Source organism: Actinomadura sp. BRA 177 (assembly GCF_013372625.1).
Lineage (GTDB): Bacteria > Actinomycetota > Actinomycetes > Streptosporangiales > Streptosporangiaceae > Spirillospora.
The window spans coordinates 1-41616 of the sequence record NZ_JABXFD010000370.1 but is presented as its reverse complement, the minus strand read 5'-3'; the positions used below and the strand labels follow the sequence as shown (position 1 = coordinate 41616).

The 41616-nt window shown below is 71.5% G+C and carries 36 protein-coding genes and 1 pseudogene; 16 read left to right on the top strand and 21 right to left on the bottom strand.

What is annotated here, in order from left to right; all coding sequences use genetic code 11:
• Positions 1-662, bottom strand: a 662-nt coding sequence (locus tag HUX53_RS21265; RefSeq protein WP_217919698.1) for an MFS transporter, incomplete at its 3' end; no start/stop codon positions are given.
• A 61-nt stretch (positions 663-723) separates the two neighbouring features.
• Here HUX53_RS21265 and HUX53_RS21260 point away from each other — a divergent pair.
• Positions 724-1881 (top strand): ROK family protein, encoded by a 1158-nt coding sequence (locus HUX53_RS21260; protein ID WP_176404973.1) that lies wholly within the window; start codon positions 724-726, stop codon positions 1879-1881.
• Here the strand turns inward: HUX53_RS21260 and HUX53_RS21255 are convergent.
• Genes HUX53_RS21255 through HUX53_RS21245 form a run of 3 tightly spaced genes read right to left on the bottom strand, consistent with a single transcriptional unit; the run spans position 1878 to position 4309 of the window.
• Positions 1878-2285, bottom strand: coding sequence for a cupin domain-containing protein (locus HUX53_RS21255; protein WP_176404972.1), 408 nt, complete (start codon positions 2283-2285; stop codon positions 1878-1880). The two genes, HUX53_RS21260 and HUX53_RS21255, sit on opposite strands and share 4 nt — an antisense overlap.
• Positions 2286-3113: a phosphoenolpyruvate hydrolase family protein gene (locus HUX53_RS21250; RefSeq protein WP_369009211.1), complete on the bottom strand. Its 828-nt coding sequence runs from the start codon at positions 3111-3113 to the stop codon at positions 2286-2288.
• The gene (locus HUX53_RS21245; RefSeq protein ID WP_176404970.1) at positions 3104-4309 is read right to left on the bottom strand and encodes a Tm-1-like ATP-binding domain-containing protein; all 1206 of its coding nucleotides are present in this window, start codon (positions 4307-4309) and stop codon (positions 3104-3106) included. The genes HUX53_RS21250 and HUX53_RS21245 overlap by 10 nt, the downstream gene beginning before the upstream one ends.
• A gap of 92 nt (positions 4310-4401) precedes the next feature.
• Here HUX53_RS21245 and HUX53_RS21240 point away from each other — a divergent pair, with 92 nt between their 5' ends.
• The gene (locus HUX53_RS21240) at positions 4402-5166 is read left to right on the top strand and encodes a hypothetical protein (protein ID WP_176404969.1); all 765 of its coding nucleotides are present in this window, start codon (positions 4402-4404) and stop codon (positions 5164-5166) included.
• Positions 5167-5450: 284 nt separating this feature from the next.
• Here the strand turns inward: HUX53_RS21240 and HUX53_RS21235 are convergent, their stop codons facing one another.
• Positions 5451-5804, bottom strand: a complete 354-nt coding sequence (locus tag HUX53_RS21235; RefSeq protein ID WP_176404968.1) for an ATP-binding protein — start codon at positions 5802-5804, stop codon at positions 5451-5453.
• Between the two features lie 108 nt (positions 5805-5912).
• On the opposite strand from HUX53_RS21235, the gene HUX53_RS21230 reads away from it, so the two are divergent.
• Entirely contained in the window at positions 5913-6722 is an 810-nt protein-coding gene (locus HUX53_RS21230) for a GntR family transcriptional regulator (RefSeq protein ID WP_217919697.1), read from the top strand.
• A gap of 64 nt (positions 6723-6786) precedes the next feature.
• On the opposite strand, the gene HUX53_RS21225 is transcribed toward HUX53_RS21230, so the two are convergent.
• The 7 genes from HUX53_RS21225 to HUX53_RS21195 all read right to left on the bottom strand — a co-directional run bounded on the left by HUX53_RS21225 (position 6787) and on the right by HUX53_RS21195 (position 16530).
• A complete protein-coding gene (locus tag HUX53_RS21225; protein WP_176404967.1) occupies positions 6787-7476 on the bottom strand; it encodes a hypothetical protein in 690 nt (229 codons plus the stop codon).
• A 683-nt stretch (positions 7477-8159) separates the two neighbouring features.
• A complete protein-coding gene (locus tag HUX53_RS21220) occupies positions 8160-8744 on the bottom strand; it encodes a serine/threonine-protein kinase (RefSeq protein ID WP_309237349.1) in 585 nt (194 codons plus the stop codon).
• 323 nt (positions 8745-9067) lie between these two features.
• Entirely contained in the window at positions 9068-9769 is a 702-nt protein-coding gene (locus HUX53_RS21215) for an ABC transporter ATP-binding protein (RefSeq protein WP_176404965.1), read from the bottom strand.
• On the bottom strand, positions 9766-10680 hold the full coding sequence (locus HUX53_RS21210) for an ABC transporter ATP-binding protein (protein WP_176404964.1): 915 nt from the start codon (positions 10678-10680) through the stop codon (positions 9766-9768). Before HUX53_RS21210 ends, HUX53_RS21215 begins: the two co-directional genes overlap by 4 nt.
• Positions 10680-13244 carry an FtsX-like permease family protein gene (locus tag HUX53_RS21205; RefSeq protein ID WP_176404963.1) on the bottom strand — a complete coding sequence of 855 codons (2565 nt, stop codon included), beginning with the start codon at positions 13242-13244 and terminating at the stop codon, positions 10680-10682. The genes HUX53_RS21210 and HUX53_RS21205 overlap by 1 nt, the downstream gene beginning before the upstream one ends.
• Positions 13241-15439: an FtsX-like permease family protein gene (locus tag HUX53_RS42600; RefSeq protein WP_176404962.1), complete on the bottom strand. Its 2199-nt coding sequence runs from the start codon at positions 15437-15439 to the stop codon at positions 13241-13243. The genes HUX53_RS21205 and HUX53_RS42600 overlap by 4 nt, the downstream gene beginning before the upstream one ends.
• Positions 15373-16530 (bottom strand): ABC transporter permease, encoded by a 1158-nt coding sequence (locus HUX53_RS21195; RefSeq protein WP_176404961.1) that lies wholly within the window; start codon positions 16528-16530, stop codon positions 15373-15375. The genes HUX53_RS42600 and HUX53_RS21195 overlap by 67 nt, the downstream gene beginning before the upstream one ends.
• 283 nt (positions 16531-16813) lie before the next feature.
• On the opposite strand from HUX53_RS21195, the gene HUX53_RS21190 reads away from it, so the two are divergent.
• The gene (locus tag HUX53_RS21190; protein WP_176404960.1) at positions 16814-17386 is read left to right on the top strand and encodes a dihydrofolate reductase family protein; all 573 of its coding nucleotides are present in this window, start codon (positions 16814-16816) and stop codon (positions 17384-17386) included.
• Here the strand turns inward: HUX53_RS21190 and HUX53_RS21185 are convergent.
• Both HUX53_RS21185 and HUX53_RS21180 read right to left on the bottom strand, forming a co-directional pair.
• Positions 17376-18275 carry a helix-turn-helix transcriptional regulator gene (locus HUX53_RS21185; RefSeq protein ID WP_176404959.1) on the bottom strand — a complete coding sequence of 300 codons (900 nt, stop codon included), beginning with the start codon at positions 18273-18275 and terminating at the stop codon, positions 17376-17378. The genes HUX53_RS21190 and HUX53_RS21185 overlap by 11 nt on opposite strands.
• Positions 18272-19093, bottom strand: a complete 822-nt coding sequence (locus HUX53_RS21180) for an SAM-dependent methyltransferase (RefSeq protein ID WP_176404958.1) — start codon at positions 19091-19093, stop codon at positions 18272-18274. The genes HUX53_RS21185 and HUX53_RS21180 overlap by 4 nt, the downstream gene beginning before the upstream one ends.
• 270 nt (positions 19094-19363) lie before the next feature.
• Here HUX53_RS21180 and HUX53_RS21175 point away from each other — a divergent pair, with 270 nt between their 5' ends.
• From HUX53_RS21175 to HUX53_RS21165, 3 genes are all read left to right on the top strand, one after another.
• Positions 19364-19717, top strand: coding sequence for a YciI family protein (locus tag HUX53_RS21175; RefSeq protein ID WP_176404957.1), 354 nt, complete (start codon positions 19364-19366; stop codon positions 19715-19717).
• Between the two features lie 50 nt (positions 19718-19767).
• On the top strand, positions 19768-21048 hold the full coding sequence (locus HUX53_RS21170) for an RNA polymerase sigma factor (RefSeq protein ID WP_369009210.1): 1281 nt from the start codon (positions 19768-19770) through the stop codon (positions 21046-21048).
• A 147-nt stretch (positions 21049-21195) separates the two neighbouring features.
• Positions 21196-22128: a threonine/serine dehydratase gene (locus HUX53_RS21165; protein WP_176404956.1), complete on the top strand. Its 933-nt coding sequence runs from the start codon at positions 21196-21198 to the stop codon at positions 22126-22128.
• An 816-nt stretch (positions 22129-22944) separates the two neighbouring features.
• Here HUX53_RS21165 and HUX53_RS21160 read toward each other — a convergent pair.
• The 3 genes and pseudogenes from HUX53_RS21160 to HUX53_RS21150 all read right to left on the bottom strand — a co-directional run.
• Positions 22945-24720 carry a DUF6493 family protein gene (locus HUX53_RS21160; protein ID WP_176404955.1) on the bottom strand — a complete coding sequence of 592 codons (1776 nt, stop codon included), beginning with the start codon at positions 24718-24720 and terminating at the stop codon, positions 22945-22947.
• 30 nt (positions 24721-24750) lie between these two features.
• Positions 24751-26034, bottom strand: coding sequence for a serine hydrolase domain-containing protein (locus HUX53_RS21155; RefSeq protein ID WP_309237348.1), 1284 nt, complete (start codon positions 26032-26034; stop codon positions 24751-24753).
• A gap of 154 nt (positions 26035-26188) precedes the next feature.
• Positions 26189-27091: pseudogene (locus HUX53_RS21150) on the bottom strand (RNA polymerase sigma factor); the annotation flags it as partial.
• Positions 27092-27284: 193 nt separating this feature from the next.
• On the opposite strand from HUX53_RS21150, the gene HUX53_RS21145 reads away from it, so the two are divergent.
• The gene (locus tag HUX53_RS21145) at positions 27285-27932 is read left to right on the top strand and encodes a TetR/AcrR family transcriptional regulator (protein WP_176404954.1); all 648 of its coding nucleotides are present in this window, start codon (positions 27285-27287) and stop codon (positions 27930-27932) included.
• A gap of 195 nt (positions 27933-28127) precedes the next feature.
• Here HUX53_RS21145 and HUX53_RS21140 read toward each other — a convergent pair whose 3' ends face one another.
• Positions 28128-31505, bottom strand: a complete 3378-nt coding sequence (locus HUX53_RS21140; protein ID WP_176404953.1) for a pyruvate carboxylase — start codon at positions 31503-31505, stop codon at positions 28128-28130.
• Between the two features lie 382 nt (positions 31506-31887).
• On the opposite strand from HUX53_RS21140, the gene HUX53_RS21135 reads away from it, so the two are divergent.
• Positions 31888-32070 carry a hypothetical protein gene (locus tag HUX53_RS21135; RefSeq protein WP_176404952.1) on the top strand — a complete coding sequence of 61 codons (183 nt, stop codon included), beginning with the start codon at positions 31888-31890 and terminating at the stop codon, positions 32068-32070.
• Between the two features lie 58 nt (positions 32071-32128).
• Here HUX53_RS21135 and HUX53_RS21130 read toward each other — a convergent pair whose 3' ends face one another.
• Complete coding sequence (locus HUX53_RS21130; RefSeq protein WP_176404951.1) at positions 32129-32764, bottom strand: TetR/AcrR family transcriptional regulator; 636 nt, start codon at positions 32762-32764, stop codon at positions 32129-32131.
• Positions 32765-32934: 170 nt separating this feature from the next.
• Between HUX53_RS21130 and HUX53_RS21125 the strand changes: the two genes are divergently transcribed.
• A complete protein-coding gene (locus tag HUX53_RS21125) occupies positions 32935-34725 on the top strand; it encodes a serine/threonine-protein kinase (RefSeq protein WP_176404950.1) in 1791 nt (596 codons plus the stop codon).
• A gap of 161 nt (positions 34726-34886) precedes the next feature.
• Here the strand turns inward: HUX53_RS21125 and HUX53_RS21120 are convergent, their stop codons facing one another.
• Positions 34887-35138 carry a DUF397 domain-containing protein gene (locus tag HUX53_RS21120; RefSeq protein WP_217919696.1) on the bottom strand — a complete coding sequence of 84 codons (252 nt, stop codon included), beginning with the start codon at positions 35136-35138 and terminating at the stop codon, positions 34887-34889.
• Positions 35138-36004: a helix-turn-helix transcriptional regulator gene (locus tag HUX53_RS21115; RefSeq protein WP_176404948.1), complete on the bottom strand. Its 867-nt coding sequence runs from the start codon at positions 36002-36004 to the stop codon at positions 35138-35140. The genes HUX53_RS21120 and HUX53_RS21115 overlap by 1 nt, the downstream gene beginning before the upstream one ends.
• 225 nt (positions 36005-36229) lie before the next feature.
• On the opposite strand from HUX53_RS21115, the gene HUX53_RS21110 reads away from it, so the two are divergent.
• The 6 genes from HUX53_RS21110 to HUX53_RS21090 all read left to right on the top strand — a co-directional run bounded on the left by HUX53_RS21110 (position 36230) and on the right by HUX53_RS21090 (position 41177).
• Entirely contained in the window at positions 36230-36850 is a 621-nt protein-coding gene (locus HUX53_RS21110) for an ATP-binding protein (protein WP_255205471.1), read from the top strand.
• Positions 36851-36925: 75 nt separating this feature from the next.
• A complete protein-coding gene (locus HUX53_RS21105; RefSeq protein WP_176404947.1) occupies positions 36926-37279 on the top strand; it encodes an STAS domain-containing protein in 354 nt (117 codons plus the stop codon).
• 194 nt (positions 37280-37473) lie between these two features.
• Positions 37474-38556, top strand: a complete 1083-nt coding sequence (locus tag HUX53_RS21100; RefSeq protein WP_309237347.1) for a pitrilysin family protein — start codon at positions 37474-37476, stop codon at positions 38554-38556.
• Positions 38553-38729, top strand: a complete 177-nt coding sequence (locus HUX53_RS41370; protein ID WP_255205470.1) for a hypothetical protein — start codon at positions 38553-38555, stop codon at positions 38727-38729. Before HUX53_RS21100 ends, HUX53_RS41370 begins: the two co-directional genes overlap by 4 nt.
• Entirely contained in the window at positions 38726-40090 is a 1365-nt protein-coding gene (locus tag HUX53_RS21095; RefSeq protein WP_176404946.1) for a pitrilysin family protein, read from the top strand. Before HUX53_RS41370 ends, HUX53_RS21095 begins: the two co-directional genes overlap by 4 nt.
• 322 nt (positions 40091-40412) lie before the next feature.
• Complete coding sequence (locus tag HUX53_RS21090; RefSeq protein ID WP_176404945.1) at positions 40413-41177, top strand: sporulation protein; 765 nt, start codon at positions 40413-40415, stop codon at positions 41175-41177.
• Positions 41178-41616: the final 439 nt, after the last annotated feature.

Genomic DNA, 41616 nt, shown 5'->3' with positions numbered 1-41616 from the left:
GACGCGAAGGCAGACGGCTGGGCGGGCTGGGCGGTGGCGGGCCGTCCCGCCGCGGTGGTGCGGGCGGTGAGGATGAGGACGGTGGCCACGCTCAGGGGCGGGATGGCGAAGGCCGCGCGCCAGCCGAGGCCGTGGGCCAGCGTGACGCCGATGAGGATCGGGGACAGCACGGACGCCGAACTGGAGACCGCGTTCGCCACCCCGATCTGGACCGTTCCATCCCCCGGTGACGCGGCAGCCCGCAGCGCCGCCGGGACCAGTTGCACGAGGCCGGCGCCGCCGAGCCCGAGGATGAGCGCGCCGAGACCCGCGCCGAGCCGTCCGCCGCCGGTGGCCATGACGCAGGCGCCGCCCACCAGCGCGGCGAGGGCGACGGGAAGGGCGAGGCGGCCGAGCCGTCCCGCCGCCCAGTGCCCGACGAACCCGACGACCACGAGGCCGAGCGCGAAGGCCGACGGGTAGAGCGCGACCTCGCTGCGCGGGAGTCCCCGCTCCTCGCGCAGCTCGGGCAGGATCGCGCCGAGCGCGGTCAGCAGGTAGCCGAGGCACCCGAACGCCGCATAGAGCGCGAACCTCCCCGCACCGCGTCCGGCGATCGCGGTGAAAGGCCGTGCTCGTTCCATGTCCGCGGCCGGGCTCGGGCCAGTGTCGGCAGGATCCATCGCACGCCTCCCGGATTATGCTCGCACAACGAGGATAATCCGCGAAGGCCAGGATGTCACCATGCAGTCGAAGACCGCGCACTCCGCTCGGGCGCTGCGCAGCCAGGGCGCGCTGGCCGTGCTCCGGTACGTCCACGCGCACCCGTCCGCGACGCGCGCGGACACCTCCCGCGCGCTGGGGTTGAGCAGCGGGTCCGCCACGGAGATCACGAGCCGCCTCAAGGCGTCCCGGCTCATCGACGAGGACATACCGCCCCGTACCGGTGGCCGCGGCCGTCCGTCCCCCTCGATCACGGCGCACCCGGACGGCCCGCTGGTGTGCGTGGTCGACATCAGCCACGAGGCATGGCGGGTGGCGGCCGTCGAGCTGGGCGGCGGCGTCCTGACCGGGTCCGACGGCCGCCACACCGGCTCGCCCGAGATCATCGGACTGCTGGCCGAGCAGGTCGCGGCGCTCCACGTCCGCTACGGGCGGCGGCTGCGCGCGGTGTCCGCCTGCGTCGCGGGGACGGTCAGCGGGACGACGGTCGTCCAGGCGTCCGGCATGGGCTGGCGCGACGTCCCCCTGGAGCCGCTCAAACCCGCCGAAATCCCCCTGCTGGTCGGCAACGACGCCTCGCTCGCCGGCCTGGCCGAGGCGCGGCGCGGCGCCGGGGCGGGGTCGCGCGTCGTCCTGCACCTGACCGTGGAGGTCGGCGTCGGCGGCATCCTCGTGGTGGACGGACGGCCGGTGGACGGCGCGAGGGGCGCGGGCGGCGAGTTCGGCCACATGCCGTTCGGCGACCCCGCGCGTGAATGCCCGTGCGGCGCCCGCGGCTGCTGGGACCTGGAGGTCGACGGCCGCGCCATGTCCCGCGCCCTGCACCGCCCGCCGCCCCGCGACCCGCGCACGGCGGCCGAGGAGATCCTCGCGTCGTCCCAACCCGAGGCCCGGGAGGCCGTCGCGGGGGCGGCCCGCGCCCTCGGCCGGGGCATGGGCGCCCTGGTCAACGCCCTGGACCCGGACGTCGTCACGCTCTCGGGCCTGGCCACCGACCTGGCCGCGTCGGACGCCCTGTCCGACGGCTACACGGCGGGCCTGATGCGCTACCGCCGCGCCGACCCGCCGCCCGTCCGGCTCTCGACGCTCGGCCCGCGCGGCCCGCTGATGGGCGCCGCCGACGCCGCCTTCGACGTCCTCCTCACCGAGGAGGGCCTGGCCGCCTGGTCAGGCAGTTAGGCCTGACGCCATTCCGGGACGGCTCCCGCTTCGTGCAGGCAGAGATCGGGGGCGCCTTCCAGTGCCTTTTCCTCACCGCCCGGCGTGTACGTCACGATGAGCCGGAGCGGGCGCCACGTCGTGTTGTACGTGGAATGCCAGACGCCCTTCGGGATGTGGACGGCGTCGCCCTCCCCGATCGGGAACGGCTCCCCGTCGTCCACCATTTGCGTCGCCTCACCGGAGATCACGTAGATGATCTCCTCCGCGTTCGGGTGGTTGTGCCGCGCGTGCCCCTTCCCCGGATTGACGATCACCTCGCCCAGCGTGCTGCTCGCGCCCTCGACGCTCGACGGGGTGACGAACCATTTGATGGACCCCCAGTCGAAGGCCATCGTCGTCACGTCACCGGGATTGACCAGCATTCAGATCTCCAGATTCTTGAAGGCCGCCACCTGCTGCGTAATGGCCCGCTCGGTCGGCAGCCGCTCGACCGATGACGCACCGAAGAAACCGACGACACCTTCCGTCCGCGACAGCACGTAAGCGGCGTCATCCGGCTCGGCAATGGGACCGCCGTGACACAGGACGAGGACGTCCGACCGCACAGCGAACGCCGCGTCCCGCATGGCCTGGACCCGCTCGACCGCCTCGTCCAGCGTCAACGCCGTGCCCGCGCCGATGCTGCCCTTCGTCGTCAGCCCGACATGCGGGACGAGAACGTCGGCACCGGCCTCCGCCATCGCCCGCGCCTGATCCTCGTCGAACACATAAGGCGCGGTGACGAGACCGCGCTGATGAGCGAGCCGCACCATCTCGACTTCCAACTCATAGCCCATGCCGGTCTCTTCGATGTTCTCCCGGAAAACCCCATCATAAAGCCCGACGGTCGGGAAGTTCTGTACCCCCGCGAACCCCATGGCCTTCAACTGATCCAGGAACACGGGCATCACCCGGAACGGATCGGTACCGCACACTCCCGCAAGCACCGGCGTCTCCTTGACGACCGGCAGCACCTCGGACGCCATTTCCACCACGATCTGATTGGCGTCCCCATAAGGCAGCAGCCCGGCCAGCGACCCCCGCCCCGCCATCCGGTACCGGCCGGAGTTGTAGATGATGATCAGATCCACACCACCGGCCTCGGCGCACTTGGCGGACAGTCCCGTCCCCGCCCCCGCGCCGATGATCGGCTTGCCTTCCGCAACCGCGTTCCGCAGCCGGAACAGCACCGTGTCACGGTTCACTGCGATCCCCCCGAGATCATCTGGTGCAGCCGGTCGGCCATCGCGCGGCCGAACGCCGGATCGTTGATGTTCATGTCGAGTCGCTCCGTTTCCACGGCACCCGCCATGGCCGCGAAGCACGCCTCGTCCGCCTCCGGATCATGGAAGGGCATCCCCGGCGCGTCCAACGCCGACACTCCCCCGAGCGGCAGGAACAGCACGGTCGCCCCAGTCGCCGCCCGCAACTTCTCCGCGACCCGCAGCCCCAACTCGGCCATCTCTTCCCGAGTGGTCCGCATCAGCGTCACGGTCGGGTTGTGGACGTAGAGGTTCCGCCCCTCGAACCGCTCGGGAACCGTCTCCAGCGGCCCGAAGTTGACCATGTCCAAGGCCCCGGGCGCCACGACCTGCGGAATCCCGAACCGCCCCGCCGCCGTAAGCCGCTCAGGCCCGGCCGAAAGGACACCGCCCACCAGATCGTCCGCCAGCTCCGTCGTCGTCAGATCGAGCACCCCCGCAAGCAGCCCGCTCTCCACAAGCCCCTCAAGCGCCCGCCCACCGGCCCCGGTCGCGTGAAAGACGAGCACTTCGTAACCCAGCTCGTCCAGCCGTTCCCGCGCCGCCTCCACCGCCGGCGTCGTGACCCCGAACATGGACGCCCCGACCAGCGGCCGCTCGTCCACCACGGCCGCGGCCCGAGTCTCCTCATAAGCCTTGGCCATCCCAACAACGGCACCCGCCGCATTACCAAGAATGAGCCGCGACACACGATTAATGCCCGCAATATCAACGACGCTGTACATCAGCGTCACGTCCTTAGCGCCCACATAAGGCGACACGTCCCCGGACGCCATAGTGGACACAATAATCTTGGGCACCCCAATAGGCAGATCCCGAACGGCCCGAGCCGCAATCGAAGACCCACCACTTCCGCCGACCGCAAGCACGGCATCGACCCGCTCCAACCCGGCGAGCACAACCGCAGCCCCTTCACCCATCACAGTGACGGCGGCGCCCCGATCCCCCGCGTCCCACAACGCACTCAGCGAAGCGCCCCCGGCCCGCGCGACGTCCTCAGCGGAAACGTCCGCCTCCACCTCAGCCGCCCCAACGCCCGCGTCCACCAACACCACATCGCACCCGAGCTCCCGCACCCGCTCCCGAAGCCACACGTACTCCGGCCCCTTGGTATCGAGCGTCCCCACCAGAACCACAGTCGCCATGCACGACCACTTCTCACCCCACCCACCCCCCAACCGACCAAACCCTGCCGGCACCATCACGAGCAAGATCGATCAAATGGGACAATCGAGGCATGGCCAACGCCTCCCTCGCCGGACTGCTGCGCAGCACCATCGCGACCGTCCTCACGCTGCTGGTCGGTGCGGGACTGGTGGCGCTCATGGTCGGCCTCGTAGCGACCGAGGTCCCGGACGGCAACCGAGACCTGGACGCCTACAAGGCCGCGCCGCGCTGCCCGTCCGCGCCCGCCGAGCCCGCCGAATGCCGCTGGACGCAGGAGTTCACGGTGTCCGACATCCGACTGACGTACAAGCGGGGCAAACTGGACCGCGCCACCTTGACGGACGCGAACGGCGCCAAATGGGAGACGGCCTACACCACCACCGGCCCCGTCCTGGACGACATGGACAAAGGCGACCGGCTCACGGGCACCATCTGGCGCGGCCGGGTGACCGAGGTCGCCATGAACGGCGACTCCCAGGACACGGAGGCCGCCCCGGACGACCTGCGAGCACGCATCCTCATCGGCGCCCTGATCGTGATCCCTCCCGGCCTCCTCATCATGGCCGTGTGCGTCTGGCGCCTGGGCGACAAGTGGACCCACCGCCGCGTCCCCCACGACCCGACCCACGGCATGACCGCCACCCTCGGCCTGGCCATGACCATCTTCTTCGGCGGCCTCGTCTGCCCGCTCCTGGTGAGTTCCGCCGGCGAGAACCTCTGGCCGGTAGCAGCCGTCTGGCTCCCAATGACCGCCATCATGACCATCGCCACCCGCATCTACGTAGTCATAAAGCGAGCCCGCTCCACAACCCCCAAGCAACCCGCATTCCAGTAAGCCGGAGTGGCGCGGTCGGGAATGGGGGGCATCTCAACCGACCGCACCACTCCGGCTCTACGGAGACCCGGACGCGCCTTGCCTTCTGACCGACGCGATGGCCCGGCCTAGCCGCTCAGGGCACCGCGCCCCGACAAGCACACGACCGTCCACCAGCGCCCACCACTCGCGCGTGTGATGCCCGAACCACACCAGGACGCCGTACTTCCGCGCGAGCACCTGAGTCATGTCGTTCTGGATCGGCCGCACGTCGCTCACAGCCGCGGCCTCCAACGGCCCCAGGCTCATGACTCCACGTCCCAGGTGAACTCGGCCCACATGGTCTGGCCGGACTCGGTGATGTCATGCCCGATCTTGTCGGCGGTCTGCTCGACGATGAACAGTCCCCGTCCGTACTCGGAAACCGCGTCCAGGACCGCGTCCGGTGGCTTCCACACTCCTGCGCCGGCGTCCGTCACAGCGATGCGTGCCCATCCAGGCCGCAAGGCCACGGCGACCGACACTTCTCCGCCGGGGGCTCCGCTGATGGTGTGCCGAAGAGAGTTCGCCGCAAGTTCGGAAACGACCAGTTCGGCGTCGGACGTCCGCGGGGAGCCGTCGAGGAGCCCGCGCACGTATGCGCGGATCGCAGGAACCATGGATGGGAGACCTGGGTAGGTCTGGGACCATTCCATGACAGGAGGCACCCCCAAAGTGATCACGTAATGACGGTAAGTGACAGTCAAGCTGAGTACTCAGCTTGAGAGTTGAGTACGCAGCTTGTCAAGCTTGCGTCGAGAAAACGCACCCACTTCGCCACCGGAGTCACAGTGACCCAGCCCGCATATCTACGCATCGCCGACAATCTGCGCCAACAGATCGTCGACGGCCGCCTGGCACCGAGCGACCGGGTTCCCTCCCGTCACCAACTCGCGCGGGAGCACGGCGTCTCCGATCGTGTGGCCGTCGAGGCCGTCAGGCTTCTGGTGTCCGAGGGCTACGTGGAGTCTCGTTCCGGCAGCGGCACATATGTGCGTCAGCGCCCGCAGGTGAAGCGCCTTACCAGGAGCTGGTACCGCGAGGCGCGCGGGCGGGGAAGCTCTCCGTTCCGGGCGGATATGGAGGCGCAGGGACGGGCAGGGGCGTGGCGTTCCACCTCGGAGACGAGCCCGGCGTCGCCGGCCGTGGCCGGGCGGCTTGGCATTGCGGAGGGCGACCCTGTGCTGGCGACGCGGTACACCTTTCTCGCGGACGAGCAGCCCGTCATGCTCTCGACCTCCTGGGAGCCGCTGGACATCACGCGTGGGACGCCAGCGATGCTGCCCGAAGAGGGGCCGTACGCGGGTGCCGGCGTGATCGCGCGGATGCGGGCCATCGGGCAAGAGGTCACGCTGGCCACCGAGGTCGTGACGGCGCGGGCCATTCTCGCGGACGAGGCCGAGCAACTGGGTGAGCCGGTGGGATCCATCGTGATGGTGATCCAGCGCACCTACACCGGGGACCGTCCGGTCGAGACCGCCGACATCGTGGTGCCCGTCGACCGCTACGAGTTGGCCTACACCATCCCCGTCGATTAACGGCGGCTGAGGTAGTTGGTCACGCGGTCTTGGGTGCGATCTCCGGCCGTTCGGGGCTGCGCCGCTACCGATCAGGCTGCGACTGATGCAATGCGCGGGCTTTCCGACGACGGGCTTCGCGCCGCATAATGTGTCCGACCGATAGACCCAAAAAGATCAGCAGTCCAAGTCCCAGCCAGGACAGGAAGGCTACCGGCACCGCTCTTGCCCAGCCAAGCCAGGCCACTGCTACCAAGGGATATACCAGCGAGATCGACAGAGTCGCGACGCAACCACAGCCGACGGGTATCTGCTCAGTCCACGCCCAGGAACCGTACGCATCCCGGGCGATGCTCCTGAACAACGCCTTCCCAGGGTAGAGAAAGTCGGCGAGTTCGGCCGTGCGTTCGATTTTGGCGGCGCGTTCAAGAGAAAAGCGAACGGCACTGTTCTCGTGTATCACTGCCCGGAGCCCTTCGATCAACGTTTGACGCAGGTGGGCCCGGGCTTCGATAGGAAGACTGGAGTTCGTCTTGGCAAGCACCACCAACGCATCGTTGACGCGGTCGAGATCGAGATCGACATGCCGGAATAGTCTCAGGCCGAACGGTGGCTTTAGTTCCCTGGTGAGGGCAATGATTTCGGCAAGCGCATCCGGGGGGACGTCCGGCGACCCGGCAGTACTCTGAGCGAGGCTGCGGTAGCGGGACACGATGTGCGGATCTTCGGGTAACAGCGTCAAAGCCTCGAGCACGCCCGGCCGGTTCATCTGCAAGCATGCGTGCATATCGGCGGCGAACCTCCAAATCGTCCGGAGCGATCTCGAATGCTCGCTCCGCTTGCCCGCGACGTGCCAGAGAGCGAGCGTAGGCGAGCGAAACCAACGGGTCTCCGGGCTCAAGACTGTGGGCCTTGTTCACGTCCCGGTCGCTGCCGCGCGCCACGAGTTCCCGGGCAAAGGCACGGCGGACTTCCCTGTCGTCCGGATCTACTTCATACGCGAGTTGGAGATCCTGGAGGCCGTGACCGCCTTCGGCGAGGTTTGCCTGAGCACGCCGGAAAAGGCAACGTGGGTGCAGTGGTTCTAAAGCCAATCCACGCTGTGCCTGGTAAAGGGCAAGCTGAGTCTTACCTGCGGCAAGGCTCTGCCCCGCCCTTTCCGCCCAACCCTCCGCATCGTCGGCGCTCATTTGCCGTCCCGTGCCGAGGGAAGCGTTGCGCAGGACGGTGCCTGACAGGTTGCGCAGGCCGTCCACTATCTCGGCGGCGGACGGGCGTGCGGCCGGCTCCTTGGCGAAGGAGCGCCTCACTAGGTCGAGCAAGGGCCCATGCAATCCTTCCAGGACTGGTTCGCCGTGCAAGATCCGGGTGTGGACGGTGCGGCGGTCGTCGCCGAACGGCGGCGCACCGGACGCCGCGTAGGCAACGGTGCCCGCCCATGCGAACAGGTCAGCGGCATTAGTGACCCGCTCCCCGAGGAGTTGTTCCGGCGCCATGTACGGCGGGGGTACCCCAGAGTTGTCCGGTGGCGGTGATCCTGGTGTCACGTCCGGCGAGAACGGCAATGCCGAAGTCGATGACGCGCGGACCATGCGGTCCAAGGAGGACGTTGGCGGGTTTCAGGTCGCGGTGCGCGATGCCCTGCCCGTGGATGTGCTCCAGCGCGGCGGCGACGCCGACCGCAACCTCCTCTAGCGCCGCGCCGCGCAGCGGGCCATCGCGCCGGACGGCCTGGCTTAGGGCAAGCCCATCGATGTACTCCACGACCAGGTACGGCGGGTCACCGTCCGGATCGGCGTCGAGGAGCGCGGCCGTGCAGCGGCGACCGAGCCGGCGGAGGGCGGCAATCTCGCGCCGAAATCGAGCGGAGATGGCGCCGTCCTCGTGGCGCACCAACTCCGGCTTGATCATCTTTACCGCGACGTACGTGCCCGTGACATCGTCGGCAAGGTAGACCGTGCCCATTCCGCCAGAGCCAAGTCTCGCCAAGATGCGGTAACCGCCGATCGAGTCGGGATCGCCAGCCTGGAGGGGAGTCCCCACTCGGTCTCCTCGGATCCGAAATCCTGAAAGGGCCGTCTGTACAGACGCGTGGGTCGAGTGCCAGGTTCACCCTACAGAAAGGACTTGCCTCTGTGATGACGCCATCTTCTAGGAAGGACTCCCTCGCCCTCGTAGAAGAGTTCGTCGTGAGTGGCCACCAGAACCTACACGTCCAAGCCAGGTGTTCATGGTCCATGTTGCGGAAGCGTCAGGGGACGCGCGCGGCTCGTCGGCACGAGGGACCGCGTGGCTCGGTTGGCTGTCGATCACTATGAAGGCGCCGTCGCGCAGATTCGCACACCTGGCCGCATTACAAGATCGGTTCAGTCGGCCATCTGAGTTGCGGAGGACTCGGTGATTACGCCGTCTTCTAGGTTTAGGACTCGGTCGGCTTCTGAGAGGAGGGTTTGGTCGTGGGTGGCTACCAGGACCGTTACGCCTTCGCTGGCTACTACTGCGCGTAGCAGGGGCATTATTGCGGCGGCTGTTTCGGAGTCGAGTTGGCCGGTGGGTTCGTCGGCTAGGAGCAACCTGGGGCGGTTTGCTAGGGCTCTGGCTATCGCCACGCGTTGGCGTTGGCCGCCGGAGAGTTCGTACGGGCGTTGGGCGGCGTGGTCTGCCAGGCCTACCAGGGAGAGTAGGACGCGTACTCGTTCGTCGCGTTCGGCAGGGTTCTTGCGGATCAGGCGTAGGGGGACTTCTACGTTTTCGGCGGCGGAGAGGACCGGGATCAGGCCGTGGGATTGGAAGACGTAGCCGATGTGGTCGCGGCGTAGGGCCAGGAGGTCGTCCTCTGGGAGTTCGCCCACCTCGCGGCCGGCGACGTGGACGGTGCCGCCGTCGGGGACGTCCAGGCCGCCGATCAGGTTGAGGAGCGTCGTCTTGCCGGAGCCTGAGCGGCCCTTGATGGCGACCAGTTCGCCTGGGGCGATGGTGAAGGACGCGCCGCGCAGGGCCGGGACCTCGATCTTGCCCGTGCGGTAGGTGCGCGTCAGGTCGTGGACGGCCACCATCGGGTCGGTCATGAGGTCTCCTCCCGGTCGGGCCAGACGCCGACGTGGTCGCTTTCCAGGGCGAGGCGGACGCGGTCGCGCAGGTCGAGGGCCTCGGTGAACGCGGCGGGGAGCTGGACGCGGCCGGTGCGGTCGAGGAGGGCGTACTCCTCGGCGGTGCCGCCGCCGCGGCGGACCTCGACGCTGGTGCGGCCGTCGCGGATGCCGACGGTGCGGTCGACGCGTTCGGACACCTGCGCGTCGTGGGTGACGACGACGGTGGTGGTGCCGAGTTCCTCGTTGACGCGGCGGAGCGCGGCGAAGACGCCGGCGGCGGTCGTGGTGTCGAGTTCGCCGGTGGGTTCGTCGGCCAGGATGACGTGGGGTTCGTTCGCGACGGCCACGGCGATCGCGATGCGCTGCTGCTGGCCGCCGGACAGTTCGGCGGGACGCCGGTTCGCGCAGTCGCCGACGTCCAGCATGCCGAGCAGTTCGGCGGCGCGGGTCGCGCGCTCGCGGCGGGAGCGGCCCGCGAACTTCATGGGCAGCTCGACGTTCTGCGCGGCGGTCAGGTACGGGAGGAGGTTGCGGGACGTCTGCTGCCAGACGAACCCGACCTGTTCGCGGCGGAAGCGGAGCCGTTCCTTGGACATCATGGTGAGCAGGTCCGAGCCGGCGACGCGGGCGACGCCGGCGGTCGGGACGTCCAGGCCGGACAGGATGTTGAGGAGGGTCGACTTGCCGGAGCCGGACGCGCCCACGATGGCGACGAGTTCCCCGGGGTCGACGAGCAGGTCGAGGCCCTGGAGGGCGACGACCTCGACGCCGTCCGTCTTGTAGATGCGGACGAGGTTGTCGCAGACGATGTGGGCGCCCTCGCCGTAGACGGGGCCGCGTTCGGCGGCGCGCCGCTCCAGTTCGGCGAGGTCGGGTGCGTTGGTCATCAGTCCCCCGTTCTCAGGGCGGTGCCGGGGCGGGTGTCGAAGAGGCGGTCGACGGCGATGGCCGCGGCGGCCGCCAGCAGGAGCGCGCCGATGAGGCCGAGGAGCGCGGCGAGGCCGGGGGTGTGCGCGGTGACGGCGAAGCCGCCGGTGTAGGGGCGCAGGTCGACGACCGGGCCGGTGATCTCGGGCAGGAGCAGGCCGAGCACCCAGCCGGCACCGACGGCGCAGAGGAGGACGGGTGCGATCTCGACTAGGGCGAGGCCGCGGCTCTGCCGCCGGCTGAGCCCGAGGGCGCGCAGGTGGGCGACGGTGCGGCCGCGGGCGCGGGCGCCGACGACCAGGACGAGCAGGACCGCGAGCAGCCCGAACACGCCGCCGATGAGCGCCCCGTTCCGGAACGTCTCGTGGACGACGGTCACCATGGGGTCGCGCGTCATGTCCCGCAGGACGTCCCGCCGCAGCTGGACGTCGCGTCCGGGGGCGGCGGCGCGCAGAGCCTCGGCGTCCACGTCACCGGTGACGAAGACCTGCGAGGGGAAGCCCGTCTCACCGGCGACCATCGTGTACGGGACGACGGCGAACGCCGTGCCCAGGCCCTGTCCGGGGAAGTGCTCGATCTGCCCGGAGGGCTTGACCTGGATCGGGGTCATCCCGGGCCGGCTCAGGGTCAGGGGACCCGTGCCCCTTGTGCGGGCGGTGAGCGGTGACAGGAGGACGCCCCGCCCGGACGGGATGCCCGGCACGTCGGGCGCCAGCTTCCGGTAGGCGTCCAGGTCCACGCCGACCACGGTCAGCGGCGCCTGGTCCGTGGCGGTCGACACCGTGGAGATGACCCGGACCCGGAGGGCGCCGGTCACTCCGGGCAGCGACCGGATGCGGGCGAGCGTCGCGTCGTCCACCGGCCCGGCCTCGATGCGCGCGTCCGCCCCGGTCTCCCACCAGGACGCGCGCACCTGGCCGTCCCGCAACCCGGTGTCCACGGTGGCGGTGAAGCCGGCGACGGTCGCGGCCAGCAGCAGGACGGCGAGCGGCAGCGCCCCGACGAGGTTCTGCCGGGACGCGCGCGCGAGGCCGAGGAACGCGACCGCGCCGCTGCGCCGCCGCAGCACTGGCCCGGTCGCGCGGAGCAGGTAGGGGTAGGCGCGCAGGACCAGGGCGCCGAGCGCCGCGCCGAGCAGCACGGGAACGGCGGCGACCAGCGGGTCGGTCCCGGCGGACGCGCCGCGCTCGCGCAGCAGCACGACGCCGAGCACCGCGAGCGCGACCAGCAGGCCGTCCAGCACGAGCCGGCGCGGTGAGGGCCGGGCGGCGGCGAGGTCGTCGCGCCGATCGGTGGCCGAGCCGAGTCCGCCGCCGCGCTCCCGCCCCACCATGACGGCGGGGACGCCGAGCACGGCGACCACGAGCGCGGCGATCACGTAGCCGGACGTCAGCTGCGGCGGGCCGACGTCCAGCAGCCGGCCGGCCGCGTATCCGAGCACGGCGGACGGGACGACGGCGAGCGCGGTGAGCCCGCAGGCGGGGGCGGCGAGCTGCCGCAGCGAGGCGCCGCGCGCCCGCATCGTGCCGAGGATCGGGCGGAGCCGCTCGGCGAGCAGCCCGGCGGCGAGCAGCAGCACCCCGGCGGCGACGGCGGCGAGCCCGCCGAAGGCCAGCCCGAGCACGGAGCGCGCCGTGTGCAGCCGTCCGGCGAACCCGGTCAGCCGGTCGTCGAGCGCGGAGACGACATCGCACGGGAAGAGTCCGGAGCGTCCCCGCACGGCGGAGCGGAACGCGCCGAGGTCGCCGGCCAGGGCACCGGCGTCCCCGGCGTCGATGTCCGCGGCGCGGATCGGGAAGCGCCAGCTGAAGGTGAACTGCGTGTCGCTCTCGCGGACGACCCGCGAGTATCCGCTGACGCCCAGCAGCGCGGTGCCCGCGTCGGCCTGCCCCCCGTCGCCGCCGAGCGACACCTTCACCGGGTGCAGCAGGCTGGGGCGGGGCGCCCAGAACGGGTCGGCGGCGTTCACCGGCTCGTACAGTCCGGAGATCTCGACCGAGAGGTCCCCGAGGTCCATCCGGTCGCCGACCTTGTAGCCGAGCTGCCGGGCGTACTTCGCGGAGACCATGACGCGGATGTCGCCGCTCGTCTCCGACGGCGGGTTGACCGCCGGGTCGCCCGCGACGACCCGGATGCGGCTCCACGCGCCGAGATCCCAGCCCAGGTACAGCAGCCGGGGCGCGGAGAACCGCCCGGGGACGCGCAGCCGCGCGCTCATCGCGGACGCCTCCGGTTCGCCGGCGACCTTCGCCAGCGAGCGCGGCAGCATCTGCTGCCAGGTGACGCTGTTGGCCTCCATCGCGGCCTGGCTCGGGACGGCCGACCACGCGGTGCTCCCCGCCGCCTTGCCCTCGACCGTGAGGTCGGCGGACGAGCCGATGGCGGCGGCAGCGGCGCGGTCGTAGCCGGCGGCCGTGCGGGACGGGACGGCGACCGCGAGCAGCGCCGACAGCAGCGACAGCACGGCCAGCGCGACGAGCGGCGCCCACTGCGCCCGGACCAGCCGCATGGCGGAGCCTCTCATCGGTCCTCCCCCACGCGCAGGCCGGCGCCGAGGTTACGGCGCCGCAGCACCCGCATCACCGGCGGCAGGACGAGGCCGAGCACCGCTGCGACACCGGCGAGCATGGCCAGCACCACCGGCCACTGGACGACGAGTTCGGCGGGCGGGTACGGCTGCGCGGCCTGGACGCTGAGCACGACGTGCGGGACGACGAGCCGCGCGACGACGAGGCCGAGGACCGTCCCGCCGAGCAGGCCGAGCGCGACCAGGTACGCCTGCTCGATCGCGAGCATCCCGGCGACCTGCCTCGGATGGACGCCGAGGGCGCGCAGCACCGCGAACTCGCGGGTCCGCTCGCCCGCCGTGACCGCCGCGTTCACGACGAACGCGATGACGGCGAACGCGAGTGCGGCGCCGAAGCCGAGCACGAGCGCGCCCTGGAGCGCCGCGCCGAGCGGGGCGTCCCGCAGTTCGGCGCGGACCTTGACGCGGTCGGCGGCGACCTCGCCCCAGGCCGGGTGCTCGCCGAGCGCCCGGACGGCCGCAGCGGTGTGGCCGCCGCGCACCGCCGCCCACCATTCGCCGGGCTCGATGCTGTCGGTGGTGGCGCCGCCGGCGGCGAGGCGACTCTGGGTGAGCGTCGGCAGGTCGACGAGGACGCCGGGTTCGCCGGGCGGCACGGTCGGCAGCGCGGGCGCGATCCCCAGGACCTTGACCGGCTGGTCGCCGTCCACGGTGCTGATGGTGACGGTGCCGCCGACGCCGACCTTGGCGCGCCCGGCCATCTCATCGGTGATCACGCCGGGCACGGTCGGCCGGAGGTCGGTGTTCTGCAGCCCGTGCTTCGGCGGCGTGGCCGTGGCGAGGATCGCGTGGACGGTGGCGCCGGTCGCGCTGCTGTAGATGCCGCGGCTCGGGTCCGGGTCGGCGGTCGCGGGCAGCGAGATCTCCGCGAGGCCCTCCTCCGCGTCCTTGAGGCGTGGTTTGAGGAGCTTCCTCGGGTCTGGCGAGTAGGCGAACACGTCCCAGCGTAGGTCTGCGGGCGGCTTGGCGTCCCCGGTGCCGTCGCCGTGCACGCCCATGACCCGCAGGTCGAGCGGCCCGGTGTAGGCGTTGTTGTCGTAGGCGTAGTGGACGCCCCTGACCGACAGCGGGTAGGACGGCACGCCGCCCGGCCCCGCGAGGTCGGCGGCGTCCAGCGCGACCGTGTGCTCGTCGCCGTCGGCGGGGAAGCCGGGCAGCTCCACCTGCCGGGCCAGCCCGTGCGCGTCCACGACGGTCACCGCGACCTCGTACTCCGTGCCGGACGACGGCTCGTCGCCTCCGGGCGTCGGGCCGGTGCGGGTGAGGCTCAGGTCGAACAGCAGCCGCTTCGGCTTGCCGGGGACGGTCAGCGCGGGGGCTTCGGGACGGGCCGCCGCCAGCTCGTCCAGCCGCAGGTCGTTCCGCAGATCGGGCTGGACGCGCAGCACCTGCCCGAGGGTCGAGGTGTCGGCGGCGAGCAGCGTCGCGGGCTCGTTGCCGAGGTCGCCGTCCGCGCGCAGCACCGCCGTCGCCGCCGTGACGCCGGGCAGCGCCGCGAAGCGTCCGCCCTGCCCGAGCGTCGCCGGGCCGCCGCCGCTGGTGGCTGCGGTGAGCCGCAGGTCGGCGCCGCTCTGGAAGTCGGCCTGGTCGGTCTGCGACCGCTGCCAGGTCGCCATCGTCGTCACCGACAGCACCCCGACTGCCATCGCCATGACCAGCAGCAGGACCGGTCCCGCGTAGCGGAGCTGGCGCCGTCCGACCTGCCGGGTGCCGAGGACGGACACGAGCCCGCGCCCGCGCGTCGCGACCCGCTCGGCGATGCGCGACACCCCGGGCACGACCCGGAGCAGCAGCACCCCGCCGGCGAGCAGCGCGAGCGCCGGGCCGGACACGATTAACGGGTCGATGCCGGACGTTCCGCCCCCGGTGCCGCCCGCGCCGTCCGCCCCGTACCGGGTGAGCTGCCAAATCGCGAGCCCGGCGATGAGCAGCAGCGCGAGGTCGACGCCGGATCCGCGCAGGCCACCGCGCCCCTGCCGGCCGATCCCGGCCTGCGCCTCGACGAACGTGCGGTTGGCGCCGCGCAGCGTCGGGATCGTCAATGCGATCGCGCAGGCCAGCGCCGTCAGCACCGACACGATCCACAGCGGGGCGACGGGCCCGGCGTCCAGCCGCAGCCCGGACGCGCGCACCGCCGGGGCGTGCCCGGCGAGCCGCAGCAGCGGGCGGGCGAGCAGCGGCCGAGCACCGCGGCGGGCAGCACGATCAGCAGCCCCTCGGCGAGGCCGAGCCGCGCGAGCTGCCGCATCCCCATGCCGCGGGTGCGCAGCAGCGCGACCTCGCCGCGCCGGTGGTCGGCGAGCAGCCGTGCGACGAGCAGCCACGCGCACCCGGCCAGCAGGACGAGCTGGATCACCGGGATCAGCATCGTGGAACGTGCCACGAGCACGGCGCCGTTCAGCTGCCCGGTCAGTTCGGGGAGCTTCGTCACGACGGTGAACTGCGCGCCGTCGCCGATGTCCTTGAAGGTGTCGTCCGCGTGCGTGACACGGTCGCCGAGCGGGCCGAGGTCGCCGGACTCGACGCCGCGCAGGTCGGGCATGACGGTGAAGCGGGCGTCGGACCCGGTGCCGGTGAACTTGCCGGCGAACACCTCGGGACGCACCACGAACGGCCCGTACGTCGTGTAGTCGAGCTTTTCGACACCGGTCGTGATGAGCCGGTCGTCCTGCCAGAAGTAGTGCTCCGGGTCGGGGACGTCGAACAGCCCGACGACCCGCACCTTCACGACCGACTTCTTGTCGACGCGGCCGTGCAGCGTGAGGACGTCGTCCACGTCGGCTTTGATGGCCTTGGCGGCAGCGGCGGGAAGCACCGCCTCCACTTCGTTCGCGGACGCGGCGGGCCAGCGTCCCTCGGTGAGGCGCGCGTGCTTCTCGATGCCGGTGTAGGTCTCGAACGCGGTCAGCTCGGGGTGGTCGCTCTTCTCCTGCCCGGGGAGGGTGTAGGAGTCGCTGCGCACGCTCATCGAGATCGCCAGCGGGACGTCCCGGTAGATCTGCTTGAGCGACTGATCGACCTCGCCCTGCACCTCGGTGAGGCCGTTCGCGGGGACGTGCGTGCCGATCGTCGTCCCGACCGAGGCGAACGTCGCGTCCGCCAGCGTCCGGCGCAGCCCCTCGCGGGTCACCGACCCGGTGTAGCCGACCAGGGCCGCGAGGACGGTCGTGGCGAACAGCGCGGTCGCGCAGGCGGCCAGCACCAGCGTCCGATCGCCGGCCATCCGCCTGAGTACAAGCCCCCGTCGCCCCACGAAGGCTCATGATCATCCATGCCCGGCCGGGCCTACAAGGCGTCGTGACGATTCTTTGACCTTTCGCAACCTTCTCGAAATACGAACAAATCGCCATCAACTTCCCACCCTGCGGAGGGTGCGCCCGGCAGGCGTGTGCGGGCGGATCGGAGAAGGTCGTGCGCAAGGGAGCGTAAGGATGTCGTAAACGGGGTGGCGCGCGGTGGTGGCCCGGGGCGAGAAGAGCAGGAGGAGCCGAGCCGCGGAGGGCAGCATGCGCAAGATCGTCAACTCGACGTACGTGTCGCTGGACGGCGTCATCGAGAAGCCGCAGAACTGGACGTCGCCGTTCTTCCAGCAGGAGGCCGCCGACTACGCGCGGGACCTGCTGTTCTCGTGCGGGGCGCTGCTGATGGGGCGCCGGACGTTCGACGGGTTCTCGCAGGCGTGGCCGGCGATGGCGGAGGCGGCCGGCGACTTCGGCGTGCGGATGAACACGCTGCCGCACTACGTCGTGTCCGACTCGCTGCGGAAGCCCGGCTGGGGCGACACCACGGTGATCCGGCGGGCCGGCGCCGCCGCCGAGATCACCGCGCTGAAGGAGCGGGACGGGCAGGACATCCTGCAGTACGGGTTCGGGCCGGTGTCGCGGACGCTGGTGCGGCACCGGCTGCTGGACGAGGTGCGGCTGTGGATCCACCCGGTGATCGTCGGCTCCGCCGACCCGGGCGAGCTGCTCGCCCGGGCGGGCTTCGCGGCGTCCTTCGAGCTGGCCGGCACGGAGGTCTTCAAGACCGGCGTGATCATCGCGACCTACGTCCCGGCCGCCGCGCCGGTCAGCGGGTGAGGGCGGCGCGGAGGATCTCCCCGGTGCGGGACGGCGGTTCGGCCTGGACGCCGAGGCGGTTGAGGACGTCCCGGTAGCGGGCGATGTCGGCCGTCCGGTCCGGGTAGAGGGCGCCGGTGAGCTGCTCCAGGTAGACGACGTCGGGCAGCTCGCGCTCGGCGAACCGCAGCAGCGTCACCGGGCCGCTCTCGGCCGCGTGGCCGCCGGAAGTGAACGGCAGGACCTGCACGGTGACGTTCGGCCGCTCCGCCGTCTCGATCAGGTGCTCGATCTGCGCGCGCATCGTCGCGGGGCCGCCGACGGTGCGGCGCAGTACCGCCTCGTCCAGGACGGCCCACAGCTTCAGCGGCTCGGGGCGGTCGAACACGCGGCGGCGCGCCATGCGCAGCTCGACCCGCCGCTCGATCTCCTCCTTGGACGCATCCGGGTGGCGGACGGTGAGGAGGGCGCGGGCGTACTCCGGGGTCTGCAGCAGCTCCGGGACGTCCTGGACCTCGTAGACGCGGACGACCCCGGCGCCCTGCTCCAGCCCGAGATAGGGCTCGAACCAGCCGGGCACCACGTCGCCGTACGCCTGCCACCAGCCGGGCGTGTTGGCGTGCTCGGCCAGGTCCAGCAGGGTTTCGCGGACGCCGCCGTCGGTCACGCCGTAGAAGGTGAGGAGGTCGGCGATGTCACGTTCCTTGAAGCCGACGCGGCCCAGCTCCATCCGGCTGATCTTGGAGTGCGAGCCGCGGATCTCGTAGCCGGCGGCCTCGGTGGAGATCCCGGCGGCCTCGCGGAACCGGCGCAGCTGCGCGCCGACCACCATGCGCAGCACGGTCGGCCCGGCGTCCCGGAGGTCGGGCGCGACGCGGGCCGGCTCGTCCGGACGGGGACGGCGGCTCATGACTTCACCCCCACGGCGCAGAACTCGTCCACGTCGTCCGGCTCCCCGAACGGGCCCGGCTCGGCGCGCCACCGCGACACCGGCACGACGCCCGGCTCCAGGACCTCCAGGCCCGCGAAGTAGCCGCCGATCAGCTCGGGGGTCCGCAGGTGGTACGGAGTGTCGCTGGCCTGGTTCCACAGGCCGATGGCGGTGCGGAACGCCTCGCCGGTGACGACGTCGGTGCCGTCCGCGACCGCGAGGTGGCTGCCGGGCGGCAGCGCGTCCACCAGGTGCCGGACGATCGAGCGCGCCTCGTCGTAGTCGGCGATGTGCCCGAGGATGTTCAGCAGCATCAGCCCGACGGGGCGGCCGAGGTCGAGCGTCCGGCCGGCCTCGGCGAGGATGCGGTCCGGGTCGCGCAGGTCGGCGTCCACGTAGCTGGTGGTGCCCTCCGGCCTGCTGGTCAGCAGGGCGCGGGCGTGCGAGAGGACGAGCGGGTCGTTGTCGACGTACACGATGCGGGCGTCCGGCGCGGCGCGCTGCGCGACCTCGTGCGTGTTGTCGACGGTGGGCAGGCCGGTGCCGATGTCGAGGAACTGCCGGATGCCCGCGGTGCCCGCCATGTACCGGACGGCCCGCGAGAGGAAGGCCCGCGAGTGCCGGGCGACGTCCACGATCTGCGGGTAGACGGAGACGAACTGGTCGCCCGCGGCGCGGTCGACCGGGTAGTTGTCCTTGCCGCCCAGCCAGTAGTTCCAGATGCGCGCGGACTGCGGCACGGTGTCGTCGATGCCGGGTTCGGGCCGGGCACCGTCGTCCGGTGCTGACTCTCCCACGGAACTCCTCCTCGGCGCGCAAGAAAACTACCTACGGGGAGAAGTTACTCGACCCCGGGCCGCTTGCCCACCTGTCCCGATCCTCCCGGTTTGTGGTGATCTGGACGAACAGCACGCGGCATTTCCAGCCTGCCGGGCGCTGACCTGGCAGGATCCCGACTCGAAGAAAAATCTGAAAAAGATCGGGGCGGGATGTCGATCCGGTCTCCCCTTCTTCGACGCGTCAGCAAAGGCCGGGGATGACCCGGACACACGACAGAGGAGGCACCCATGCGGTTCCTGTTGATGACCACGGACGCCGGCCCGGACGACGCCCAGCCGGACGAGCGGCTCCAGCGGGAGATGGGCAGGTTCATCGAGGAGACGGCCAAGGCGGGGGTGCTCCTCGCGACCGGCGGGCTGGAGCCGTACGGCACCCGCATCACCTCGTCCGGCGGCAAGGTCACCGTGACCGACGGCCCGTTCACCGAGGCCAAGGAGGGCGTGGTCGGCTTCGCGCTCGTCGAGGTGCGCACCCGCGAGGAGGCGATCGAGCTGTCCAAGCGGTTCTACTCGATCGTCGGGGACGGCGCGGGCGTCATCAAGCAGGTGTTCGGCCCGGACGACCCGTTCCCCGGGCAGTGAGCGCCCGCTGAGCTTGCGCGGCGGCCGGTGCGGGTGCTCTCATCGGCAGCGTGACGGCTTCGAACGCGCCCGGCGTGCACGCGAGCATCGACGCGGTGTGGCGGCTGGAGGCCGCGCGCATCATCGCCGGGCTCGCCCGCATGGTGCACGACATCGGGCTCGCCGAGGAACTCGCGCAGGACGCGCTGGTCGCCGCGCTCGAACAGTGGCCGGAGTCGGGCGTCCCGGACAACCCGGGCGCCTGGCTCATGGCCGTCGGCAAGCGCCGCGCCATCGACCGCATCCGCCGGCAGCAGCGCCTCGAGCACAAGCTGGAGGAGATCGGCCGCGACCTGGAGAGCCAGGCGCCGCCGGAGCTCGACGTCCCGGACGACGAGCAGATCGAGGACGACGTCCTGCGGCTGATCTTCACCGCCTGCCATCCGGTGCTGTCCGTGCAGGCGCGGGTCGCGCTGACGCTGCGGATGCTCGGCGGCCTCACCACCGACGAGATCGCGCACGCGTTCCTCGTCTCCGAGCCGACGGTGGCGCAGCGGATCGTCCGGGCGAAACGCACTCTCTCGGACGCCGGCGTACCGTTCGAGGTCCCCACCGGACCGGACCGTGCCGCTCGGCTGTCGTCCGTCCTGGAGGTCGTCTACCTGATCTTCAACGAGGGGTACGCGGCCACGGCCGGCGACGACTGGGTGCGGACGGACCTGTGCCAGGAGGCGCTCCGCCTCGGCCGCGTCCTCGCCGAACTCGCCCCCGGCGAACCCGAGGTCCACGGGCTCGCCGCCCTGATGGAGATCCAGGCGTCCCGCACACGCGTGCGCACCGGCCCGTCCGGCGAACCCATCCCCATCCTGGAACAGGACCGCGCCCGCTGGGACCGCCTCCTCATCCACCGCGGCTTCACCGCCCTACTCCGCGCCAAGGACATCGGCGAACCCCCCGGCCCCTACGTCCTGCAAGCCGCGATCGCCGCGACCCACGCCCAGGCCCTCGCCCCCGAGGAGACCGACTGGGCGCAGATCTCCTCCCTCTACGAGATCCTCGCGACCATCGCCCCGTCCCCGGTCGTGGAACTGAACCGCGCGGTGGCGGTCGGCATGGCACACGGCCCAGAGAAGGGCCTGCAAATCGTCGACCCCCTGATGGACGAGCCGACCCTGCGCGACTACCACCTGCTGCCAAGCGTCCGAGGCGACCTCCTGGAACGCCTGGGCCGCCCCGACGAGGCCCGCACAGAATTCGAGCGCGCCGCGGCCCTCACCCGCAACGCCCCCGAACGCACCACCCTCCTGTCCCGAGCCGCCGCCCTCGCTTCTCCTCCCCCCGCAACGAGTTGAGGCTCTCCCGAAGGCCGCCCGTCCCCCTCTGCTCGTCAGCAGTGTGTCGCCGAGCGTGAGCGTGGTCAGCGGGTGGTCGATGGCGGCTCGGGACGGTCATGCGCCAAGGTGTGTTTTGCTACTTAAAGGAGCTCGGGAGGGAGTGGCGTGATCGATCATTCGGACGTTGAGGTGGCGGCGCGGCGGGTGGCGGGGCATGTTCGGCGCACGCCGGTGATGGAGGTTGAGCCGGGGTCGGCGGGGCGGATGTGGCTGAAGCTTGAGCTGACCCAGCACACGGGGTCGTTCAAGGCGCGGGGCGCGTTCAACCACATCCTGGCGGCGCGGGACGAGGGGCGGCTGCCGGGCGTCGGTGTCGTGGCGGCCTCCGGCGGGAACGCGGGGCTCGCGTTCGCGTACGCGGCGGCGGAGGTGGGCGTGCCCGCGGAGGTGTTCGTTCCGGAGACGGCGCCGGCGGTGAAGGTCGCGCGGCTGCGCGCGCTCGGCGCCACGGTCGTCCAGGTCGGGACGCGGTACGCCGAGGCGCAGGACGCCGCCACCAAGCGCGCCGCCGACACCGGGGCTCTGCTCTGCCACGCCTACGACCTGCCCGAGGTCTGCGCCGGTCAGGGCACGCTGGGCCTGGAGATCCTGGAGCAGACGGGCGGCGAGGTCGACACCGTCCTGATCGCGGTCGGCGGTGGCGGGCTGATGGCGGGCGTCGCCGCCGCGCTTGAAGGCACCGCGCGGGTCGTGGGCGTGGAGCCCGAGACCATCCCGACCATGGAGCGCGCCCTCCACTCCGGACGTCCCGTCAACGTGGACGTCTCCGGGATCGCCGCCGACTCGCTGGGGGCGACCCGGCTCGGCGAGATCGCGTTCTCGGTCGCGTCCCGCACCGGCGTCCGGCCCGTCCTGGTCTCCGACGAGGCGATCATCGAGGCCCGCCGGTACCTGTGGGCCGAATACCGCCTGGTCGTCGAGCACGGCACCGCCGCCGCACTCGCCGCCCTCCGCACCGGCGCCTACCGCCCGTCCCCGGGCGAACGCGTGGTGGTCGTCCTCTGCGGCGCCAACACCGACCCGTCAGATCTCACCTGACCGCCACCAGGCCAGAGTCGCGGCGACATATGGGGCTTGGTCATGGCGCGGCGGCGAGGTGGGTGGACAAGGCGCGGGCCTCGCGGACGACGTTGGACGAGCCCTTGCGTCCGGCGAGTTGCTCGATCCCGGGGATGGCGCCATGGGCATCCGACCAGCGTGCGGTCTTGAGGCCGAGGGCGATCAGGCGGTCGAGGGAGTTCACCGGCCGCTCCCCCGGCTCGGGGCACAGGACGGGCAGGGCGGCGGCGATCGTGTCCCACACCTGGCGGTAGGCGCCCGCGTCCGCCGCGCGTTCGAGCGCCTCGATGATCCGCACCGGGCGGATCTCGCCGTCCCGTACGAGTTGCCCGATGTGGCGGCCGAGTGCGGCGGCGGGCAGGTCACCCCGGGCGGCCATGGTGAGCAGCGTCTCGTCGGCGCCGTCCACGCGCCGATCGGCGAGCTGACGAGCCAGGAAGTGCGCGACGGCCTCGGCGAACGGCCCGTCCCCCGGGGTGAGCCTGATGAGTTCGCCCACGGGCGCCCCGAGCCCGAAATAGCGGTTCTTGGGGCGCAGATGAGGCAGGAAGTGCGCGGCGACGACCTCGGGATGGGACGGCAGCTGCAGCGGCCAGCTGTTCCGGCCCGCCTCATGACGCCAGTCGGCGTACTTCGGCGGTCCCTCGAACACCGCGTCGACCAGCGGCAGTCCCGTCCGCGGGGCCGCTATCACGGGCTCGGGCAGGCCGTCCGCCAGCGGCCGCATCGACACCTCGGGGACGGGCAGCCCGCCCTCGGCCAGCCAGCGCGCGGCGACGCGCCCGGCGGGCGAGGTCAGTTCGGACGCGCGCCGGACGGCGTCCGCGTCGATCTCGCGGGGCAGCCGCAGCAGGGCCTGCTGGAGGTCGGCGGACCCGGGCGCGATGCCCGTGGCCTGCAGTGTCTCCAGCCGGGCCACGAACGTGCCCGGGTCGATATGGCCGGTCGGCTCGGTGGGGTGGCGAGCAGCATCGGCGGCAGCGTCCCATCGGCGACGGCGACGGCGATCTCCGCGCACCGGTGCAGTTCGAGCGCATACGGGTTGGCCAGGCTGTGGAGCGCCGACAGCCGGTCGCGCCAGTCGGGGGGCACCGGCGCCGAGCCGGTCAGCAGCCGCACTGCCACCTGGAGCCATTCCCGCGGCGAGAGCCAGCCTCCCTCGGCCAGCCTCGGGTAGTAGAGGTCCACCTCATGGTTGGGCCGGAGAGCGGCGCGCAGGTCGTCTGCGTCCCGGCGGGCGAGCCGGAGGAACGCGTCAAGGACCCGTTCGAGCACCGGCCAGTCCAGGTGGTAGGCGGTGAGCGCCTCGGCCAGTTCCACCGGCCGGGTGATCGGCGGCGGTAGCGGCGGAAGCGGGTCCGGGGGCGCGACGGCGAGGGCGGGCGGCAGGTCGTCGTCCGGTTCGGCGACGTCGCCGCCGAAGCGGGCGGCGGCTTTCGCGCTGAGGTCGGGGGCGAGCAGCGGGACGGCGTCGACGAGCACGGTCGTGTCGGCGCTCTCGGGGAGCTTGAGCGCGATCCGGACCGCGCGCTCCTGCACCGTGTACGACTCGTGCGCGAACGCCTGCGCGAGGGCGGCGGCGCAGTCGCCGGCCAGTTCCGGCCTGCCCCTGATCGTCTTCTCCAGACACGACAGCCCCGACTTCACCAGCCCGGACTCGGCGCGGAACAGCACCCCGTCCAGTGCCTCCGCCACGTGCTGCGAGGGCAGTTCCGCGGGCTCCATCAGGAGGCCGAGCGCGACGTCGGCGACGGGGCCGGGCGCGGCGGGCGGCAGCCGCACGTAGTCGCGGGCGTATTCGAGGATCTCGCGTTCCCGTACGGCCGGGTCCGCAGGGATGAGCAGGCCGTGCAGGCGGACGAAGAACCGCAGGTCGAGGGTCGTCCCGCCGCGCAGGAACCGGCGGACGCAGCCGTCCAGCAGCATCCGGCGGTCGATCACGCCCCGCTCGGCGAGTGTCGGCAGCGTCCGCGGCCAGGACGGATTGTCGCGCAGTTCCCGGCCGACGCCCTCCGCCTCGAAGATGCGCGGCAGCAGGACGGGCAGCAGCGGGTCCTTCGGGCGGGGCGGCCCGGACGACACCCAGCCGACCACGAGGGCGTCGTGTTCGGGCGGTTCGATCCCGGTCTCGGCCAGCAGCGCCAGGACGAGGTCGAGCCCGAGGTGCCGGGGACCGCGCAGCCGGAGCGTCAGCCGCCGCGCGAGGTCGGCCAGCCAGGCGTCGTCGCGATCGACCCACAGCTCCAGGAGCAGGTCGGTGTCGTCGTGGCCGCCCGACCAGCGCGAGTTGAACTCGCGCCGGGTCAGCCAGGCCGCGACGGCGGAGGATCCGCCCAGCGCGACGGCGCCCGCCGCGCGGAAGGTGGGCGCGAAGTCGTCGATGTCCTCCCACGGTTCGCGCCGCGCCCGGACCGCCTTGACGTGGCCCGGCAGCGCCCTGGCGACCGCGCGCCGCCCGGCGTCGTCCAGGTCGCGGACGGCGTCCGCGACCACTTCGGGGTCTCGCTCCTCGATGAGGGCCGCGATCTTCTCCCAGGCGGCGGTGTCATGCGTCTCGGTCGCGCTCGGCATGCCCGGGACACTAGGCGGCCCCTCCGACAATCAGCGGACGGTGCGCGCGAACTGCAGCGGCAGCAGCCGGACGAGCTCGTCCGGACCGGCCGTCCGCACCCCGGGCTGCGTGCCGCAGAGGGCCTCGACCACGTGCGCGCCGAGCGCGCTGTCGATCGGGTGCGGGACGAGCGTGCCGTTGGCGTTGAGCTGCTGGTACTTCATCAGATTGAGGGCGACCGAGACCTGACGCGCGCCGCCGGCGGACGTCAGCGACTGGGTGCCGGCCCCGAAGACGGCGCCGTCGTGGCCCCAGAACGTCCCGCATGGCAGGTCGAGCGAGTAGAGGCCTAGACCGTAGTTCATGAGGACGTTGCCGTCCGCGTCCTTCACCGGGACGGTGCGCTTCATCTGCGCCAAGGCGTCCATACCGATGATGCGGCCGGTGAGGAGCTTGCGGTAGAAGCGGTTGAGGTCGTCCATGGTGGAGACCAGCGCGCCCGCCGTCCAAGCCCAGCTCATGTTGAAGACGCTGTAGTCGCGCGGTGGTTTCACGTGCTGGTACAGCGATTCGTACATCCGCGAGTGGGGCCCGACCACCCACGGTGAGTCCGGGAAGTAGGTGTGCCTGAGCCCGGCCTTCTCGATGACGTTCCGCGTGATGTACTGCTCCGCCTTGGTTCCGGTCACCTTTTCCAGGAGCCGCCCGGCGATGATGTAGTTGGTATTGGAGTACGACCAGCGCTCGCCGGGCATCCCGGTGCGGGGTGCGCTCAACCCCCACTGAATGAGCTGTTCCGGCGGGACGTTGCGGAACCGGAACTCGTCCAGGCTTTGCGGCGACAGTTCCTTCAGCGAAGGGAACGCCGTGACGACGTAGTCACCGATCCCACTGGTGTGGTTGAGCAGCATGCGGACGGTGATCTGCTGCCCCAGCCGCCCCGGGATGAGGCCGGGTAGGTACTGGGCGACCGATGCGTCGAGGCTGATGTGCCCCTGCTCGACCTGCTGAAGGATCGCGGTAGCGACGAACGACTTGGTGATGCTGCCGACGCGCTGCCGCATGCCGGGCGTGACCGGGCGTCCCGTCCGCACGTCGGCGACACCGGACGCGCCGTCCCATGCCGTCCGGCCGTCGCGGGCCTCGGAGAACAGCCCGTACATGCCGGCGTCGCGGGTGGCGTCCAGGGTCGCGCGCAGCTTGGCCGGATCGAACGGCATGGTGGGCGGCCGCTGCGTGGCGACCGCGACGGGAGGGGCACCGGGCCCCGCGGCCTGCGCCGGGACCTGCGCGGACGCGATCGTGAGCGCCGCCGCGACACCCGCGGCCGCCACGAACCGTCCTAACCGCCTCGCCATCATCCCCAACTCTCCACGCACGGAACGTCCAGAGAAAGTGTCCTCGGCGATCAGCCGCTCTGTCATCCCAATACGTGAGAATTCAACGGTCCGGTTCATCACAGAACCGGACCGCGCGTTCCAAGTGACGTCAGCTGAGCATGTCGGCGAGGGTCTCGCGGCGGGACGGGTGGCGCAGCTTGTGCATGCCCTTGGACTCGATCTGCCGGATGCGCTCGCGCGTCACCCCGTAGACCTTGCCGACCTCTTCGAGGGTCTTGGGTTCGCCGCCGGCCAGCCCGAACCGCATCGAGATGACGCCCGCCTCGCGTTCGGTGAGCGTCTCCAGGACGGCGTCGAGCTTGCCGCGCAGCATCGTGGACGCGACGACGTCGGCGGGGTCGCCGCCGTCCGGGTCCTCGATGACGTCGCCCAGCTCGCCGTCGCCGTCCTCGCCCAGCGGGGTGTGCAGGGACAGCGGCTCGCGGGCCTGCCGCCGCAGCCACTCCACCTTCTCGGCGGTGACGTCCAGTTCGGCGGCCAGTTCCTTCGAGGTGGGCTCGCGGCCGAGGTCCTGCATCATCCGGCGCCGGACGCGCGTCATCCGGTTGAGCACCTCGACGACGTGCACGGGGATGCGGATGGTGCGGCTCTGGTCGGCGAGGGCGCGGCTGATCGCCTGCTTGATCCACCAGACGGCGTAGGTGGAGAACTTCAGGCCCCGGCGGTACTCGAACTTCTCCACGGCGCGGATCAGCCCGAGGTTGCCCTCCTGGACGAGGTCGTTCAGCTGCAGGCCGTGGCCCATGTAGCGCTTGGCGAGCGACACGACGAGGCGCAGGTTGGCCTCGACCATGTGCGCTTTCGCGCGCGCGCCGTCGACGGCGATCCACTCCAGGTCCTGCTTGTCCTGGAGGCTGAGGTCGTCGCCGATGGTCTCAAGGCGTTCGCGGGCGAACAGGCCGGCCTCGATGCGCTTGGCCAGGTCGACCTCCTGCTCGGCGGTGAGCAGCGCGGTGCGCCCGATGCGGGACAGGTAGTCCTTCATCGGGTCGACGAGGTTCACGGTGGCGCGGGGGGACGCGCTCGGCGCGTGGCTGGCGTTCAGGGCGGTGTCCTTTGCTCGTCCGGCCGGGAGGGAACGGGTCACGCGATCTCGGTACCCGCCCGCCTTGCGACATAAACTTAGACTCGACCAATAGCTAGGTCAAGTACAAATTTAGGTCGAAGTATGAGAAGCTGCCGGCATGGGACTGCGGGAGATGAAGAAGCAGCAGACGAGGCGGAGCATCTCGGACCAGGCGACGCGCCTCTTCCTGCGGCACGGCTTCGACCGGGTGACGATCGCCGACGTCGCGGCGGCGGCACAGGTCGCGAAGATGACCGTGACCAACTACTTCCCGCGCAAGGAGGACCTCGCACTCGACCTGCACGAGGAGTTCACCGGCCTGCTGGCCCGCACGGTCGCCGCCCGCGCGCCCGGCGAGTCGGCGCTCGCCGCCCTCCGCCGCGCCTTCCTGGACGCCGCCGCCCGGCACGACCCGGTGATCGGCTTCGCCGGCCCGGACTTCGCCCGCATGGTCACCGAGAGCCCCGCCCTGGTCTCCCGCCTCCGTGAGTTCCACGAGGAGCGCGAGGACGCCCTGGCCGCCGTCCTGGCCAGGGAGACCGCCGCCGCCCCGGACGACCCGCTCCCCCGCCTGGTGGCCGCCCAGTTGGGCGCCCTGCACCGCGTCCTCTTCCAGGAGACCCTGCGCCGCACCCTCAACAAAGAACCCAACGACCAAATAGCCGCCGCCCTGACCAAGACCGGCCGCACAGCCTTCACCCTCCTCGAACCCGCCCTTGGCACCTACGCGGTGTTGTCTGCTCCGCCCTCGGCGGTCGGGCGCTAGAACGCCCTCCCTTCAACGGGCGCAGCGGCGATCGCTGCATCGCTCCGACTCGCCTGGCGGCTCGCTGCGCGATCAGTTTCTCGCGAGCTCGAAACTGCCTTCGGACGCGATCGCGGCGCCCGATGTGGTCGCGTGGCCGAGCTGATGGCCGAGGCAGGCGCGACGGGCTGAGACCGCCGCACCTGCCGCTGGTCGTCAGTCGGGCTGGATTACCAGGAGTAGGTCACCTGCCTGGACCGGGGTGGCCTCGGGGACGGCCAGGCGGGCGACCGTGCCGGCCACCGGGGCCGTGATGGCGGCCTCCATCTTCATCGCCTCGATCGTGGCCACCACGTCGCCGGCGGCGACCTCGTCGCCCTTGGCGGCGCGGAGGGTGACCGAGCCGTCGAAGGGGGCGGCGACGTGGCCGGGTTCGGACGGGTCGGCGCGCTCGACCGGCGGCGCGTCCGACGCGACGGACTTGTCGCGGACGGACAGTGTCCGGAGCTGGCCGTTCACCGTGCAGATGACCTGCCGGACGCCCGCCTCGTCGACGGCGCCGACCGCCTCCAGCCCGGCGAGCACGCGGACGCCGGGTTCGAGGTCGAACGCGACCTCGTGCCCGGTGCGCAGCCCGTAGAGGAACGGGCCCGTGGGCAGGACGGAGATGTCGCCGTAGGCGGCGCGGGTTTCGCGGTAGTCCTTCGCGGGCCCGGGGAAGAGGAGGCGGTCGAGGGTGTCGCGGACCTCCGGCCCGGCCAGGGCCTTCTCTTCGGCGCCGTCCAGTTCTGCCCGGGTGGGCGTGTACTGGCGTCCTGCGAGCGCCTTGGTGCGGAAGGGCTCCGGCCAGCCGCCGGGCGGGTCGCCCAGTTCGCCGTTGAGGAAGCCGATGACGCTGTCGGGGATGTCGTAGCGGTCCGGGTTCTCGGCGAAGTCGTCCGGGTCGGCGCCGGCGGCGACGAGGTGCAGGGCCAGGTCGCCGACGACCTTGCTGGACGGGGTGACCTTCACGAGCCTGCCGAGGATCGCGTCGGCCGCCGCGTAGCAGCGCTCGATCTCCTCGAAGCGGTCGCCGAGTCCGAGCGCGACGGCCTGCTGCCGCAGGTTGGACAGCTGCCCGCCCGGGATCTCGTGCTGGTAGACGCGCCCGGTCGGCGACGGCAGCCCCATCTCGAACGGCGCGTACAGCTTGCGGACGGCCTCCCAGTACGGCTCCATGACGGTGAGCGCGTCGAGGTCGATTCCGGTCGCGTGGTCGGTGAAGTCGGTCGCGGCCACGATCGCCTGGAGGGGCGGCTGGCTCGTGGTGCCCGAGAGCGGTGCGGCGGCTCCGTCGACGGCGTCGACACCAGCTTCGATGGCGGCGATGTAGGTGCCGATCTGCCCGCCGGCCGTGTCATGGGTGTGGAGGTGGACGGGCAGGTCGAACCGCTCGCGCAGGGCCTTGACGAGTGTGCGCGCGGCGGGGGCGCGGAGCAGACCGGCCATGTCCTTGATGCACAGGATGTGGACGCCCGCCTCGACCAGTTCCTCTGCGAGCCGCAGGTAGTAGTCGAGCGTGTAGAGGTTCTCGTCCGGGGACGAGAGGTCGCCCGTGTAGCAGAGGGTCCCTTCGACCAGCGCGTGGGTCTGGAGGACGGCGTCGATGGCCGGACGCATGCGTTCCACATCGTTCAGGGCGTCGAACACACGGAAGATGTCGACGCCCGTACTGGCGGCCTCCTTCACGAAGGCGCGCGCGACCGAATCGGGGTACGGGGTGTAGCCGACCGTGTTGCGCCCACGCAGCAGCATCTGGATGCACAGGTTCGGGGCGGCCTCACGGATCGCGGCAAGCCTGTCCCAGGGCGACTCGCCCAGGAAGCGCAGCGCGACGTCGTACGTTGCCCCGCCCCAAGCCTCGACGGAGAGAAGCTGCGGCGTCATACGCGCCAGGTAAGGCGCCGCGGACAGCAGGTCGTACGTGCGTACTCGTGTCGCGAGGAGCGACTGGTGCGCGTCCCGGAACGTCGTGTCGGTGACGGCTAGAGCGTTCTGGTTCCGGAGCTGCTCGGCGAACGCGCGGGGGCCGAGAGCCAGGAGCCGGTCACGTGAGCCTTCGAGGAAGGGGCCGTCCAGGTTGAGCGGCGGCAGCTTCGTCGCCGGGTCCAGATCGGTCGGCGCGTCACCGTGCGGCTTGTTGACCGTCACGTCCGCCAGGTACCGGACGAGCCGCGTCGCGCGGTCGCCGCTCGACCGGGCCGTCAGCAGCTCGGGATGGTCGGCGATGTAGGACGTCGTGACGCCGCCCGCGCGGAAGTCCTGCTCGTCCAGCAGCGCCTGCAGGAACGGGATGTTCGACGCGACCCCGCGGATGCGGAACTCGGCGACGGCCCGGCGCGCCCGCCGCACCGCGTCCTCGAACGTCCGGCCCCGGCAGGTCAGCTTGACCAGCAGCGAGTCGAAGTGCGGGGACACGATCGCGCCGCCGTACGCGGTGCCGGTGTCGAGCCGCACCCCGGCGCCGCCCGGCGACCGGTACGCGGAGATCTTCCCGGTGTCGGGACGGAACCCGTTCGCCGGGTCCTCGGTCGTGATGCGGCACTGCACGGCGAAGCCGCTGACGGTCACGTTCTCCTGCGCGATGCCGAGGCCGGCGAGCGTTTCGCCGCCCGCGATGCGCAACTGGCTCTGCACCAGGTCGACCCCTGTGACCTCTTCGGTCACGGTGTGCTCGACCTGGATGCGCGGGTTCATCTCGATGAACACGTGCTCGCCGCGCTCGTCCACGAGGAACTCCACGGTGCCCGCGTTCTCGTAGCCGATCTCGCGGGCGAACTTCACGGCGTCCTCGCAGAGCCGCGCCGCGACCTCCGGGGCCAGCCGGGGCGCGGGCGCGATCTCGACGACCTTCTGGTGGCGGCGCTGCACCGAGCAGTCGCGTTCGCGCAGGTGGACGATGGTTCCGGCGCCGTCCGCGAGGATCTGCACCTCGATGTGGCGGGGCCGGTCGACCGCCTGCTCCAGGAAGACGGTCGGGTCGCCGAACGCGCTCTGCGCCTCGCGGCGCGCCGTGTCGACGGCGGCCTCCAGGTCCTCGCGGTGGTCGACGCGGCGCAGCCCGCGCCCGCCGCCGCCGGCCGCGGCCTTCACGAACAGCGGGAAGCCGACCTCGTCGGCCGCCGCGAGCTCCTCCCCGGCGGCCGGGGTCTCCGAGCGCAGCACGGGCAGGCCCGCGCGCCGCGCCGCCGCGACCGCCTCGATCTTGTTGCCGGCCAGGCTGAGCACGCGGGACGGCGGGCCGACGAACTTGATCCCGTTGCGCTCGCACGCCTCCGCCAGCTCGGGGCTCTCCGACAGGAACCCGTAGCCGGGGTAGACGGCGTCGGCGCCGACGCGCAGCGCGGTCTCCACGATGCCGTCCACGTCGAGGTAGGCGCGGACGGGATGGCCGTGCTCGCCGATCTCGTACGCCTCGTCCGCCTTCTGCCGGTGCAGGGACAGCCGGTCCTCGTGCGCGTAGACGGCGACGCTGGCGATGCCGAGTTCGTAGGCCGCGCGGAAGGCGCGCACGGCGATCTCGCCCCGGTTGGCGACGAGCAGCTTTCTGATCAACGTATCTCTCCCAGGAGACGGCTCGGGCGCGTCCGCCCGCGTCCGAGGCCTCCTGGGCTCCACGCTGAGCCGCTCAGGGCGGGACCAACCCGGCGGGCGAACCGAATCTTGCGATACCTACCCAGTTGAGCGGCCGGCGCAGCCCCGCAGCGTGGCCGAGATGTGTGAACAAAGTGATAGATGACGCTTAGAGGGAAAAACGCACGATTGTTCCCATCGCGGGGCGTTACCTCGCGCGGGGCGGGACGGGGCGGCGCGGCCGGAACCGGACGTGAATAAAAGCGCCGATCACTCGGAATAGCGAGAAGGATCTTGCGGTTGCAACTACCGTGCGAACACCGGCGATCCGGGTAGCACCTGTCCACGACCATGGAGGTGAACCGTGCCGAGCAGCATCCCCCGCACCCGTTCCAACCGCGAACGCAAACCTGTGAAGACGACGTCGCTGCGCGCCCTCGCGGTGGCGGCCCAGCTGGAACGCAACCACGCCCTGGAGGGTCCACCGGGCGAGGTCGACGGCCGGGAGGAGTCCCACCCCGAGCGGCGGACGCCCGACCCGGCCTGACAACAGTTCGGCCAAGCCCCCGTGCACCGCGCACGGGGGTTTCGCCGTTTCTGAGGGTCTAGCCGTCGGCCACCTGGAAGACCGTGTGGACGGCGGCGCGCGCGCGTTCCCGTCCCACGCCCTCGACCATCGCGGTGAGGTGCTCGGCTCCGAGGACGGCCAGAAGGGCGTGCGCCGTGGCCTCGCCGTCCGGGACGGTCTCGCCCATCTGGTCGAGAAGGATCGTCAGGTGCCGATGCCAGAACCCGTAGGCCCCGATGCGGTACCGCGCTCCCGGCGAGGCGGTCTCCGCCATGCGTACTAGGGAGAGATGGTCCAGGACGTAATCGAGGTAGGCGTCGGCGAAGGCGTGCATACGGTCGGACGGCGAGACCGCCGCGTCTCCTTGCCCCGGCCCAAGCGGGGGCGATCCAGACAGGATTTCGTTCTGCAGATCACGTTCGCGCCTGTTCAGGAGGGCCGCGGCCAGGCCCGCCTTGTCGCCGAACCGGCGGAAGAGCGTTCCCTTGCCCACGCCCGCCGCGGCGGCGACGGCGTCCATCGAGACCGACTCGACCCCGTGCCGGGCGAAGAGCTCTGCGGCCGCGTCCAGCACCTTCACGCGGTTGCGCGCGGCGTCGGCGCGCTCCTTCGGCTGCGGCGTCCGCATCAGTTCCAGGTCGACACGCCGCCCGCCTGCGGCTCCGCGGTCCATGAGCCCCTCCTCGGGTCAACCGGACTCTAGTCCTGTTCGAGGCCGCCCCCGGCGGGCGCGGCGCCCGCCGGGTCCGAGATCAACTAATCTGCGGAGCACCTACCATTCTGTGCCCGTAGTCTTGCCGAACGGTCTTACGGACGGGCCGGACGCGACGGGGAGCGAGTGGTGTGACGGACAGGACGATGCCGGACGCCCTTCCACTGCGGTCGGGGGACCCGACTGAGCTGGGCGGATACGAGATCCTGGGCCGCCTCGGGGAGGGCGGGCAGGGCGCGGTCTTCCTGGGCCGGCGGGCCGGCGAGACGGGAACGGTCCCCGCCGCCGACCACGTCGCGATCAAGCTGCTGCACGGCGGGCTCGCCGGTGACGAGTCCACCCGCGCGCGCTTCGTCCGCGAACTGGAGGTCGCCAAGCGCGTGGCCCGGTTCTGTACCGCGCAGGTGCTCGACGCCGACGTCGCGGGCGATCAGCCCTACATCGTCAGTGAGTACGTGCCGGGCCTGTCCCTGCACCATGTGGTGCGGACGGAGGGTCCGCGTACGGGCGGCGCACTGGAACGGCTCGCCATCAGCACGCTGACCGCGCTGACCGCGATCCACCAGGCCGGGATCGTCCACCGTGACTTCAAGCCGCACAACGTGATGCTCGGCCCGGACGGCCCCCGCGTCATCGACTTCGGCGTGGCGCGCGCGCTGGGCGCGGCGGGCGAGACGCAGAACGTCGGCACGCCCGCCTACATGTCGCCCGAGCACTTCACCGGCGGCGAGGTCGGCCCCGCGTCCGACATGTTCGCCTGGGGCACGACGATGGCGTTCGCAGCGACGGGACGTCCCGCGTTCGGCAACGACGAGATGGCCACGGTCATGCACCGGATCCTGACCGGTGAGCCCAACCTCGGCGACCTGCCCGACCCGATGCGCGGACTGGTCCTGGCGTGCCTGGCCAAGGAGCCGGCGCAGCGCCCGACCGCGCGCGAGGCCCAGGAACGCCTGGTCGGCGCGGCCAGCGGCACGTCGATGGCCGGGTCGCCCGTCCCGCCGCTGCCCGCCTTCCCCGGGCTCCCGGCCGACGCGCACGTGCCGCGCAACTCGACGGACCCGCACGCCTCGCCGTCCGCGATGGCGGGCGCCGTGCTGCCGCCCGACCACGTCACCGACCCGTCCGGCGCCAGGGGCTGGACGGCTCCGCAGCCGCCGCCCTTCGACGGCACGGCCCCGCCGCCTCCTGGCCCGCCGCAGGCCGGACCGCAGGGCCAGGGGCCGGACGGCAGGAAGCGCGGACGCCTCATCGTGCCCATCGCGGCGGCGGCAGCGGTCGCGGTCGTCATCGCGGGCGGCGCGGCCTGGGCCGCGACAAGGGGCGGCGACGGGAAGGGCAAGGACCAGCAGGTCGCGGCCGCCGACCAGAACCGGGGCGCGCAGGGCGACACCGGGACGGCGAACGGTGCGGGCAGCGCCGGGGAGAACTCTGCCAAGAAGAACCCGGGGCAGGCGCAGAGCAACAAGAGCGGAGAGCCCACGTCCCCTACCGCGTCCAAGAAGCCCGGGTCACCGCAGCAGCCGGGCGAGTCGAAACCGACGAAGAGGGCAGGGGGCGGCGGTGGAGGCGGAGGCACCACTCCCGTCCAGGAGCCGGCCAACAAGTACACGCCGCAGCAGGTGTGCAACAGCGGCGGCCATGGGAGCGGCTACTACGTGCAGCGGTCGCTGAGCGTCTCCGGCGGCGTGGCCTACCTGCTCTACAACAGCTCCACCTACAACTGCGCGGTCACCATCAAGACGAAGAACGTCGGCAAGACGTCACCCGTCTCGGTGTGGATCCAGAAGAAGGGCGGAAGCTCCATCGCCGACAGCGGATCGTTCGACTGGTACGCGGGGCCGGTGTACGTGAAGGCCCCCGGGACGTGCGTCCGGTTCGGCGGCAACGACCGCAGCTCGCCGTTCGGCAACTGCGGCTGACCTGGCCTGGACTGACCTGGCCGAGACTGACCTGGCCGGGAAGTACGAAAGGCCACCCTCGCGCCGGGGTGGCCTCTGCTCTCGTGTGCGGCCGGGTCGACGTTCGGTTCTCCAAAGCCGACCCGCCGCTGTTCGACTGTTGGCGGTTTTCCTGGCTGACTTCAGTTACGGGAGGCGATCAGATGGTCGAAGTCGCCGTCCTTGGCTCCAAGGATCAGCGCCTCGATCTCCGGGCGGGTGTAGATGAGAGCCGGCCCGTCGGGATGACGGGAGTTGCGCATCGCCACCCGCCCACCGGGCAGTTCGGCGATTTCCACACAGTTCCCCTGGGAGTTGCTTCGCCGGGACTTCAGCCACCGCGCTCCGGAGAGGTCGGCGGCCGGCATCCCGTTGTCGTAATCGGATTGGAGCATCATGTCTCTCTGAGAAGATCACCGAGAAGCTCGACGGTGCGTTCCGGGGTCGCACTGTCGACGCAGAGGCGTTCCATCGCCTGCAGATAGGTGTCGACGTCGTCGCGCTTGTCCAGGTACATCGCGCCGGTGAGGTTCTCGACGTAAACCACGTCCGGCAGGTCCTGCTCGGGAAAGCGCAGGATCGTGAAGGCCCCTCCCTCGGCGGCGTGGCCGCCGAACCGGAACGGCATGATCTGGATGGTGACGTTGGGCAGCTTGGACATCTCGATGAGATGCTCGAACTGGCCCCGCATCACCTCCGGACCGCCGATGGGGCGCTTGAGCGCCCCCTCGTCCACCACGGCCCACAGCCGCGGCGCGTCCGGGCCGGTCAGGCGTTCCTGACGCTGCATGCGCAGTTCCACGCGCTGGTCGATCTCGTGTTCGGCGGCACCGGCGTTGCCCAGGCGGATCACCGCTCGCGCATACCCCTCCGACTGCAGCAGTCCCGGGACGAACTGCAGTTCATATGTGCGGATCAACGCCGCCGACTCCTCCAGGCCCACATAGGTCTGGAACCAGCCGGGCAGCACGTCGTTGTACCGGTGCCACCAACCGGGGGTGTTGGCCTCCCGCGCAAGCTGTAGCAGCGCCTCGCGCTCGGTCTTGTCGCTGACGCCGTACAACGTGAGCAGGTCGTCCACGTCGCGTTCTTTGAAGCTGACCCGGCCGAGCTCCAGACGGCTGATCTTCGACTCCGACGCACGGATGACGTAGCCGGCGTCCTGACGGGTCACGCCCTTCTGCTCGCGCAGACGGCGCAGCTGGGACCCGAGCAGGATCCGACGGACCGTCGACCCGCTTCCCGGCGTCTCTGGAGTCACGCCCAACCTCCGGCTATTCGGCGGACAGCGAACCTAGTGTGCCACTGGCATGAGTGTCCTGCGGTTACCTCCGTTCACTCGCGCGCGGCCCGCGTCGCCCCACACCCTCACAACGCGGATGCACGTGCATTGGGCCTTGCATTCGCACGCTACGATGCGCAGGATAACGCACGAGACTTCCAAGCCACGGCTGCACAACGAGATCACTCTGCGGGGTCCGGTGGAATGACGTCACGCCACGCGCACGACGACACGCGGTGGGAGCTCGGCCCTGTCGCGGGGCCGGCAGACCCACGGGACCACGCTGGGCGTTCGACGCCCGTCCCGGAGTCGGCCGACCTGCCGCCACGCCTGGACACGGCCGTCACGGCGCTGACCGAGCTGCGCGGGTCCACGGTGTCGTTCACCGTCGAGCCCGATCCGGAATCGGTCACCGCGGCCCGGCACTTCGCCGTCTCCCGGCTCGCCGAATGGAGTCTCGCCGAGCTCGCCGACGACGTCGGACTCGTCGTCTCCGAACTCGTCACGAACGCGCTGCGGCACAGCGGAGGGGTGAACTCCGGCGGGCGGCCGGGCGTCGACGTGCACCGCGAGGGCGTGTACGGCGACCCGGCCGACCCGCTGGGCTCCGCGCCGTCCGCGATCAGGCTGCGGCTCGGGCACGAGGCCCCGTGGCTGCTCTGCGGGATCATCGACGCCAGCCGGACCGCGCCGCGCCGCAAGGAGCCCGACTACATCGCCGAGACGGGACGCGGGCTCCACCTCGTCGAGTCGTTCAGCGTCCGGTGGGGGTGGCGGGCGCTGCACCACGGCAAGGTGGTGTGGGCGCTGTTCCGTTCTCCCTGAACGGGGTACCTATTCATTTCCCCCGGCGGGCACCCGGCAAGGGCCCGGCGAGACGAGCGGACGAGAGGAGCACCGGTGGACTTCGCCGTCGAGCACCGCGTCGAGAAGGGCCTCACGGTCGTCAAGATCAGCGGTGAGATCGACGTCTTCACCAACCCCCGGCTGCGCGAGGCGCTGCTCGACATCATCGACAACGGCGGCACGCACCTCGTCATCGACCTCGGTGAGGTGACGTTCCTCGACTCCACGGGCCTCGGCGTGCTGGTCGGCATCTACCACCGGCTCCGCGCGCGCGACGGCTCGATGTCGTTCATGGGCGTGAACGACCGGGTGCGCCGGGTGTTCCACGTCACCCAGCTCACGAAGATCTTCGTCCTGCACCGGTCACTGGCGGACGCGATCGCGGCGCACGAGTCCCCCGCGTCCTGACCCACCCCCCGTTTCCGCTCCCCTTCGTCCGCGCTCGCGCCGGTTTGTCCGGCGGGTTATCCACAGGTTGGCGCAGCGGCGCCCCGGGCCGGACGTACCCGGTACGGTGAGACCGAGATCAAGCCCGCCGCCCGGGCACGTCCCGTTCGACGCGCGCGGTGCTGTCCGCAACTCCGAACGGACGGGAGCGCTCCGTGGCAGAACAGCCGCTGCATGAGCACACGCTCGGCAATGGCCTGCGCGTGGTGGTCTGCGAGGACCACGTCGTACCACTGGCCGCCGTGAACATCTGGTACGGGGTGGGCTCGCGGCACGAGCGGTCCGGCCGGACCGGCCTCGCCCACCTCTTCGAGCACCTGATGTTCCAGGGCTCGGAGAACGTCGCCGAAGGCGAGCACGCGGCGCTGCTGGAGAGCGCGGGCGCCGCGTTCAACGCCAGCACGTCCTTTGAGCGCACGAACTACTACGAGACGGTGCCGGTCAGCCACCTGGAGCTCGCGCTCTGGCTGGAGGCCGACCGGATGGGCACGCTGCCCGCCGCGCTCACCCAGGCCAACCTCGACAACCAGCGCGACGTCGTGAAGAACGAGCGCCGGCAGCGCTACGACAACCAGCCCTACGGGACGGCGTTCGAGCGGCTGTGCGCGCTGACGTTCCCCGAGGGCCACCCCTACGCGCACACGCCGATCGGCTCCATGGAAGACCTGGACGCCACCACCCTCGAAGACTGCGCCGACTTCTTCGCCACCTGGTACGCGCCGGGCAACGCCGTCCTGTCCGTCGTCGGCGACGTCGACCCGGCGGCCACCATCGAAGCGGTCGAACGCTACTTCGGCGGCCTCCCCACCGGGCCGGAGAAGCCAGCGGCACGTCCCGGCGAGCTGGGGCCGCTGACCGGTGTCCACGAGGAGACACTGAACGAGGACGTCCCGTCCCCCGCCTACTTCGCGATGTTCGCGCTGCCGACCGACGGCGGCGACGACGTCGAGGCCGCCGAGCTGGCCGTCGAGATCCTCGGCGGCGGCTCCGGCTCCCGCCTCTACGACCGGATGGTGCGGCGCGACCAGATCGCCACCGAAGTGTGGGCGGGCGTGACGCGGCTCGCGTCCGGGCCGTCCCTCGCCATCGTCGACGCCATCGGGCCGGAACCGGACAAGATCGCCGCCGTCCTCGACGAGGAGCTCGAACGCTTCGCCGCGCACGGGCCGACGCCGACGAGACCGCCCGCGCCACCGCGCAGGCCGAGCGCGGCTTCCTGGAGCAGACCGAGACGGTGACCGGCCTGGCCAACGCGCTGTCGCAGAACGCCACCCAGTTCGGCGACCCGGCCCGCGTCTTCACCGCCCCCGGGCGCGCCGCCGCCGTCACCGGGGACGCGATCAAGCAGATGGCGGGCCGCTGGCTCGCCCCGGGCGGCCGCACCGCCCTGACCTACGGAGGCACCTCGTGAGCAGCGGCCTGGCACTGCAGCCCCGTCCCGTCCCCGGCCCCGTCCCGGCCTGGGCGTTCCCGGCCGGCACCGAGGGCCGCGTCCCGGCCGGCCCGGCGACGCTCCGCTGCGACCTGCCCGGACGCCGCCTCGCCGCCGTCCGGCTCGTGCTGAACGCCGGCGCGGGCCGCGAGCCCGCCGACCTGGACGGCGTCGCGACCCTCACCGCGCACGCCCTGATGGAGGGCACCGAGCCCGGCGGCGGCACCGCGCTCACCGCCGCCTTCGAACGCCTCGGCGCCAGCTTCTACGCGCACGCCGACCTGACCGCCCTGCGCATCGCCCTCGACGTCCCCACCTCCCGGCTCGGCGCCGCCCTCGACCTGTTCTCCGAGGTCGTCCGCCGCCCGGCCCTCGACGACGGGGACGTCCGCCGCCTCGTCCGCGAACGCCTGGAGGAGATCGCCCAGGAGGACGCCGACCCCGGCTCCCGCGCCATGCGCGAACTCCGCGCGGTGATGTTCCCGGCCGAGGCCCGCGCGTCCCGCCCGACGGGCGGCACCCGCTCCTCGATCGGCGCGCTCCAGGGCTCCGACATCCGCGCCTTCTACGGCTCCGTCGTCCCCGCGGAGGCCACCGCCGTCGTCGCCGGTGATCTTTCCGGGACGGACGCCGACGCGGCCCTCAGCGGCGCTCTGGAGTCCTGGGCGTCCACCGGCGACCCGCTGCCGACCGCCGACCGCGTCCTGCCGGAGTCGGCGCCCCGCATCGTCGTCGTCGACCGCCCCGGCTCCGTCCAGACCTACCTCAGCTTCGGGCACGGCGTCCCCGACCGCTCGCACCACGACTGGCCGTCCCTGACGGTCGCCGCGCACGTGCTCGGCGGCGGCCTCACGTCCCGCCTCAACGCGGTGCTGCGCGAGGAGAAGGGCTACACCTACGGAATGCGGGCGGGCCTGCTCCGGATGCGGCACTGCGGCGTCTTCATCGCCCAGGGCTCCGTCCACACCGAGGTCACCGCCGACGCCGTCGCCGACGCGCTGACCGAACTGCGCAGCGTCATCTCCCGGGGCATCGACTCGGAGGAGCACGGCATGTCCGTCCGTGCCCTGGCCGACCGGGCCCCCGCCGAGTACGAGACGGCCCGCGCCGTCGCCGCCGAACTGGCCGACGCCTCCGCCAACGGCCTGGGCGCCACCTACCCGAGCGCCTATCTGGCCGCCGTCCGCGCCTCCACCCCCGACGGCGTGGCCCGCGCCTACCGCAAACACGTAGACCCGGAGGCCCTCACCGTCATCGCGGTAGGCGACGCAGCCCAAATCCGCGAGCCCCTGGAGAACCTCGGCTACGCCACCACCACCGTAACCACCAAGGAAGAATGACCCGCCGTCCAATCACCGGTCCGGAATCGACGACAACAGGGCCCAGAGCACCGACCGAAGGACCCCCTTCGACCAGCTACAAACGGTGCTCCGGCCTCCGTCAACACCACCGCAGCCAGGACGCCGATCACCTCAGATAGCGAACCAGCCACAACACCGCCCGTGCTACGGGGAGGAAATGGGGCGGGTTTCCGGTTCCGGGGTGAACCGATGGCATGGTGAAGTAGGTCTAACTTGCGTGGGCCGAAACGTGCGGCCTACGGTGCGCGGGCTGACTTGCGCGGGGAGGACGTCCTCGCCGTCGGGGAGAAGGGAACGGCCGGTGTCCTACGGGCAGATGGCGGGTGGCGGGCCGTCCGTCGACACGATCCTGGCGGAACCGAACTGCAAACCCGGCGGCGTCGTCGCGGGCAAGGTCCATCTGCGCGGCGGCTCCGGGCCGGTGGAGATCCGGCACGTGACGCTGGCGCTGATGCCGCGCATGCAGAACGGCTACGGCGGCGAGACCGCCGGGCCCGAGGTGTACCGGGGCGCCCTCACCCGTGGTTTCCAGCTGGACGCCGCGCAGCATCGCGACCTCGCGTTCTCCATCCCGCTGCCGTACGAACTGCCGTTCACGACCGTCCTCGGCCATGAGCTGCCCGGCTTCACGATCGGGATGTGCACCGAGGTGGACGCCGTCGGGCAGCCCGACCCGGGCGACATCGACCCGATCTCGGTGGAGCCGCTGGAGTCGCAGCAGTGGGTCCTGGCCTCGATCGCCCAGCTCGGCTTCCAGGTCGCGAACGTGACGTTCGAGGAGTCGAAGCTGCGCGGCGTCGCCCAGCAGCTGCCGTTCCACCAGGAGATCCACCTCAACCCGCCGGCCGCGTACGAGGGCCGGATCGACAAGGTCGGGCTGAGCTTCGTGGCCAGCCCGCGCAGCATGGCCTTCGTCCTGCGCGCCGAGGACCGCGAGGCCCCGCGGGACGAGTCGTTCGGCGTGTTCCAGGTCGCGCACGCCGAGGCCGCCGAGACCGAATGGAACACCAAGATCGGCGAATGGCTGGAGGCAGCCGCCGCGCTGCCGCGGAGCGCCCACACCTGACCACGGCGCTCCCCTCCCCGCCCCAGACGGCAGTCCCGGCTATGGGCACAACAACCCCGCACCCGGCCAGGCACCATACGGAACCACCCCACCGCCCTTCGGGGGCGCATCCGCACCTGGCCAAGTCCCGTACGGAAGCACAACGCCCCCGCCGACCCCCGGGCAGCTCGCGCACGGGAGCACACCGCCCTCAGCGCCAGGCGGCCCTCCTGGCGCGGGATACAACGGCCCACCGCCCGCGCCCGGACAGGCGCCATACGGGACCACACCGCCCCCGGCACCTGGCGGAGCACCTGCGCCGTACGGAGCCGCACCGCCCTCGGCACACGGCGGCCTGCCGCCCACACCAGGTCACGTCCCGCCGCCGGCGCCCGGAGGGCCTTATCCCCCGGCACCCGGTCAGGACGGGCCGCCGCCGCCCTGTATATTATACACATCT

Excerpts from the sequence above, each read along its gene's own strand:
- HUX53_RS21175 (WP_176404957.1), top strand. The coding sequence starts at position 19,364 with ATGCGGTTCCTGTTGATGACCACGGACGCCGGCCCGGACGACGCCCAG.
- HUX53_RS21210 (WP_176404964.1), bottom strand. The coding sequence starts at position 10,680 with ATGACCAACGCACCCGACCTCGCCGAACTGGAGCGGCGCGCCGCCGAA.
- HUX53_RS21215 (WP_176404965.1), bottom strand. The coding sequence starts at position 9,769 with ATGACCGACCCGATGGTGGCCGTCCACGACCTGACGCGCACCTACCGC.
- HUX53_RS21235 (WP_176404968.1), bottom strand. The coding sequence starts at position 5,804 with ATGGTTCCTGCGATCCGCGCATACGTGCGCGGGCTCCTCGACGGCTCC.
- HUX53_RS21245 (WP_176404970.1), bottom strand. The coding sequence starts at position 4,309 with ATGGCGACTGTGGTTCTGGTGGGGACGCTCGATACCAAGGGGCCGGAG.
- HUX53_RS21130 (WP_176404951.1), bottom strand. The coding sequence starts at position 32,764 with ATGGACCGCGGAGCCGCAGGCGGGCGGCGTGTCGACCTGGAACTGATG.
- HUX53_RS21240 (WP_176404969.1), top strand. The coding sequence starts at position 4,402 with ATGGCCAACGCCTCCCTCGCCGGACTGCTGCGCAGCACCATCGCGACC.
- HUX53_RS21185 (WP_176404959.1), bottom strand. The coding sequence starts at position 18,275 with ATGAGCCGCCGTCCCCGTCCGGACGAGCCGGCCCGCGTCGCGCCCGAC.
- HUX53_RS21110 (WP_255205471.1), top strand. The coding sequence starts at position 36,230 with ATGACGTCACGCCACGCGCACGACGACACGCGGTGGGAGCTCGGCCCT.
- HUX53_RS21195 (WP_176404961.1), bottom strand. The coding sequence starts at position 16,530 with ATGGCCGGCGATCGGACGCTGGTGCTGGCCGCCTGCGCGACCGCGCTG.
- HUX53_RS21145 (WP_176404954.1), top strand. The coding sequence starts at position 27,285 with ATGGGACTGCGGGAGATGAAGAAGCAGCAGACGAGGCGGAGCATCTCG.
- HUX53_RS21190 (WP_176404960.1), top strand. The coding sequence starts at position 16,814 with ATGCGCAAGATCGTCAACTCGACGTACGTGTCGCTGGACGGCGTCATC.
- HUX53_RS21255 (WP_176404972.1), bottom strand. The coding sequence starts at position 2,285 with ATGCTGGTCAATCCCGGTGACGTGACGACGATGGCCTTCGACTGGGGG.
- HUX53_RS21120 (WP_217919696.1), bottom strand. The coding sequence starts at position 35,138 with ATGCTCCAATCCGATTACGACAACGGGATGCCGGCCGCCGACCTCTCC.
- HUX53_RS21205 (WP_176404963.1), bottom strand. The coding sequence starts at position 13,244 with ATGAGAGGCTCCGCCATGCGGCTGGTCCGGGCGCAGTGGGCGCCGCTC.
- HUX53_RS21160 (WP_176404955.1), bottom strand. The coding sequence starts at position 24,720 with ATGCCGAGCGCGACCGAGACGCATGACACCGCCGCCTGGGAGAAGATC.
- HUX53_RS21260 (WP_176404973.1), top strand. The coding sequence starts at position 724 with ATGCAGTCGAAGACCGCGCACTCCGCTCGGGCGCTGCGCAGCCAGGGC.